The following is a 53,997-nucleotide window of genomic DNA, read 5'->3' on the forward strand; positions in this document are numbered from 1 at the left end:
CCCGATCCCGAAAAGGTGGTCGCCGCCGCGCGCAAGGCCGCCGCGCATGAGATGATCCTGAAACTGCCCGAGGGCTATGACACCCGCGTCACCGCTTCCGGGGGGCGGCTGTCGGGCGGGCAGATGCAGCGGGTGGGCCTGGCGCGGGCGCTCTACGACGATCCGGTGATCGTGATCCTGGACGAACCCAACTCGAACCTCGACAACGAAGGCTCGATCGCGCTGAACCAAGCGATCAAGCAGATCAAGGCCGAGGGGCGCTCGGTACTGATCATGGCGCACCGTCCGGCGGCAATTCAGGAATGCGACATGCTGCTGGTGGTCGATCAGGGCACCCAGACGGCCTTTGGCCCCAAAGACAAGGTGTTGCAGGAAATGGTCGCCAACCATCAGAACATCCGCCAGTCCACCGGCACCGGAGGTGTGCGATGACCCCCGCAAACCAATGGTCCGCGCGGCGGCCGCTGATCTTGGGGCTGCTGACCCTGCTGGTGCTGGTCGGCGGCTTTGGCACCTGGTCCGTGATGTCGTCGATTTCCGGCGCGGTGGTGGCCTCGGGGCGCATCGAGGTCGACCGCAACCGTCAGGTGGTGCAGCATCTGGACGGCGGCATCGTGGCCGAGATTCTGGTCGACGAGGGCGACACCGTGGCCGAGGGCGACACGCTGATCCGGCTCGACGCGACCGGGCTCGCCTCGCAGCTGGTCATCGTCGAAGGCCAGTTGTTCGAATTGATGGCACGCCGCGGGCGGCTGGAGGCAGAGCGCGACGAGGCGGCGCAGATCACCTTTGAGCCGGAGCTGCTGGCAGCGGCGGAGACCCAGCCGGACGTCATGGATCTGGTCGAAGGCCAGCGCCGCCTGTTCCAGGCGCGCAAGGAAACCACCGCCCGGGAGATCGACCAGCTGGAGAAACGCCGCGGGCAGATCGAAGAGCAGATCCGCGGTATCCAGGCGCAGCAGAACTCGATGGAGCTGCAACTGACGCTGATCGAGGAGGAACTGGGCAACCAGCAGTCGCTGCTGGATCGCGGTCTGGCGCAGGCGACAACCGTGCTGAACCTGCGCCGCACCCAGGCCAATCTGGATGGCCAGCTGGGCGAGCTGGTTGCCTCCGAGGCGCAGGCCGAGGGCCGCATCACCGAGATCGACATCCAGATCCTGAAACTCGACAGCGACCGTCGCGAACAGGCAATCACCCGGCTGCGCGACCTGCGCTATCAGGAGCTGGAGCTGGCCGAGACCCGGCGCTCGCTGCGCCAGCGTCTGGAGCGGCTGGACATCACCGCGCCGGTCTCGGGCATCGTTTACGGGCTGCAGGTGCAGACACCGCGCTCGGTGATCCGCGCGGCGGACCCGGTGCTGTATCTGGTGCCGCAGGACCGGCCGCTGGTGATAGCGGCGCAGGTGGCGCCGACCGACATTGACCAGCTGTTCACTGGCCAGCAGGTGACGCTGCGCTTCTCGGCGCTGGACCAACGCTCGACGCCGGAGCTGTTCGGCCATGTCACCCAGGTGTCCGCAGATGCGTTTGAGGACCAGGGCAGCGGGGTCTCTTATTACCGGGCCGAGATCGAGCTGAACCCCGGCGAGCGCGGCCGCCTCCCGGCGGGCACGGTGCTGATCCCCGGCATGCCGGTGGAAAGCTACATCCGCACCGCCGAACGTTCCCCACTGGCCTATCTGGTCAAGCCGCTGGCCGATTATTTCAACAAGGCCTTCCGCGAAAGCTGAACAGCGCTGGAACCCCACCCGGTGTTCGGCGCGGGTAACGCGGGACCTGTGGTGGTTCCTCTTGGCGTGGAATGGTCTTGCCCGGTGTTGCCGCTGGAATGTGCCGGGCGGGCGCAAAGCAGCGTCGGCGCTGCGCATTTGCTCTTTTCGACGTCGGACTTGGCGGGTAGCGTCCGGCCAGCAATGAACCGGAGGATTTCGACCATGAGCATCGAAGCAAAGCTGAAAGACCTGGGCGTGAGCCTGCCCGACGCCCCCGCCCCGGCGGCAAACTACGTACCTTACGTGGTCAGCGGCGATATGGTCTATATCTCGGGGCAGATCTCGGCTGATGAAAACGGGCTGATCACAGGCACGCTGGGCGACGATCTGGACGTCGCGGCGGGCCAGGCGGCGGCGAAGCGCTGCGCCATTGCCCTGTTGGCCCAGCTGAAGGCAGCCTGCGACGGTGATCTGGAGCGGCTGGTGCGGGTGGTCAAACTGGGCGCCTTCGTGAATTCGACGGCCGATTTCACCGAACAGCCACAGGTGGTGAACGGTGCCTCCGATTTTCTGGTCGAGGCCTTGGGCGACATTGGCCGTCACGCACGCTCTGCCGTCAGCTGCCCTTCGTTGCCGATGGGCGTTGCGGTGGAAATCGACGGCGTCTTCCAGATCCGATGACACCCGCCCTGCCGCTTGAGTTCCTGGCCGTGCCGCTGGCCCATCGTGCCCTGCACGATGTGGCGGCGGGGCGTCCGGAGAACAGCCGTGCCGCCATTCGTGCCGCGCTTGCCGCCGGTTATGGTATCGAGATTGACCTGCAACTGTCGGCCGACGGCTGCGCCATGGTTTTCCACGATGATGCGCTGGACCGGCTGGCGCAGGCCACCGGTCCGGTCCGGGCCCAAAGCCGCGAGCAGCTGCGCGCCACGCCGCTGATTGGCGGTGATGGCGAAGGCATCCCGGATTTGGCAGAGGTTTTGGCCTTGGTGGCCGGTCGGGTGCCTTTGCTGATCGAGCTGAAGGACCAGCACGGACAGATGGGGCAGGGGGACGGGCGGCTGGAGCAGGCCGCCGCTGCGGCGTTGCAAGGCTACGGCGGGCCGGTGGCGCTGATGTCCTTCAATCCGCATTCTGTGTCGGCGATGGCGCGGCTGTCGCCTGGCCTCGCACGCGGCCTGGTGACCAGCGCCTATGATCCGCAGGAATGGCCCGAGCTGCCCGGGAACACCTGTAACCACCTGCGCGGCATCCCGGATTTTGCCAGCAGCCACAGCAGTTTCATCAGCCACGAGGCCAGCGACCTGGGCCGCCCGCTGGTGCAGCGGATGCGCGATCAGGGCGTGCCCGTTCTGTGCTGGACAGTGACCTCTCCGGCTGAGGACCTCGCCGCGCGGGCCTTCGCCGACAACGTGACGTTTGAAGGGTATCTGCCACCGCTAACATCTTGATTGGTCAGGGTCACACCCCACATCAAAGGGGCGGTGCGGAGGAAAGCCATGGATCAGGCGCAAATCGACATTCAGCTGCTGCCATCACTGACGCAGATCCCGGCGTCAGACTGGGACGCCTGCGCCTGCCCCGAGACGGCGCAGGGCGGGCGGGCGCGTGACCCCTTCACTACGCACCGATTTCTGCTGGCGCTGGAAGACAGCGGTTCGGTCGGGCCGGGCACCGGTTGGCAGCCGCAATACCTGACCACCTATCGCAACGGGCAGCTGATCGCTTGCGCGCCGCTTTATGCCAAGGGCCACAGCCAGGGCGAGTATGTGTTCGACCACAACTGGGCGCACGCCTATGAGCAGGCGGGCGGTCACTATTACCCCAAGCTGCAAGTGGCGGTGCCCTTCACCCCTGCAACCGGGCGGCGGTTCCTCGTGCGCCCCGGCTTTGACGGCATCGGCCATTCAGCGCTGTTGCAGGGGGCCGTGCAGCTGGCCAAGAACAACACTCTGTCGTCGTTGCACATAACCTTCTGCACCGAGGATGAGGCCCGCCTGGGCGAGGAAATGGGCTTGATGCGCCGCACCACCCAGCAGTTTCACTGGCAGAACGATGGCTATGCCGATTTCGAGGCCTTCCTGCGCGTCCTGTCGTCGCGCAAGCGCAAGAACATCCGCAAGGAGCGGATGCAGGCCCAGTGTTTCGGCGGCGCGATCAACGTCTACAGTGGCGCCAGCCTGCAACCTGCGCATTGGGATGCCTTCTGGGAATTCTACCAGGACACCGGCGCGCGCAAATGGGGCTCGCCTTATCTGACGCGGGCGTTCTTTGACATCCTGCACCGCGAGATGGCCGGTGATGTGGCGCTGATCCTGGCCGAGCGCAACGGTGATCCGGTGGCCGGCGCGCTGAATTTCATCGGCCGCGACACGTTGTTCGGCCGCTACTGGGGGTGCCGCGAACATCACCCCTGCCTGCATTTCGAACTGTGCTATTATCAGGCCATCGAATTGGCCATCGCCCTGGGGCTGACGCGCGCCGAGGCCGGTGCCCAGGGCGAACACAAGCTGGCACGGGGCTACCTGCCGTGTCAGACCCACAGCCTGCATTGGATCTCCGATCCGGGCTTTGCCGAGGCCGTCGGTCGCTATCTGGAGGCCGAGCGCGCCGCGGTCGGCGAGGAGATCGAGATCCTCACCGAATACGGTCCGTTTCGCAAAGCGCAAATAGAGGAACAAGAATGACGGAAAAACTCTCTGACGCCACCCGTGGCCCGCTGCTGGAACCGCTGTTTGCCACCGGTTGGGAAATGGTCGAAGGGCGCGACGCGATCACCAAGACGTTCAAGTTTGGCAATTTTGCCGATGCTTTTGGCTGGATGACCCGCGCCGCGATCTGGGCTGAGAAATGGAACCACCACCCGGAATGGAGCAATGTCTACAACCGGGTGACTGTCGTGCTGACCACCCATGATGTTGATGGCATCAGCGCTCTGGACGCCAAGCTGGCCCGCAAGATGGACGGGCTGTTTGGCGAGCCGCAGGACTGAGCCCGGCCGGTGAATTCGATCTGAAAAAAACGGGTCAGAATAACTGACCAGATGTTTCGCGCGCGAAACATTGGGGAATGGTCTCTGACCTGATTTTTAACCTGATATTAGGGCTTTGGCGGCGGTCCGGACCGGGCCGCCGCCGCTGTTTTCAGCCCGCGGTCAGCCCATTGATTCCAGCAGGCCTTCGCCCGCCGACAGCTCGCACTGGCCGGGGTTTTCTTCTTTGTTCAGGACTTTGACCTCGCCGTCTTCCACCAGCATCGCATAGCGCAGCGAACGACCGATCAGACCGGCGGCGGGGGCGTCAAAGCGCATGCCCAGGGCCTCGGTCAGTTTGCATTCGGCGTCGGACAGCATGGTGATGCCAGCCTCGGCCGCGCCGGTGTTGTCGCCCCAGATCGACATCACGAAAGGGTCGTTGCCGGCCAGGCAGATGATCTCATCTACGCCTTTCTCGGCAAATTGATCCTTGGTACGGATGAAGCTGGGTACATGGGCGGTGTGGCAGGTGCTGGTAAAGGCGCCGGGCACCGCGAAGATCACCACCTTGCGCCCCTTCACCTTGTCGGCGAGCTGGACCTGCTCTGGGCCGTCCGCCCCGATCCGCGTCAGGGTGGCGTCCGGCAGTTGGTCTCCAACAGAAATCATGGCAGGTTCCTCTTTCTCATGATTGCGTTTCGGTTGCCCCATTCGATAGGGTCCGCCCAAAGCGTGACTGGAACTAATGCGAGAGGCAAGCGGAGATGTCCCATATCGTCGTGATCGGAGCAGGGCAGGCGGGCTCCTCGCTGGTGGCGAAGCTGCGCAAGGATGGGTTTGACGGTGACATCACGCTGGTGGGTGCCGAGGACGTGCTGCCCTATCAGCGCCCGCCGCTGTCCAAGGCCTATCTGTTGGGCGAGATGGAGCTGGAGCGTCTGTTCCTGCGCCCGGCCAGCTTTTATGCCGACAACTCTATCACCCTGAAGCTGGGCCAGCGGGTCACCGGTATTGATACCGCTGCCAAGACCGTATCGCTGGGGGATGAGGTGATCGGATATGACCAGCTGGCGCTGACCACGGGTTCGGACCCGCGTCGCCTGCCTGCCGCGATCGGCGGCGATCTGGAGGGCGTGCATGTGGTGCGCGGCCTTGGCGATGTGGACGCGATGGCCCCGCAGGTGCGCGAAGGCGCGCGGGCGCTGATCGTCGGCGGCGGCTACATCGGTCTGGAGGCGGCCGCGGTCTGCGCCAAGCGCGGCGTCAAGGTGACGCTGGTGGAAATGGCCGAGCGCATCCTGCAACGGGTGGCCGCGCCCGAGACGTCGGACTACTTTCGCAATCTGCATGCCAGCCACGGTGTCGACATCCGCGAAGGTGTCGGGCTTGAGCGGCTGGAGGGCGAGGGTGGCAAGGTGGTGCGCGCCGTGCTGAGCGGCGGCGCGGTGCTGGAGGTGGATTTCGTCGTGGTTGGCGTGGGCATCACCCCGTCGGTGCAGCTGGCGGAACAGGCCGGGCTGGCGCTGGACAATGGCATCCGGGTCGATGCGCAGGGGCGGACCTCTGACCCGTCGGTCTGGGCGGCGGGCGACTGTGCATCCTTTCCCTACCGCGGCCAGCGGATCCGGCTGGAAAGCGTGCCAAATGCCATCGACCAGGCAGAGGTGGTGGCCAGCAACATGCTGGGCGCGGAAACCGACTACGTGGCGCAGCCCTGGTTCTGGTCGGATCAGTATGATGTCAAATTGCAGATTGCCGGGCTGAACAGCGGCTATGACAATGTGGTTACCCGCCAGGGCGCGGGGCGACAGACATCGTTCTGGTACTACGCGGGGGACCAGCTGGTGGCGGTGGATGCGATGAATGATCCGCGCGCCTATATGGTGGCCAAACGCCTGATCGACGCGGGCAAAACCGCAGACAAGGGCGTGGTGGCCAACCCGGCAGCGGATCTGAAGCCGCTGTTGAAAGCGTGAGGATTATCGCGGGCGCCTTCCGCGGTCGGGCGCTGGCGGCGCTGGGCAAGGGCGATGCGGGGGCGCATCTGCGGCCCACCACCGACCGCGTGCGTGAAAGCCTGTTCAACGTGCTGATGCACACTGGTGCTATCCCTGGCGCGCGCGTGCTTGATCTCTTTGCGGGCACGGGCGCGCTGGGGCTGGAGGCGCTGTCGCGCGGTGCGGCAGAGGTGCTGTTTGTTGATGATGGCCGCGTGTCCGGTGGTTTGATCCGCAAGAACATCGGCATCTGCCGGGCCGAAGACCGCTGCACCCTGGCGCGTCGCGACGCGGTGAAGCTTGGTCAGAACCCGCAGGCGCCTTATGATCTGCTGTTCCTGGACCCGCCCTATGGCAAGGGATTGGGGCAAAAGGCGCTGGCGGCGGCACTGGCTGGCGGCTGGATTGCGCAGGATGCGCTGGTGGTCTGGGAGGACAGCACGCCGATGGCCGCGCCAGAAGGCTTTGCACTGCACGACAGCCGCAAATACGGCGATACCCATATCACGCTGATGTGGCGCGCGCCGCCCGATCAGACACCTGAAGCGTAAAGTGATCCGAATGCCCGAGACATACCCGACTCCGAAACTGGTGATCTTTGACTGCGATGGCGTGCTGGTCGACAGCGAGCGACCGTCCAACCAGGTGCTGGTGGACAATCTGGCCCGCCACGGGCTGGTGCTGACGCTGGAACAGTCGATGTCGCATTTTGTCGGCGGCACCATGGCCGGAGTGATGCAAAAGGCGCGCCACATGGGGGCCGACCTGCCGGCGGACTGGGTCACGGAAATCTACGCCGAGACCTATGCCCGGCTGAAGGCTGGCGTGCCGCTGATCTCCGGCACTACCGATCTGCTGGCGCGACTGGATGCGCAGGGTATCCCGACCTGCGTTGCCTCCAACGGCAGCGAGGAGAAGATGCGCATTACCTTGGGCCAGAACGGGCTGTGGCAGCGGTTCCACCCGCAGGCGATGTTTTCGGCCCACGCCCTTGGGGTTGCCAAGCCGGAGCCGGGGCTGTTCCTGGCAGCAGCCAGTCATTTTGGTGTGCAGGCGCGCGACTGCCTGGTCATCGAGGACAGCGCCAGCGGTGTTACGGCAGCGCAGCGTGCGGGCATGCGCTGCCTGGCCTATGCCCCCCATGGCGACGGCACCCGATTGGAAAGGCTGGGAGGCGAGGTGTTCGCCGACATGGCCGAGGTGCCCGCGTTGCTGTCACTCTGACGCAGCTGCGGCACCGCGCGAGCGTTTTCGCACGGCTGGGTTTCTTTCTGGTCGCAAATACTCCGGGAGTGCGGGGGCTGGCCCCCGCCTCAATCGCCGCAGCCTAGCCGTAGGTCGGATGGAATTTCCCGGCTGGCGACAAGGTAAAGATCTCTGCCCCGTCCGCGGTGATGCCAATGGAGTGCTCGAATTGCGCCGACAGAGATTTGTCGCGGGTGACGGCGGTCCAGTCGTCGGCCAGGATCTTGGTTTCCGGGCGGCCCAGGTTGATCATCGGCTCGATGGTAAAGAACATGCCCTCTTCCAGCATCGGCCCGGTGCCCGGGCGGCCATAGTGCAGCACGTTGGGCGGCGCGTGGAACACCTGGCCCAGCCCGTGACCGCAGAAGTCGCGCACGACGCTCATCCGCTGGCCTTCCGCGTAGGACTGGATCGCATGGCCGATGTCGCCGAAGGTGTTGCCGGGCTTGGCCGCCTCGATCCCCTTCATCAGCGCATCATGGGTGACCTGGATCAGCCGCTCGGCCTTGCGCGACAGCTTGCCCGCCACATACATGCGGGAATTATCGCCAAACCAGCCATCGACGATCACGGTGACATCGATGTTCAGAATGTCGCCATCCTTCAGCTTCTTGTCGCCGGGGATGCCGTGGCAGACCACGTGGTTCACTGAGATGCAGCTGGCGTGCTGATATCCCTTGTAGCCGATGGTGGCGGATTTGGCGCCCGCATCCTCGACCATCTGGGTGATGAGCCGGTCGATCTCGCCGGTCGTCTGGCCGGGGAACACATGGGCGGCAATGTCATCGAGGATGCGCGCAGCCAGGGCGCCGGCCTTGTGCATGCCGACGAAATCGCCGGGCTCGTGAATGCGGATGCCGTCCTTGGTCGTGCGGCCGTCTTTCGATCTCATCAGGCGGAGCTCCATCGGATGTCTTTGCCTAGCTATGTAAGGGGTTCGCGGCAAAAGGGCCAGAGGGGGCGGTGGCGGCAGTCGGGAACTTTTTCGCAGGCTTCCGAGTTGTGCCGCAATACGATTGTATTATCGCCACGGAGGAAGACGACAGCATGGATGGGATCACTGACCTGATGCAGACTGAAATTTACGGCGGCAAAGCCCTGGCCGATCTGGTGACGCTGGAATTTCTCGCCGAGGTGCTGGGCAGTGTCGTCGCCGCGGTCATCATCCTGATCGCCGGGTTCATCGTCGCGGGCTGGGTCAAGCGCCGGATCGTTTCGGTTGGCGACTCCCACGCCAGGTTCGACGTGACCCTTTTCCATTTTTTGGGCAACGTGGCACGCTATGCGGTGCTGGGCTTTGCCATACTGTTCGTGCTCAACACCTTTGGGGTGAAAACGACCTCGATCATTGCGGCCATCGGTGCTGCGGGGCTTGCCATCGGGCTGGCGATGCAGGGGGCGCTGTCAAATGTCGCCGCCGGGGTGATGATCATCCTGTTCCGCCCCTTCAACTTGGGCGATTTCATCGAGGTGGATGGTGAAATGGGGACGGTGAAGGACATCAACCTCAACAACACGGTCATCGCCAACCTTGGCAATGTGAAGGTGATCATTCCCAATTCAGAGGTCTGGGGCAACACCATCACCAATTATTCGTCGTTTCCCACCCGCCGGGCGGAATGGAATTTTGGTGTGGGCTACGGGGCCGATCTGGCAGTGGCAGAGCGGGTGATCCGAGACACCATCATGGGTGACAGCCGCTCGCACAGCGACCCGGAACCGTTCATTCAGGTGAATGAGCTGAACAGCAGCTCGGTTGATTTCCTGGTACGGGTCTGGGTCGATGCGGCGGATTACTTTCAGTATCAGGCCGACATGAAGCGCAAGGTGAAAGAGGCGCTGGATGCGGCCGGGGTGGATATTCCGTTCCCCACACGCACCATTGTGCATGCCGACCGGGACGCCGGGGACGATCAGGCCACCAAGGCCGCCTGAGGCCGTCCGCGATCGCAGGCCGGGGCCGCGCCCTTCGCCGTCATGTGTCTGCGGCGAAGGGCGCGTCGACCTTGACCCCTTGGGGGGAGATCGTGGTGCCGAGAACCAGTCGTTCGACACCAGCGGTCTGCGCCGCATCGAAAGCCGCTGCATAGGCAGGGTCAATGTCGGCGGCCAGCTGGAACCTGGTGCAGTCGGTGCGTTGCACTAGGTATAGCATCACGGCGCGGTGGCCCTGCGCCACCATTCGGGACAACTCGTCCAGATGTTTGGTGCCACGGGCGGTGACGCTGTCGGGGAACTCCGCAAGGCCCGGCTGGCGTGACAGGGTGACGCTTTTGACCTCGACATAGCAATCCGGCAGGCCGGGCTGCGTCAGCAGGAAATCAATGCGGCTTTTTTCGCCGTATTTCACCTCCGGCCGCACGGTTCTATAGGCGGCAAGCGCGTCGATCTCTCCCGCCTCCAGTGCGGTGCGCAAGGCGCGGTTCGGCACCGAGGTGTCGACGCCGGTGAAGTGGCCGCCCGCGTGCTCCACCAGCCGCCAGCCGAATTTCAGCTTTTTCTTCGGGTCGTCATTGGGTTCCAGCCAGATCCGCATGCCCGGCTCCGCCAGCCCCATCATGCTGCCGGGGTTGGCACAATGGGCGGTCACCTCGCGGCCGTCCTCCAGCCGGCAATCGGCAAGAAAGCGTTTGTAGCGTCGGATCAGCACGGCGGGGATCAGAGGGGTTTCAAAGCGCATGTCTTCGGGCCTATACCTGCCATGACGCGGTATCAAGGGAGGAAGAACATGCCCAATCCAACGGCAGCCATGCTGGTCATCGGGGATGAAATCCTGTCAGGCCGAACCCGTGATGCCAACATGCATTACCTGGCCGGGGAGCTGACCAAACACGGCATCGACCTGAAGGAAGTGCGCATCGTGAGCGACGATGACGCAGCGATCGTGGCGGCGGTGCAGGCGCTGTCGGCTGCGTATGATCATGTCTTCACCAGCGGCGGCATCGGGCCGACCCATGACGACATCACCGCCGACTGTATCGCGCGGGCCTTTGACGCCTATCTGGATGTGCGGGCGGATGCCCGAGCGATCCTCCAGGCTCATTACGACACCCAGGGGCTGGAGCTGAACGACGCCCGGCTGCGGATGGCGCGCATTCCCGAAGGTGCGGAGCTGATCGACAACCCGGTTTCGGCCGCGCCCGGTTTCACCCTGGGCAACGTGCATGTGATGGCCGGGGTGCCGATGATCTTTCAGGCGATGGTGGCCAGCGTGATGCCGACCCTGACCGGTGGGCAGCCGATGCTGTCGCAGACCCTGCGGGTGCAACGCGGCGAGGGCGAAATTGCCGAACCGCTGCGCCAGCTGGCTGAGACCTATGATGACCTCACGGTGGGCTGCTACCCGTTTCAGAAAGACGGCGTGTTTGGCGCCAACATCGTGATCCGGGGCCATGACGGTGCCCGCATCGACGCGGCGATGACCGACCTCGCCCGGGAGCTGGGGCAGTGACCACCGATCCGCGCTTTTACGCAGTGACAGAGGCTACCTGGCCGCCCGCCGCGCTTTGGCAGCTTGGTCCCGTGACCCTGCGCAAGGGGTTGGGCGGCGGCAGCCGGGTGTCGGCGGCCACGGTGGAGGGCGCGGCCACGGAGGCGGAGATTACTGCCGCCGAAGACGCGATGCGCGCTATGGAGCAAGACTGCCTGTTCATGATCCGCGACGGCGAGGCGGAGCTTGACGCGCAGCTGGCGGCGCGCGGCTATGCGGTGAAGGATCCGGTGAACCTGTGGGTTTGTCCAGTCTCGCAGCTGACCGGTACGCCGGTGCCGCCGGTAACAGCTTTCTGCCTGTGGGAGCCCTTGGCGATCCAGCGCGAGATCTGGGCGCAAGCCGGCATCGGGCCTGAGCGTTTGGCGGTGATGGAGCGGGCCGAGGGGCCCAAAACCAGCCTCCTGGCGCGCCACCGGGACAAGCCCGCGGGGACTGGCTTTGCTGCCGTTCACGACGGTGCGGCCATGGTCCATGCTTTGGAAATCCTGCCGCATCAGCGCCGGGCTGGCATGGGGGCATGGATGATGCGGCAGGCGGCTTTCTGGGCGCAGGAGCAGGGCGCCGGGGAGATGGCGGTGCTGTGCACGAAACGTAACGCAGGCGCCAACGGGCTTTACGCTTCCCTCGGGATGGCGCTTGCGGGACAGTATCACTACCGGATTTTGCAAGAAGGCGATTGAACGATGACGGACCAGACCCAGCCCACCGCGCTCGACCTGCCGATGGTGGACCCGCTGCCGCCGCAGACGCAGAAGTATTTCGACATCTGCGTCGAAAAGTTGGGGTTCGTGCCCAATGTGCTGAAAGCCAACGCGTTTGACATCGACAAGCTGAATGCCTTTACCGCGATGTACAACGATCTGATGCTGGCCGACAGCGGCCTCAGCAAGCTGGAGCGGGAGATGATTGCGGTGGTGGTCTCCTCGATCAACCGCTGTTTCTATTGCCTGGTGGCCCATGGTGCCGCAGTGCGGCAGCTGTCGAGCGACCCGCAACTGGGTGAGATGCTGGTGATGAATTACCGGGTCGCACCGCTGGAGCCCCGGCAGCGGCTGATGCTGGACTTTGCGGCCAAGATGACCACGGCCAGCGCCGAGATCGAGGAAGACGACCGGCAGCGCCTGCGCGATGCCGGGTTCACCGACCGCGACATCTGGGACATTGCCAATGTGACTGGCTTTTTCAACATGTCGAACCGTGTCGCCAGCGCCACCGCGATGGTCCCCAATCCGGAGTATCACGGGCAGTGCCGCTGACTTCCCGTGTTTGCGACCTTGCCACCGGCCTTGGTCGGCTGGCCGTGGGCGTCGCGCTCGTGTTGTTACTGTCGCCTGCGCGATTGGTGGCGGCAGAGCTGACCTTGCCCGTCGACGCCGAGCCGCTGTCACAGCGCGACACGGCATTGGGGGTCTATCAGCTGCCGACCGGTCCCGAACGCGCGGACCGGGTGCCCGCGCAGCCGTTCGAGGGGCGGATTGCCCGCCGGACCTGGCGACTGCCGCCTGTGGGCAGCGCGCTCGAGATCCTGCTGCCGCTGCGAACGCAGCTTCTGGCGCAGGACTATGAGATCCGACTGGACTGCGCGGCCCGCGATTGTGGCGGCTTCGATTTCCGCTTTGGTATCGAGGTGGTGCCGGCCCCGGACATGATGGTGGATATCTCGGCTTATCACTTTCTGTCGGCCAGCCGCGGGGAGGAGGCAGTCTCACTGCTGGTCTCGCGGGCTGCGGGAGCGGCCTATGTGCAGATGATCGCGGTGCAGCCGCGGGAGGCCGCGCCCGCGGTGGCAAAGCAGGTGGCAGAGCCTGCTGTTGCAGTCCGCCCGGTGGAACTGGCCAAGGTTCTGAACGTGCGCGGCCACGCGGTGCTGACGGATTTGCAGTTCCAGAGTGGGTCGACCCGGTTGCAGGAGGGGGATTATGCCACCCTGCGTGCACTGGCCGACTATCTACAGGCCAATCCGCAGTACCGCGTGCTGCTGGTCGGCCACACCGACACGGTCGGCTCCCAGCAGCAGAACATCGGCATTTCCGAGCGCCGCGCGCAGTCGGTCAAGGACCAGCTGACGCAGACGTTGGGCGCCGACGCCGCCCGGATCGATGTCGCCGGCGCGGGCTTTCTGGCGCCGATCGCCAGCAACCTGACAGCAGAAGGGCGTTTGGCCAATCGGCGGGTCGAGGCGGTACTTCTGGCTGAGTGACGGGACTGCGCTGCGCTGCGCATCTGGCCCGCGATGGTGCCAGCAGGGCGGTGTTCACTGCACGGCTTTCGGGACCGGACGCGTGCTGCGAGGCGGGGCGCTCCCGCCACCGCAGTTGCCCTGCCGGGGGCAGGACCACTTGGCGGTGTTGGGCGAGGCTCGGCGCGGCAGCGCCGAGCCTCGCCCGACAGGCGCGGAGCATGTCTCATGCTCCGGCACCTGGCGGGAGCGCCCGGTTGGGCTGCGGCGATCAGCGGCGGCCGCCTCACAGAAAAAAAAGCCCCCGCAGCGGATGCGGGGGCAAGTCTTCGAGGGATCCATGGTCGGCTGCGGGCTGTGCCGCATCAGGTGTGCCATTCTGTTGGGTCGCGGTCGGCAAAGGCGGCCACAAGGAAGTCGATGAAGGCGCGCACCTTGGGCTGGGTGAACTTGCCCGGCGGGTAGACCGCGTAGATGCCTTGGGTTTCCACCGGCAGGCTGGGCATCACGTCCTCGACCAGCCCCTCAGCCATCGCAGAGGCGTAGAGGTAGCTGGGCAGATAGGCGATGCCGAGGCCGGAAATCGCGGCATTCAGCAGCGACTGGCCGTCATTCACCGACAGCCAGCCGGAGGTGCGCACCTGGCGTTTTTCGCCTGAGGGCGCGGTGATCTTCCACACGTTGCCGCTGGACTGACTGGAGTAGTGCAGCAGCTTGTGAGTGTTCAGCTCGTCGATCTTCTGCGGCCGGCCGAATTTCTCCAGATAGGCGGGGGAGGCGATCATGCGCTTGGTTGTCTCGGTGAGCTTACGGGCGCGCAGGGAGCTGTCCTCCAGCTCGCCGATCCGCACCGCCATGTCGAACCCTTCGGAGATCAGCTCCACGTAGCGGTTGTTCAGCACCATGTTCACGGTGATGTCCGGAAAGTCGCGCAGGAAGTCCGACAGCACCGGCGACAGGTGGTTGACGCCGAAATCCGTGGCCACCGAGATCCGCAGCAGACCGGAGGGCGCTGACTGCATCGAGGTGACCAGCGCATCCGCTTCGCCTGCGTCATTCAGCACCCGGCGGGCGCGGTCGTAATAGGCAAGGCCGATCTCGGTTGGCGACACCCGGCGGGTGGTTCGGTTCAAAAGCCGCGCGCCAAGCCGGGCTTCGAGGCTGGAGACATGTTTGGAGACGGCGGACTTGGAGATCCCCATCTTGCGCGCCGCATCGGTGAAACCGCCTTGGTCCACCACATTGGCAAAGGCCTCCATTTCGGTCAGTCGATCCATGATCCGGCGTCCTCATCATCCTCGGGTTGAAACGACCCTGACCGCGGAATCGGGCAAGATCGGGGCGCGGGTGGGATAATTGCGGGGTTTTGCCAAGATCGTTTGCGCTGTGGAAACGGCTGTATCGGCAACGGCGATGCTCATGCTTCGATGCGCAGCGAAACAATCCGCGGGTTGCACAGGCTAGGGATGGAGGACCAGGCAACATCAGGAACGTGCACAATGCTGACATGTATCATCCGGTATCACATCGACCCGTGCAAACGGGCGCAGTTTGAACACTATGCCCGCAACTGGGGGCAGGCGATCCCGCGCTGCGGCGCGGATCTGGTGGGGTATTTCGCGCCGCATGAAGGTTCCTCCACGCTGGCTTACGGGATTTACAATGTGGCGAGTCTGGCGGACTACGAGGCCTACCGTGCGCGGCTGGCGTCGGACCCCTTGGGGCGGGAGAATTACGACTTTGCGCAGCGCGAGGGTTTTTTGCGGCGCGAGGACCGCACGTGGTTGCGGCTGGTGTCGGCGCCGCATGGCAACAACAATGAGGGGACAGCATGATTGCGGTCATATTCGAAGTGGAGATCGCTGAGGGGCAGGCTGATGCCTATCTGGAAACCGCAGCCGCGCTGCGACCGCTGCTGGAGGAGGTCGACGGTTTTGTGTCGATCGAACGCTTCCAGAGCCTGACCGCGCCGCACAAGCTGCTGTCGCTCTCGTTCTGGCGCGACGAGGAGGCCGTGCAGCGCTGGCGGCAGTTGGCGGAGCATCGCGGCGCCCAAGCGAAGGGGCGGGCCGGGGTGTTTGCCGACTACCGGCTGCGGGTGGCGGGTGTTATCCGCGACTACGGCATGACGGACCGGCTGCATGCGCCGCGCGACAGCCGCGCGACGCATGGCTGAGGCCACCGCCTGGGCAAGCCCCACCCACACGCAGGGTGCAGGTTGGGGCCGCCCGGTCAGGCCTTGGCGCGGTCGTGCGTGCCTTCTTCGATCTCTTCGGTGATCTTGGACACGAATGCCTTCAGATCCTCGGGCTGGCGACTGGTGACGATGCCTTGATCCGCCACCACCTCTGCGTCTTTCCAGTTGGCGCCGGCATTGATGATGTCGGTCTTGATCGAATGGTACGATGTCATGTCGCGGCCCTTGGCGATGCCGGCCTCGGCGAGAACCCAAGGGGCGTGACAGACGGCGGCGATCACCTTGCCGCTGTCATGAAATTTCTTGACCAGGTGGATCACATCGTCCTCAACCCGCAAGAGGTCCGGGTTGATCTGCCCGCCGGGGATCACCAACGCGTCGTACCCATCGGCCTGGGCATCGGCGATTTTCAGGTCGGCCTCGGCCTCACGGCCCCAATCGCTGCCTTCCCAGCCCTTGGCCGCTTGGCCGTCCAGGGTGGCGACATGGACCTCGGCCCCCTTTACGCGCAGCTGATCACGCGGGAATTCCAGTTCCGACTGCTCGAATCCGTGGGTGGTGATGATGAGAATCTTAGCATCTGAGATATTGGGCATGTCAGGTTCCTTTCCTCATGCGGGACTCGCGTACCGCCCGGTGGGCGGCGGTCTCGCAGGACAAATGCGCCGCGGCCCGGATGGGTTCCGGGCCGCGGCAGCACGAGTGGAAAGGCGCGGCGTTTGGCCGCAGATCAGAGGGCTGCGGCCAGCCGTGTGCCCTGGTTGATGGCGCGTTTGGCATCCAGCTCCGCCGCCACGTCAGCGCCGCCGATCACATGGGCGGTGATGCCGCGTTCGGTTAGAGCATCAGCAAGGCTGCGTTCGCTGACCTGCCCGGCACAGAGCACGATGGTATCGGCGGGCACGACGGTCGGGTTCTCGCGCGCCTCGCCATAGCTGACATGCAGGCCTTCGTCGTCGATCCGCTCGTAGTTTACACCGCCGATGAACGCGACGTCCTTCATCTTGAGCGTGGCGCGGTGGATCCAGCCGGTGGTCTTGCCCAGCCGTTTGCCGTGGCGTTCGGCCTTGCGCTGCAGCAGGGTGACATGGCGGGCGGGAGCGGCGGGTTGCGGGCCCTCGGGCGCGAGCCCTGCGCGGTGGTCGGCCGGGTCGCTGACACCCCATTCCTTCATCCAGGCGGGCAGGTCGGTGGTGGGGCTGTGGCCCTCCTCCAGCAGAAACTCGGAGACATCAAAGCCGATGCCGCCGGCACCGATCACCGCCACCCTGTTGCCGACGGGCTTCTTGCGCCGCAGCACGTCGATATAGCTCAGCACGTTGTCGCGATCCTGCCCCGGAATGGCGGGATCGCGCGGCAGGACGCCGGTGGCGATCACCACCTCGTCAAAGCCCGTCAGGTCATCCGCAGAGACTTCGCGGCCCAGCTCCAGCGTGATGCCAGCGTCCGCCACCATGGTCCGGTACCAATCGACCAGCCCCCAGAATTCTTCTTTGCCCGGCACCTGTTTGGCCATGTTAAGCTGGCCGCCGATCTCCTCTGCGCGGTCGAAGAGGGTGACGTGATGGCCCCGCTGCGCAGCCGTCAGCGCGGTGGCCAAGCCCGCCGGGCCTGCGCCGACGATGGCGACAGATTTAGGCGCCGCTGCTGGTTCGATCACCAGCTCGGTTTCGTGGCAGGCGCGGGGGTTGACCAGGCAGGAGGTCAGCTTGCCGCTGAACGTGTGGTCCAGGCAAGCCTGGTTGCAGGCGATGCAGGGCGCGATATGGCTGGCCTCACCGGCGGCGGCCTTGGCAACAAAATCCGCATCCGCCAGCATCGGCCGCGCCATCGACACCATGTCGGCGCAGCCCTCCGCCAGCACCTGTTCGGCCACTTCGGGCGTGTTGATGCGGTTCGAGGTGATGATGGGGATGCCCACCTTGCCCATCAGCTTTTTCGTCACCCAGGCAAAGGCGGCGCGCGGCACGGATGTGGCGATGGTCGGGATGCGGGCCTCGTGCCAGCCGATGCCGGTATTGAGGATGGTGGCGCCGACCTTCTCGACCTCCTGCGCCAGCTGCACGACTTCCTCGTGAGTGGAGCCTTCGGGCACCAGGTCGATCATCGACAGCCGGTAGATGATGATGAAATCGCGGCCAACGGCTTCGCGGGTGCGGCGCACGACCTCGACCGGCAGCCGCATGCGGTTCTCGTAGGATCCGCCCCAGCGGTCGGTACGCTTGTTGGTGCGGGTGACCAGGAACTGGTTGAGGAAATAGCCCTCTGAGCCCATGATCTCGACCCCGTCGTAGCCCGCCTCCTGCGCAAGGCGCGCGGCATTGACGATGTCGCCGATCTGCTTCTCGATCCCGTCCTCGTCCAGCTCTTGCGGCGGGAACGGGGAGATGGGCGATTTGATCGGACTGGGGCCCACGCATTTCGGCCCATAGGCATAGCGCCCGGCGTGCAGAATCTGCATGGCGATCTTGCCGCCCGCCTGATGCACGCGATCGGTCACGATACGGTGGTTTTCGACGTCCTTGGCTGAGGTCATCATCGCGGCGCCGGGCAGCACGGAGCCTTCCAGATTGGGACCGATGCCGCCGGTCACCATCAGCGCCACGTTACCGCGGGCGCGGGCGGCATAGAACTCCGCCACCCGGTTCCAGTCGCCGGTTTCCTCCAGCCCGGTGTGCATCGACCCCATCAATACGCGGTTCTTCAGCGTGGTAAAGCCGAGATCCAGCGGCGCAAGCATGTTCGGGTACGCAGTCATGTGAACTCTCCCTGGCAGTTGCTGCAAGGATCGTGAACCGGGCCGCTGTTGTCACGGGTAAACGCGGCGTCACCCCCTTGCGTGCCGCCGCGGCAATCGGTCTAAGGTTACGGCAGGATTGCCAAGGAGAGCGTGATGACGCCGGAAGACATTGCCAAGCTGCCGTATCGGGCGAACGTGGGGGTGATGCTGATAAACGCGGCGGGCGCGGTGTTTGTCGGCCAGCGCCGGGACCGCTACAGGGAGGCCTGGCAAATGCCGCAGGGCGGGATCGACGCGGGCGAAGATCCCCGCACGGCGGCGCTGCGGGAGCTGGAGGAAGAAACCGGCGTTGCCCCCGAACTGGTGGAGATCATTGCCGAATCGGATGGCTGGCTGCCCTATGACCTGCCGCATGACGTGGTGCCCAAATTCTGGGGCGGCAAATACCGTGGCCAGCAGCAAAAGTGGTATCTGATGCGCTTTCTTGGCACCGATGATCAGGTCAACATCGACACCGAGCATCCCGAGTTTTCTGCCTGGTGCTGGCAGCCGGTCGATAGCCTGGTAGAGAAGATCGTGCCCTTCAAACGCGAGGTCTACGCGCGGGTGGTCGATGAATTCAGGGAGTACCTGTGAGATGACTTTGCCGTGGTTTTCATACGCACGTTTCGCCCGCACGACCGTCGCTGTCCTGCGTGGGGTCGCTGCAACCCTGGTCGTGGCGGTGTCTGCAAGCCCAGCGGCGGCGCTCAGCTGTCTGCCCTGGGGGCCGGCGGATGCCTATCTGGAGGCCGCCGGTTCCAGCCAGGTCTATAACGTCATCGCAGGCGAGCTGCGGTTTGACGAGACCCTTCTGCCGCGCTCGCATTCCGAGAACCCGAACGACATGCCGCCACTGAGCCGCATTCCCGCGCAACTGACGGGCAAGTTGTTGGAGGGCAAGCATTTCGCGCGGCGGGTGTCCGTGCCTGCGGTGCTGGAGGTGGAATGCCTCGGCCCCTGGTGCGCGGGGGTGCACTCGGGGGCGGATTACGTGATGTTTGCCGAACAGCGCGGGGAGGAGCTGGTGGTGAGCCTGGGCGCGTGCGGTGGTTATGCCTTTGGTGACAGCCCCGAGGTCCGGCGGACGATTCTGGAATGTCACCGCGGCGGCAGCTGCGTGCCACTGGCGCCGCGGTGAGCTGCGGCACACCTATCTGACCCTGGCGGCAGGGCGTGGCAGGCGCAGCTTGCTTTGACCGAGCCACAGGCTGAACAGGGCCAGCAGCGCGCCCAGCATCTGGTTCGGTGTCAGGATCTCTTCCAGCAGCAGCCAGCCCAGGATCACCGCCGACAGCGGGCTGAGCACCCCTAACAGCGACACCTGCGAGGGCTCGATCCGGGAGAGGCCGCGGAACCACAGGATATAGGTCAGCGCACCGCCGATCAGGCTCATGTAGGCAAGCCCCGCAATATTGGCAGCGGTGAACTGCGGGATTTCGGGCACTGCCCAAAGGGTCACCGGCAGCAACAGCACCCCGCCCGCCGTCAATTGCCAGGCAGTGAAGGTCAGAGGCGGCACCGCGGGCTGCCATTTGCGGGTGAGGACCACGCCCGCCGCCATGGACAGCGCGCCGCCCAACCCAGCCAACACGCCGATCATGTCCAGCTGGGCCGCCGGCGTCAGTACCAGCAGGGCCACGCCCGACATGCTCAGCAGCGCGGCGATCACCGCGGCGGTGCGGATCTGCGTTTTCAGCAGCAGGGCCGACAGGAACACCACGATTAACGGCTGCACCGCGCCCAGTGTGGCGGCGACCCCGCCCGGCAGCCGGTAGGCCGACAGAAACAGCAGCCCCCAGAACAGCGAGAAATTCAGCGCCCCCAGCACCAGGAGCCGCGGTATCAAGGCGACGGGCGGCAGCTGACGTACGAGCAGCATCAGCAACAGCCCCGCGGGCAGCGCCCGCAGCAAGGCCACCACCAGTGGCGAATGCCCCGGCAACAGAGAGGTGGTCACGATGTAGCTGCTGCCCCAGATAGCAGGGGCCAGCGCCGTCAGCACAAGCGGTTGGATCGACATGTGGGTCTCCTTATCTTGATGTCGAGATAACACGGATTGTCTTGACGTCAAGATTATTTTTGCTAGACCGGTCCCATGGACCATGTAGATGTGATTACCCAGCAGTGGGAACAGGAGCGGCCGGATCTTGATGTGACGGCAATGGGCGTGATCGGGCGGGTGGCCAGGTTGCAGCTCTCCTATCAGCGCGAGATGCAAAAGACTTGGGCTGAGTTCGGATTGAATGCGGCCAAGTTTGATGTGCTGGCCACGCTGCGCCGCGCAGGTGCGCCCTATGCGCTGTCACCGGGCGCATTGCTGGAGGCGACGATGGTGGCCTCGGGCACGATGACCAACCGGATCGACCGGCTGGCGGCGGACGGGCTGGTCAAGCGGGAGGTGAACCCGGACGACAGTCGCAGCTTCCTGATTGGCCTGACGGAGAAGGGTTTTGCGATGATCGACCAGGCCGTGACAGCGCATGTGCGGACCCAGGCACGGTTGCTGGCGGGGTTGTCCGCAGAGGAGGTCGGCACACTGAACGGACTGCTCGGCAAGGCCCAAAGGGCAGCGGAACGTTCACCGACGACAGACGTGGGAGCCCCCTGAAATCGCCAGAGCCGACTTTGTCGGCTCTGGCGATGCTCAACGGGTGGGGTAGCACCCTGGGGTGCAGCTGCGACGGGCGGGCCTGCGCCGGTGGCGGATCAGACCAGCCCGGCCTGTTCCAGCAGCGACAGCACGTTGGTTTTCGGCCGCGGGCCGATATGACGGATCACCTCTCCGGCGCAGATGCAGCCCATCCGGGCCGACACTTCGATGTCGCGGTCGGTGGCCATGCCAAACAGGAAACCGGCGGCAAACTGGTCGCCAGCCCCGGTGGCATCCACCGGGACGATGGTTTCCACCGGCACATCCACCCGCCGGTCGTCGTGCAGCACCGTGACCCCGTGACCACTGCGGGTGCAAACCATCAGGTCGCAGATCTCGGCCGTCTTGGCCATCGCGAGTTCCAGATCATCGGTCTGGAACAGGGCGCGGATTTCGTCCTGGTTGCCGATCACGAAGTCGAGATCGTTGCCAATCAGGTCCAGAAAGTCGTCCCGGTGCCGTTCAACACAGAACGGATCGGAGATCGACAGGCCGACGCGACCGCCATCCTGACGGCAGATGCGAGCCGCTTCGAGAAAGGCGGTCTTACCCTTGTCGCGGTCAAACAGATAGCCCTCGAGGAACATGATCTGCGCCTGGCCCGCGGTCTCCTTTGGCACATCGGCCGAGCTCAGCTCAGAGGAGATGCCGAGATAGGTGTTCAACGAACGCTCCCCATCCGGAGAGACAAAGATCATCGACCGCGAGGTTGGAAGCGTATCGCCCGCGACCGGGGAGTTTACGAAGCTGACGCCCTCGTTGTTCATCGCGTCGGCATAGAATTTGCCCAGCGTGTCGTCGCGCACCCGCCCGATGAAGGCCGCCTCCAGCCCGAGTGCGCCGGCCCCCGCGATGGTGTTTGCAACCGAACCGCCGGGGGTCATCACCCGATTGCCCATTGCCGCATAGAGATCCTCGCAGCGGTCACGCTCGATCAGCTGCATGATGCCTTTCTCGATGCCCTGCTCTGCCAGGAAGCTGTCGTCGCATTGTGAAATCACGTCCACCACGGCATTGCCGATGCCAACCAGCTGATAGGTCTTGGTCATTGTCTCTCCTTGGGGAATGCGCCTGGCCTGGGGCGGCAAGGTCTGGATCAGAGGGGCGGCAGCCCATGTCGGATGGTTGCCGGTTCGGGGTGGGCGGTGGCGCGGCTCACAGGTTCTTGTCCTCATAGAGGCACAGATCCCGGATCAAGCAGGTGCCGCACAGGGGCTTGCGCGCCTTGCAGTGGTAGCGGCCGTGCAGGATCAGCCAGTGATGCGCGTGTTGCTGGAAATCGGCCGGGATGTTGTCCTCGACGGCGCGTTCCACGGCGTCGACATCCTTGCCCGGCGCGATGCCAGAGCGGTTACCGACGCGAAAGATATGGGTGTCCACCGCTTGGGCGGGCTGTTTCCACCACATGTTCAGAACCACATTGGCGGTCTTGCGGCCAACGCCGGGCAGCGACTGTAGCGCGGCGCGCGAGTTGGGCACTTCGCCGCCGTATTCCTCGACGAGGATGCGTGACAGCTTCATCACGTTCTTGGCCTTGTTGCGGTACAGGCCAATGGTCTTGATATGCTCAATCAGGCGCTCCTCGCCCAGATCCAGCATTTTCTGCGGCGTGTCGGCAACCTCGAACAGTTCGCGGGTTGCCTTGTTGACCCCCGCATCCGTGGCTTGTGCCGACAGCGCCACCGCCACCACAAGGGTGTAGACGTTGACATGCTCCAGCTCGCCCTTGGGTTCGGGCTCCGCTGCCTGGAAGCGCGCGAAGATCTCGCGCAGGGTGTGATAATCGAGTTGCTTGGCCATCGCGGGCCTTATGTACTGCCGAGAGATTAAAGCGCAATTGAAATTGCGGGTCTGTACCGCCGTTCCCGCCCGCACCGTTGCGTCGCGCGGGCATTTTCGCAAGTTCCGGGTCGCACAGAGGACTGCACCGCAGTAGCTTGGGGTGCGATAAAAACACAGGTTGCTGCTATGAACATCGAGACGCGGGAAAGCACGTATCACTTTGGCGTCATGCGCCGGGCCATCGAGCTGATCGACGATGGTGGCGAAGACCTGACGCTGGAACAACTGGCCGCCCGCATGGATATGAGCCCGAGCCATTTCCAGCGGTTGTTCTCGGCCTGGGTCGGGGTGTCGCCCAAGCGGTATCAGCAATACCTTCGGCTGGGCCATGCCAAGGCGCTGCTGCGCGAACGGTTCACCACGCTGGAGGCCTCGCATGCCGTGGGGCTGTCCGGCTCGGGGCGGCTGCACGATCTGTTCCTGCGCTGGGAGGCGATGAGCCCCGGTGAGTATGCCCGCAAGGGCCAGGGGTTGCGGATCTTCTGGGGCTGGTTCGACAGCCCCTTTGGTCTGGCGTTGGGGATGGCAACGTCCAAGGGAATCTGCGGGCTGGCCTTTGCCGCGGAGACCGGCCGTGCCGCGGCGCTGGCGGACATGCGGTCGCGCTGGCCGCAGGCGGAGTTCGTCGAAGATACGGCCGCCCTGCGCGGGGCGGTCGAGGCGATCTTTGCGCAGCGCGGTGAGGCTGCGCTGCACATGATTGGCGCCCCCTTGCAGATCAAGGTGTGGGAGGCGCTTTTGCGCATTCCTTCGGGCCATGTGACCACCTATTCCGAGCTTGCCAGCGCCATTGGCGCGCCGCGGGCGGTGCGGGCGGTGGGCACAGCCGTGGGGCGCAACCCGGTCAGCTGGCTGATCCCCTGTCACCGGGCGCTGCGCAAATCAGGCGCCCTGGGGGGCTATCACTGGGGGCTGCCGGTGAAACGCGCCATGCTGGCCTATGAGGCGGCGCAGGATGATGCAACGGCGCGGGGCGAGGGGGCGGCGCCTGCGGGTTTGCAGGTGGTCGACTGATCCGCCCCTGCGTCGCCGCGTGCCATTTCAGCGGTATTTCGCCAACTCCCGGCATCCTGTCCTTGAGCTTGGCAGGCCGTGCCCCGATATTCGAGAGCGACAGCCGGGCCTGGTGGACCGGTGCATGGAATATAAGAAGGCAGTTTGATTATGCAGATGAAATTCACTTCGACGGGGCTTGCGATTGCGGCCTTGGGCCTTGCGGCCTGCACCGACCCGGCGACCGTGGCAACGCCCGGCAGCAACACACAGCAGGGCGCCATCATGGGCGGCATCATCGGCGCGGGCGTCGGGGCGCTGACCAATGATTCCGACCCCGGACTGGGGGCGTTGACCGGCGCCGTGGTCGGGGCGACCGCGGGCGGCGTGATCGGCAATCAGCTCGACAAGCAGGAGCGCGAGCTGCGCCAGACCCTGTCCAATGATGCGATCACCATCGTCAACACCGGCGACCGGTTGATCCTGTCGTTCCCGAATGACCTGACCTTTGCCACCGACAGCGCCGCGGTTGCGCCCGTGGTGCAGGGCGATCTGCGCAAGGTGGCCAACAGCCTGGTGCGCTATCCCAATAGCCTGGTACAGGTAATCGGTCACACCGACAGCGACGGCGCCGCCAGCTACAATCAGGATCTGTCCGTGCGCCGTGCCAACGCGGTGGCGGACCATATCCAGGCAGGCGGCGTGCCCTACAGTCGGCTCAGCATCATCGGCCGCGGCGAGGAGCAGCCGGTGGCCTCGAACCTGACGCCGGAGGGCAAGGCTCGCAACCGCCGTGTCGAGGTTGTGGTTATCCCTCAGGCCCGCTGATTGGCCCGCTGATTGGCCAGTTGATCGCCAGAGGCGATATGGCCCAGGGCAACGTCGGCCCGCCCGTTCAGGGGCGGGCCGTTTTCGTCTGTCAGGGCGGCCGCCGCGGGGTGGTTTGCCAAGGCGCGCACATGCGCTGCGCGGCAGCGGGGCTTACATGATCCGGGGCGCTGCATACATGATGCCTGCAAGGATGACTTCCAACTGAGGATACCCCGATGGCAGACCCCGTATTGCTCACCATTTGCGGCTCGCTGCGCCAAGAGGCCACAAACCGCAAGCTGTTGGCCGAAGCCGTGCGTTTGTTCGGCCCGGCGTCTGTCACCGAGGCTGACCTGAACCTGTCGCTTTATGACGGTGACGACGAGGCGGAAAACGGCATTCCGGCGGCAGTGCAGACACTCGCGGATCAGATTGCGGCGTCGGATGCGGTGCTGATCTCCACCCCAGAGTACAACAAGGGGCCATCGGGCGTGCTGAAAAACGCGCTGGATTGGGTCAGCCGCACCGCGGGCAACCCCTGGGCTGGCAAGCCGGTGGCAGTGATGTCGGCTGCAGCGGGACGGGCCGGCGGCGAGCAGGCGCAGGCGCTACTGCGCAGTTTCCTGGTACCGTTTCAGCCGCGGGTGATTGCCGGCCCGGCGGTGCATCTGGCCAATTCCAGGAAGGAATTTGACGAGGCGGGCCGTCTGATTAGTTCGCAGTATCAGGACACGCTTGCGACTCTCATGCAGAATCTGCGGGCCGAACTCGCGAGCTGAGGCCGCGCCCGGTCAGAGGTTGTCTTCGACCCGGAAGCCCTGGGGGATGCTGTCGACATCCTCCAGCAGCAGATCGGCCATGACCCCGGCCGTCTTGGGTGCCATGCCAAAGCCGATCTTGAAACCGCCATTGGCGATGTAATGATCTGCCCGGTCCGGCCAGGCGCCCAGCATTGGCGCGCGAGAGCGGGCGCGGGGGCGTACCCCGGCCCAGCGTTCGATCACCTCGGCGCCATGCAGCACCGGCACCGCGGCGCAAGCGCGTTCGATGATGTCGTCGAGCTGCGCATCGGTTTCCTGACCGTCGGAAAATTCGCGCTCTGAGGTGGAGCCGATGGCGAGGGTGCCATCGGCGTGTGGGATGATGTGCAGCCCGTCGGCATAGAGCTGCGGCACCTCGGTTTCGTGAAAGCGCAGCAGCGCGGCCTGGCCCTTGACGCCGCCGCCGACCGTTTTGCCGAAGCTTTCGTTCAACTCCAGCAAACCTGCATGCCCCTTGGCATGCACGACCTTGCCCTGATCGTCGCCCTCCGGGCGCACTTCAACGCCGCGCACGGCCAGTGCTGCCACCAGGGCGGCACAGGCGCGGCGCGGGTGCATGCGGGCGCTGAGCGTGTCGTGAATCACCATGTCGGTGGCGCTGGGCGGCACCCAGGGGCCAAGGCTGTTCGCCGCCACCACGCGCCATTCGGCAGCGTCTTGCCAAAGCGCGGCCGCGCTTTGCTCGCGCTGGTGGGCCAGCGTCAGCGCACGGTCATCGTTGATCGGCTGAAGCCGTCCGGTGCGGCCATAGCCGGCCGTGACACCGCCCTCGGCCTCGACCGCCGCCCAGAAGTCGGCGGCCATCAGCAGGCTTTCCAGCTGGAACTGCTTTTTCGGGTTCCAGTTTTCCGGCACATGCGGCGCCAGCGCGCCGACCAGTCCGCCGCTGGCTCCAGCCCCGGCGCCGAAAGGGTCGATGACCTGCACCTTGGCGCCGCGCCGCGCGCAGGTCCAGGCGATCGACAGACCAAAAATGCCCGCGCCGCGCACCGTTACATCTGCCATTGCCATTTGCCGATCCTTTCGCCAGTGTCGCGCCGTTCCGCTTTACCTTTAGGGGATTATACCATGGCAGACCAGCAGGCCCGCCTCAGCTGGCGCGACGGCGCCATTCCGGTGTCGGATCAGTTTGATGATCCCTATTTCTCGATCCACGACGGGCTGGCGGAGACGGAGCATGTGTTCCTGTCGGGCAACGGCCTGCCCGGCCGCTTTGCTCCCGGTTTCCACATTGCAGAGCTCGGCTTTGGCACCGGGCTGAACATGCTGACGGCCTGGCGCGCCTGGGAGGAAGCTGGACAGACAGGGCCGCTGCGCTTCACCAGTTTTGAGGCCTTCCCGATGACGCCCGCCGACATGGCCCGCGCGCTGGAGTCGTTTCCCGCCGTGGCCCCCTGGGCAGAGCGGTTTCTGGCCGCCTGGCCGGGTTCTGGCACCTGCGATTTGGACAGCCTGCACCTGGAGGTGATCGAAGGCGACGCGCGGGAGTCGCTGCCGGGCTGGACGGGAAGGGCCGATGCCTGGTTTCTGGACGGGTTCGCGCCGGCCAAGAACCCCGAGTTGTGGGAACCCGCCCTGATGGCAGAGGTGGCGGCCCATTGTGCGCTGGGCGGCACGGCGGCAACCTATACGGCGGCCGGTTTTGTGCGCCGCGGGCTGGAGGCCGCCGGCTTCGAGGTAACCCGCATCCCCGGTTTCGGGCGCAAACGGCACATGACGCAGGCGACAATGACACAGGCGATAAAACCATGACCCGAGCAACCCCCGCGCAAGGCAGCGCGACCATTGCCCCGCCCCGCGCGCCCCAGACCAACAATGTGCCGTTGGGCATTATGCTGATGATCAGCGCCACCGTGGTCTTTGCGCTGCAAGACGGCATCTCGCGGCATCTGGCGGGCACCTACAACACCTACATGGTGGTGATGATCCGCTATTGGTTCTTTGCCGCCTTCGTGGTGTTTCTGGCCGCCCGCGCGCCGGGCGGCATCCGCAAGGCGGCGCAGACCCGCCAGCTGGGGTTGCAGGTCTTTCGCGGCATCCTGCTGGCGGCAGAAATCTGCGTCGCGGTCTACGGCTTTACCAAGCTGGGGCTGGTGGAAAGCCAGGCGGTGTTCATCTGTTACCCGTTGCTGGTGGCCGCTCTCAGCGGTCCGCTGCTGGGCGAAAGCGTCGGCTGGCGCCGCTGGGCGGCGATTGGCGTCGGGCTGGCCGGGGTGCTGATTATCCTGCAACCGGGCGCCGGGGTGTTTGATCCGCTGGCGGTGATCCCCTTTGTCTCGGCTCTGATGTTTGCGGTCTACGGCCTGCTGACGCGCTACGTCGCGCGTGAGGACAGTACCGCCACCAGTTTCTTCTGGACCGGTGTTTCCGGCATGGTGGTGATGACCGCCACCGGCCTGTGGTTCTGGCAGCCGATGAACCAGGCGGACTGGGGCTGGATGGCGCTGCTGTGCATCACCGGGGTATCGGGGCACTGGCTGCTGATCAAATGCTACGAGATGGCCGAGGCCAGCGCGGTGCAACCCTTTGCCTATTTCCACCTGATCTGGACCGCTATCCTGGGCGTGACCATCTTCAGCGAAGTGATCCGCACCAACGTCGCCATCGGTGCGGGGATCATCATGGCAGCGGGGCTGTTCACCCTATGGCGCGAACGCGTGAAGGGTTGAGCCGCGAAGCTCCTGCGAGAACGGCACCGGCAGCGGTGTCTTGCCCAGGCGGGCACGGTACACAGGCAGGCTTTCGGTGACCCGCATCACATAGTTGCGGGTCTCGTTGAACGGGATATGCTCGATCCAGTCGATGACGTCCGGGTCGCCGTCGCGCGGGTCGCCATAGCGCTCCATCCAGGCCTTGGGGCGGTGCGGCCCGGCGTTGTAGCCGGCTGCCATCAGCACCACGTTGCCGCGAAAATCTCCGGCCAGACCGGCCAGATAGGTGGCGCCAAGGCGGGCGTTGTACTTCCAGTCCGCAGTCAGCAGCGATGTCTTGTGATTGGCCAGAATGCCCAGCTCTCCGGCCACCAACTTGGCGGTGGCGGGCATCACCTGCATCAGCCCGCGCGCGCCTGCATGGCTGACAACGCCCGGGTCAAACTCGCTTTCGCGGCGGGCGATGGCCAGGGTCATCTCCTCCGCCATGGGCAGAGCGTGCTGCGCCACCGGATGCAGCGGGTAATAGGCGCCGTGCAGCTCGACACCGTCTTGGGCTGCGCGTTTGGCAATCATCACTGCCAGATGCGGCTCGTTCAGATCGACGGCCATCTGCCCCAACTGCCGCGCCTCAAGGGGCGTCAACCCTTCGGCGAGGTGGGTCAGAAACCGTTCAGCCAAGGCCAGATCGCCCGCATGCAACAGCAGCAACCCCGCCTTGGTCACCGAAGATTTCATGAAGGCCGCTTCGCGCCAATCGGGAAGCTGCGGCGGATTGGCAAGGGCCGGATCGAAGGGGCGGCCCAGTTTTTCGGCCGCCAGCAACCCGTAGAACGAGGTCTGGTAATCGGCTGCCTTGGCATAGGCTTCGTGGGCTTTGTCGACCTCGCCCATGGCGGCATGGGCGCGTCCCAGCCAATAGCCGCCGCGCCCGATGGAGATCGGCGTCTCGACAGAGGCGAGGAAGCGGCGGAAATGATAGGCGGCCAGTTCCGGGTCACGCAGCATTTGCAGCGCGATATAGCCGGCCAGCCATTCGCAGTCAGAATAGCCGTAGCCGTCCTCCGGCGTGGCGAAATGATAGGCGGCCAGCTGATAGGCATCTTCGTATTTCTTGTCCCGCATCAGCTGGCGGGCAAAATCGCGTCGGCGGCGCAGCCATTTGCCGGGCTCGCCCAGCCGCTCGGCGCTGGTGCTGCGGTCCATCATCATGGTGATGGCGCTGTCCTGCATCCGCTTGCGGTCACGCCAGACAAAGCGGTCATAGGCCAGTCCGGCAGCCTCTTGCAGCTTGTCAGGCACCGCGGCGATCCTGGCATCCACGCCCGGTGCGCGTTCCTGCAGGGCGATCCGGGCCTCGGCCAGTTGGCGCTCTCCCTCCGGCACCAGTGCCAGCATCCGCTTGGCGCTGATCCGGTGCCCCTCCCACAACAGCCGGTCCAGTCGGGCGGCGTGGTGGGGGGACAGCAGCGCGGAGAAGTCCCGCAGGTATTCAGCCTGGATTGCGCTGCCCATGGCCATGGTGCGCCACGCCAGCACGATTTCCGCCTCGCCCTCGCCGCGCCGCCCCGCGGCAATCAGCGCCTGGCCGAAACTCAGCGCGCCTTCGGGGGTCTGCGGGCGGCGCCCGTCGTAAAAGGCCAGCAATGCGGCGCGGGGCAGGGTGGCCAGCGTATCCTCGTTCTGCCGCCGCAGGTAGGGCAGGCCGGGCCAGTCCGGACGCCGCTTCAAAAAGGCGACCACATCCGCGGCAGAGCCCATCTTGGCACGCAGGCGGTGCCATTCGATGATGTCCCTGGCCACGCTGTGCGGCGGCCCCGCAGCGCGTGCGGCGTCGTCCCATTTCTCGGCCCGCATCAGCCCCAGCGCCGCGCCGAGGTCCTGTGCTGCGGCCGCGCGGCCTGCGGGCAAGGCGGCTGCGATAAGCAGAATAAAGACCAGGATGCGTGTCATCTCTTGCATTTTCCAGCTGTCCGGGGATAGAGGCTTGAACGTTACTCATCGGCGGGCCGGTCGCAACTGAAAATCCCGGCGCCGCCTGTCTTGACGGCGGCTGTTTGCCGCCTGCACCACAGCTAAGGGAGCGTGCCCATGTTCAAAGGCTCTATGCCAGCACTCGTCACCCCGTTTTCGAACGGCGAGCTGGATCTGGATGCGCTTAAACGCTTGGTGGAATGGCATATTGCCGAAGGCTCCGATGCGCTGGTGCCGGTGGGCACCACTGGCGAAAGCCCGACCCTGACCCATGAGGAACACGAAACCGTGATCGCTGCGGTGGTCGAGGCTGCGGCAGGGCGGGTGCCGGTGATTGCGGGTGCCGGCTCCAACAACACGGTTGAGACGATTCGCTTCGTGGAGTTCGCCAAGTCGGCGGGTGCCGATGCGGCGCTGGTGGTGACCCCCTATTACAACAAGCCCACCCAGCGCGGCATGGTGCAGCATTTCACCGCGGCCCACGACTGCGCCGATATCCCGATCATCATCTACAACATCCCCGGCCGTTCGGTCGTCGACATGATGCCGGACACGATGGCGGAGCTGGCTCAGCTGCCGCGCATCATCGGTGTCAAGGATGCCACCGGCGACATCGCCCGCGTCAGTCAGCAGCGCGCCGCCTGCGGTGCTGATTTCGTGCAGCTGTCGGGCGAGGATGCGACCGCGCTGGGCTTCAACGCCCATGGCGGCGTGGGCTGCATTTCGGTCACCGCCAACGTGGCGCCCAAGCTGTGTGCCGAATTCCAGGCAGCAACCCTGGCGGGCGACTACGCCAAGGCGCTGGAGTATCAGGACCGGCTGATGCCGCTGCACGAGGCGATCTTTATCGAGCCGGGCCTGGCGGGTGCAAAATACGGCCTGTCGAAGCTGGGCCTGTGCAGCGAGGAAGTCCGCTGTCCGTTGACCCCGCTGGAAGACAGCACCAAGGCGGCGATCGATGCGGCCATGGTGCACGCAGGTCTGCTGTAAACCCGGCCTGTGCCGTAACAGATAACCAGCAGGGCGGTCCATAGCGGGCCGCCCTGTTTGCTTGCGGGGGAGGTGGGCCTTTCTGGTCGGCAAATACTCCGGGGTGAATTGCCCCGCAGGGGCAAGAGGGGCTGGCCCCGCCGCGGGGCTCAGTCCAGAGCGCCTGCCAGATGCCGGGTCTTGTCCGGGTTGCGGATCACGTAGATCCGGCTGATCCGGCCGCCCCGCACCTCGATGGCAGAGGCCTGCAGGATGCCGTCAGCCTCCAGGCTCAGCACGGCGGGCAGGCCGTTCAGCTGGCACAGCTGCCAGCGTTCGGGCAAATGGCGCCCTGTTTTGCGGGCCAGCCCGTCGCACAGCCGCAGCACCTTCTCCAGTCCGTAGATCGGGTTCAGCGCGGCCGAGGCCTTGCCGCCGCCGTCCGAGATCAGCTGCACATCCTGCGCCAGCAGCCGGGTCAGGGCCGCGGTGTCGCCGGTCTTGGACGCGACAAAGAACGCCTCTGCCAGATCGCGGCCCTGGTCCGGGTCGGCGGGCGGCTTTGGGCGCAGCTTCTGCACCTTGCGCCGGGCGCGGGCCGCCAACTGGCGGCAGGCGCCAGGAGAGCGGTCCAAGGCGCGCGCGATGTCGACATAGGCGCTGTCAAAGATGTCATGCAGCAGGAACGCGGCGCGCTCCAGAGGCGACAGGGTCTCCAGCGCCAGCAGCAGGGCCACGGACACATCGTGGTCCATCTGGTCGGCCGGATGGTCTGTCAGCAGCGGTTCGGGCAGCCATTCGCCGGGATAGGTTTCGCGCCGGGCACGGGCCGATTTCAGCTGGTCCAGACACAGCCGTGTGGTGATCCGCACCAGATAGCCGGTGGAGTCGAGGATCTCCGCCCGCGGTGCCGACTGCCAGCGCAGAAAGGCGTCTTGCAAGATATCCTCGGCGTCGCTGACGCTGCCCAGCATACGGTAGGCGGCCGCAAACAATCGCGGCCGCGCATTCAGGAACGCTTCGGTTCCGTCTGATTTTGGGTCTGCTGCAGTCACGCGGCCTCGGTCTCCTGCGCGGCAGGGTGGGCGCTGCGAAAGCCGATTGCAATGCGGTTCCAGCTGTTGATCGCACCGATCAGCAGCGTCAGCGCCACCTGCTCGCGCTCGGAAAAATGCCGACAGACTGCGGCATAGTCTGCGTCCGGCGCGCCCGCGGTTTCTACCCGGGTCAGGGCCTCGGTCCAGGCAAGTGCAGCGCGTTCGCGCGGCGTGTACAGCGAGGATTCGCGCCAGGCGTTCAGCAGGATCATCCGGTCCTCCGTTTCGCCGCTGGCGCGGGAGTCGTGGCTGTGCATATGCAGGCAGAAGGCGCAGCCGTTGATCTGCGAGGCACGCAGTTTCACCAGTTCCACCAGTGCATGTTCAAGCCCGGCGGGTTCAAACAGCGATTCCTGTTCGATCATCGGTTTGAAAAGGTCGGGAGCAACTGAGAAATAATCGAGACGTTGGGTCATGCCGGTATCCTTTGTGTTGGCCTATGCAAACAGGACGAGGCAGCCCCACGGTTTGTGACATGGGAACGCAAAAAACGTGGAAGACATCCGGGGCGGCGCGCTGGCGGCCCCGGTTCGGGATCAGCGTTTTCCGTAATAAAGCCCGACCACATGTTCGGCCTGGGCAAAGAACAGCCAGCGCGACACGGCAATGCCTGCGAGATGCGAAATCACCGCCAGCGCCGCCAGCAGGTGCTTCAGCACAAAGCCATGCACCGGCGCGAGGATCATCGCGAGCGGCAGCAGGAAACCTAGGGCAAAGGCGATCACCCGCAGCTTCTGCGCGTGTTTGCGACCCACCAAATGCACGAATTCACGCAACAGGTAGTTGCTGCCGGTGTGGGGCGGCTCAAACGCGCGTACTTGGCCGCGATCCCCCAGCCCGGTCGCGGTGCCCAGATCGGTGCCAGAGGCCGCCAGCGCTCCGTCCCCCTTGGCCCAATAGGCCAGCTGCACCGCGCCAGAGGCGGCCAGCAACCAAGGTGCCAGGGCCTCTGCGCCCGCCAGCAGCGCGCCGCCCGCAAGGCTGATGGACAGGAACATCACCGGGGTCAGCGGTGTGTTCCAGCGCGGCACGGTCTTGAGCTGGGCATAGATCATCGAGGTGGTGAACACCGTGGCGAGGCTGAGGCTGGCGCCGAGCCACCCCAGCGGCGTCCAATGGGTGTCCAGAAACACGGCCCCCAGCGCATAGAGGCCCATGACGATCAGGGCGGCGACGGCGCAGATGCCCTCGCGGCTGAGCCAGCTGGTCTGCCATTGCGTAAACGCCCGCCAGGCCCGTTCCGGGCGGCCCAGGTGAAACGTCGAGGCCAGCAAGCCGCCCACGGCCAGCGCATAGGCGATGAAATAGAACACGAAGGCCACGGTGCCGGTCGCCGATGGCTGCCCCAGCCCGAGAAAGACCAAGAGCCCAAAGCCCAGACCCGACAGGGTAGTAAAGACGATGACGGAAGGTGCCGGATGCATCAGGTGCTCCCTTCGGAAGATTGGCCGGGCAGCCTGTCCAGCGCGCGGTCAAGCCAGCCGAGGAAGCCGCCGGCATCCTCTGCCACCGGGGCCAACAGTGGCGCCAGCGTGTCGACCTGCGCTTCGATCTGGTCCTTGGGGCGGGGCGGTAGGTATTTGTTCACCGGCTTGGTGCCCAATTCCGGCATCAGGTCCATGCCGCCGCGCTCCTGGACCAGTTTGGACACGTCGCTGTCGGGGTCGCCGAGGTCGCCGAAATGGCGCGCACCGGCCGGGCAGGTGCGGACGCAGGCCGGGGTGCGGTCCACTTCCGGCAAGTTTTCGTTGTAGATCCGGTCTACGCAAAGGGTGCATTTCTTCATCACGCCCGCGGCCAGGTCCAGCTCGCGTGCTCCATAAGGGCAGGCCCAGGCGCAGAGACCGCAGCCGATGCAATGGTCCTCGTTCACCAGGACGATGCCGTCCTCGACCCGCTTGTAGCTGGCACCGGTGGGGCAGACAGTCACGCAGGGCGCGTCCTCGCAGTGCAGGCAGGATTTTGGGAAATGGATCAGCTGCGCGGCAGGCTCGGGCTGGCTGTCGCAGGGGGCGGGCTGCACCTCGTAGGAGTGCACGCGGTTCAGGAAGGTCCCGGAAGGATCGGCGCCGTAAGGGTCCTGGTCGGACAGTGGCGCGCCGTAGTTTTCGGTATTCCAACCTTTGCAGGAAATTACGCAGGCGTGGCAGCCGACGCAGGTGTCCAGGTCGATGACCAGACCCATCTTGCGGTCTGTCGCGTTCGGGAGGTTCGTCATTTGCCCACCTTCCATTTCAGTTCCTTCGGGCCGGTGCCGACGGGTGAGTCCTGCGCAGCAAAGGCAGGTTTGCTGTCCTGCGGATCATCCGGCGGCGCGGTCTTCTCAATCTTGACTTTCAGGTCAAACCACGCTGCCTGGCCGGTGATCGGGTCCGAATTGGCCCATCGCATGCCGTCGCCCTTGGGCGGCAGCAACTCGTGGATCAGGTGATTGAGCAGGAAGCCCCTGGTCGCTTCCGGGGCGTCGGTTTCCAGCGCCCAGGCGCCCTTGCGCTTGCCGATCGCGTTCCAGGTCCAAACGGTGTTTTCGTTCAGGGCCGCCATTTCCATTACCGGCACCGTGATCTCCCCATGCGGAGAGCTGACCCGCGCCCAGTCGCCATCTTGCAAATCATGCTCCTGCATCAACCGGGTCGGCACATACAGCGGGTTGCGCCCGTGCAACTGGCGCAGCCAGGCGTTCTGGCTGCCCCAGGAGTGATACATCGCCATGGGCCGCTGGGTCAGGGCGTTGACGGTGAAGCCCTCGTTGCCCTGCTGGTCGGTCTCATACCAGATCGGCAGCGGGTCCATCGTGTCCTTGATGCGCTGGCGCAGGTGTTCTGGCGGCTGGCGGTCGCCGTGGCCTTCGGCGGCCAGCTGGAACTTGCGCATCGGTTCCACATACAGCTGGAACAGGTAGGGCTGCGGGCTGTCATAGATCCCCATGCCCACGGCCCAGTCCTGATAGGCGGTGTTCCAGGGCTTGTAGTAGTCTGCACCTTCGGGGATGTGGGCGACGTAAAAGCCGCCGTTCTCGATATAGCGGTTCAGCTGATCCGGGTTGACCGCGCCGCGCCCCTGTTTGTCGCCGTTTTCACCGCGAAAACCAGAGAGCGGGCCGATGCCGGGTTTGCGCTCGTGGTTGACGATGTAATCGGCGTAATCCTTCCACTTGGGCGTGCCGTCGGCATTGGTGAAACCCGGCAGGCTCATCCGGTTGGCGAGTTCGATCAGCGTGGACTGAAAGCCACGCACGTCGCGGTCGGGCTCGACCACCGGCCAGCGGATCGCGTCCGCGGCTGCATCCGCCTCGCAGATCGGGCGGTCCAGCAGGGAGATACAATCGTGCCGTTCCAGATAGGTGGTGTCGGGCAGGATCAGATCTGCATAGGCCACCATTTCGGACGAATAGGCATCAGAGTAGATGATCCGCGGGATCATGTAGCCGCCGTCGTCGTTGCGGGCGCTCAGCATCTCCATCACACCCTTGGTATTCATGGAGGAGTTCCACGACATATTGGCCATATACATGAACAGCGTGTCGATCTTGTAGGGATCGCCCGCATAGGCGTTGGAGATCACCATATGCATCAGCCCATGCGCCGACATCGGGTTTTCCCAGGTGAAAGCCTTGTCGATGCGCTGGGCCTTGCCATCCGCGTCCAGCAGCAGATCCTCAGGGCCGCGCGGGAAGCCCAGATGCGGCCCCTCCAACGGGCGGCCAGGGCGGCGGTCGCCATGTGGGGTGGGGTGCGCCTCCACCGGTTTGGGGTAGGGCGGTTTGAAGCGGAAGCCGCCGGGCACCTCGACCGTGCCCAGCAGGATCTGCAAGACATGCAGCGCGCGGCAGGTCTGGAACCCGTTGGCATGGGCAGACACGCCGCGCATCGCGTGCATCGACACTGGGCGGCCGGTCATTTTGGTGTGTTTCTCGCCGCGAAAATCGGTCCACTCGACGTCCAGTTCAAACGCCTCGTCAAAGGCAACGCGGGCCAGTTCCGAGGCAATGGCACGGATGCGGCTGGCTGGAATGCCGCATTTTTCCGCCACCGCCTCGGGGGCGTATTCATCGGCCAGATACCGTTCGGCCATCTGGTGGAACACCGGGCGGTGGGTGACGCCGTCCTTTTCATAGGTCGCGCCCAAGTCCGGGCGCACGCCGGGCTGGTCAAACGGAGTGAGCTGGCCGCTGGTGCGGTCGATCACCAGCATCTTGCCGTTCTCATCGCGCATGAACAGCCCCTTGTCCGGGCCGTCAGCGGCGTTCACCAGCACCGGCGCGTTGGTATAGCGGCTGAGGTAGTCGAGATCGATCTTGCCGGCCTTCATCAGCACGTGAACCAGCGACAGGATGAACAGCCCGTCGGTGCCCGGCGTGATGCCGACCCAGTCATCCGCCACCGCGTTGTAGCCAGAGCGGATCGGGTTCACGCCAATCACCCGCGCCCCGCGCTTCTTGATCTTGCCGATGCCCATCTTGATCGGGTTGGAGTCATGATCCTCGGCCACGCCGAACAGCATGAACAGTTTGGTGTGCTCCCAGTCAGGCTGGCCGAATTCCCAGAAGGCGCCGCCCATGGTGTAGATCCCGGCGGTTGCCATGTTGACCGAGCAGAAGCCGCCGTGTGCTGCGTAATTGGGTGTGCCGAAATTCTGCGCCCAGAAGCTGGTGAAGCTCTGGCTCTGGTCGCGGCCGGTGAAAAACGCCAGTTTCTGCGGCGCGGTCTCGTGCAGTTCATTCAGCCAGCCAACGGCGGTGCTGATGGCCTCGTCCCAGGAAATTTCCTGAAACTGGCCAGAGCCGCGTGGCCCCACCCGTTTCAGTGGCGCGCGCAAGCGCGAGGGTGCGTTCACCTGCATGATCCCCGCCGATCCCTTGGCGCAGAGAACCCCTTTGTTCACCGGGTGGTCGCGGTTGCCCTCGATATAGGCGACCTTGCCGTCTTTCATATGCACATTGATGCCGCAGCGGCAGGCGCACATGTAGCAGGTGGTCTGGCGGATTTCGTCCGAAACCTTGGGCGAGGTGTTGAGGGTCGGCTGCGGCTGGGTCATTGGCACCTCTGGCTCGGCGGAAAGCGTTTGTCTTGCTATGTTGGGCTTCTGTGGAACGTTGTTCTCAGAAAATCTGTAATGTCAAAAGATCATATTTCATGGCATCCCTAGTGTGTCGCGCGTATGTAATGCGATCTGGCGTTCCTCATCCGCGGCAATCACATGTGTATTGTCGTGCGTCAGCCCGGCCCAGGACAGCTGGCTGAGGATGCGGCGGCGGATGTCGGGGGCGTTTTCACCAATGCCGCCGGTAAAGGCGATCGCATCCACGCCCTGCATCGCCGCGATCATTGAACCGGCGTGGCGTGCAACCCAATAGCAGAAATGATCCACGGCAAATCGGGCCGCGTCGGTGTCAGCCTGCTGAACCGCGCGCATGTCGGGGCTGTGACCGGAAAGGCCCAACAGGCCGGAGCGCTGCACCAGATCGCTGCGGGTGGGCTCGATGCCGTGGCGTTCGGCCCGGTCCAGAACCGCCGCCGCATCCACTGTGCCGCAGCGGGTGCCCATCGTCAGCCCTTCCAGCGGCGAATAGCCCATGGTCGTGGCCACGCTGCGGCCGTCCAGAATGGCACAAAGGCTGGCGCCGTTGCCCAGGTGGCAGGCCAGCAGCCGCCGTGGCAGTGCGCCCTCGCCGTCCTCGCGCAGGCGGCGCACCAGTGCCTCATAGCTCAACCCGTGAAAGCCATAGCGGCGGATGCCGTCGGCGTGCCAGTCCTCCGGCACCGCATAGCGTTTGGCAACCTCGGGGTTGGTGGCGTGAAAGGCCGTGTCGAAACAGGCGATTTGCGGCACGTCGGGCATCAGCTGTATCAGGCTGCGAATGGCGGCGGCGTTGTGCGGGTTGTGCAGCGGAGCCAGGTGGCTGCACGCGTCAATCTGCGACAGCACCTTCGGGGTGACCACCAGCGGCTGCGTCAGATTCGCGCCGCCGTGGACCACCCGGTGGCCCGCCGCGACAAAGCTTCCGGGGCTATAGCCCTGCGCCGCCAGCCCCTCCAACAGCAGCTGGAAAGCCGTACCGTGGTCGGGCAGGGCGGCGGTGGATGTTCGCGGCCCGATTTGCAGCTCGCCCACGGTGCCGGTGTTGCCGATGCCGGTGGCCTGTGCGGCCAGCAGCGAGTCCAGCGCCGGGCCAAACACCGCCAGCTTGATCGAGGAGGAGCCAGTGTTGATGACAAGGATATTCTGCATGGCGCGTTCCCTTCAGGCGGCAAGCCGGGCGATGTTGAACAGCGCCAGCAGCGTCAGCAGCAGCACCACGGCGCGGCGGAACTGAATCTGCGAGACAGCGACGAACCCGCGCGAACCCGCCCAGATGCCCAGCCCGAGTACCGGAAAGGCCAGCAGGATTCCGGTCAGCGTCTGCGGGCCGACCAGCCCGTTGGCGGCCATTACCGGCAGCGCCATCAGGTCGATGCCGGTCAGGAACACGATCATGGTGGCGCGGAACACCGCGGGCGGCACGGGCTGCGCAGTCAGGAAGGCCGCCACCGGCAAGCCGCCGACGCCTGCGCTATTGGCGATGCCCGCCAAGGCGCCTACGCCCAGATTGCCGCTCCGCCCCACGGGGCGCGCCAGCTGCCAGCCGCTGAGCAGCACCAGGCTGAGCGCCAAAATCAGGCAGGAAATCACTAGCCGCGACGCCTGTTCATCCAGACGAGCCATAATGGCGATGGCAGGCACCGTCGCGACGGCGGCGCCACCGAGCAGCGCAAGCGCGCGGTGCCAGTCCACATGCGGGCGTATGCCGCGGGCCTGAAACGCGGTCATGGCGATTTCGCAGGAAAACACCACCGGGATCAGCGGCAGCGGATTGGTGGTGAGGGCCGCCAGGATGATGAAGATTGCGGAAAAGCCAAAGCCGGAAAACCCGCGGATCATGGCCGCCGCAAACAGTGCGGCGGCCAGATAGAGCCCCTGGCCCGAAGACAGGTCAAAGGGCAGGGTCACGGCGTCAGACCTGCTGCTCGCGCATGTCGGCCTTGTCGATGCCCGCCACGCGAACCGGCTTCTTCATGGCGTCGCGGCGGAACGGCTCGCCCAGTTCCTGGTTGATCATCGCCTCGATCAGGGTGGTGATGCCGTTCTTCTGGTCCTCCACTGCCTGTGCCAGCGCCGAGGTCAGCTCATCCATGGTGCGGGCGACCACGCCTTTCAGGCCACAGGCCTTGGCAATACCGGCATAGGACACCTGCTGGTCCAGCTCTGTGCCGACGAAGTTGTCGTCGAACCACAGGGTCGAGTTGCGCTTTTCCGCGCCCCATTGGTAGTTGCGGAACACCACCTGGGTGATTGCAGGCCATTCGCCGCGGCCGATCGCCGTCAGCTCATTCACCGCGATGCCAAAGGCGCCGTCGCCGGAGAAGCCAACCACCGGCGTGTCGGGGTTGCCGATCTTGGCACCGACAACCGCTGGCAGGCCGTATCCGCAGGGGCCGAACAGGCCGGGGGCCAGATATTTGCGGCCTGCCTCGAACGAGGGGTAGGCGTTGCCGATGGCGCAGTTGTTGCCGATGTCGGAGGAGATGATCGCCTCTTTCGGCAAGGCAGCCTGAATGGCGCGCCACGCCATGCGGGGGCTCATCCAGTCGGGCTTGTCGGCGCGCGCGCGCTCGTTCCAGGTGGTGCCCGGATCGTCGTCCTCGTGGGTCATCTCGGTCAGCTGCTGCGCCCAACGGGATTTGGTCTCGGCGATACGGTTCTTGCGTTCGGCGCGGCCTTCGTCGCCCGCGCTGTCGCTAAGCTGCCCCAGAATGCCCTGCGCCACCTTGGCGGCGTCGCCGATGATGCCGACGGAGACTTTCTTGGTCAGGCCGATGCGGTCGGGGTTGATGTCGACCTGGATGATCTTGGCCTCTGTCGGCCAGTATTCCATTCCATAGCCGGGCAGTGTGGAGAACGGGTTTAGGCGAGTGCCGAGGCACAGAACCACGTCTGCGTCCTTGATCAGCTCCATCGCGGCCTTGGAGCCGTTGTAGCCCAAGGGACCGGCAAACAGCGGGTGCGAGCCGGGAAAGGCGTCGTTGTGCTGGTAGCCCACGCAGACCGGTGCATCGAGCCGTTCGGCCAGCTCTTTGGAGGCGTCGATGCCGCCTTTGGACAGTACCACGCCGGCACCGTTCAGGATCACCGGGTTTTTGGCCTCGGACAGCAGCTTGGCGGCCTCGGCCACGGCGGTCTCGCCGCCCGCAGGGCGTTCAAACTCGACGATGGCGGACGGCTCGATGTCGATCACCTGTGTCCACATATCACGCGGGATGTTCAGCTGGGCCGGGGCCGAAGCGCGTTTGGCGTTCATGATGACGCGGTTCAGCACTTCCGCCACGCGGGAGGGGTCGCGGACCTCTTCCTGATAGGCGACGCAGTCGGCAAACAAGCGCATCTGTTCCATCTCCTGGAAGCCGCCCTGACCGATGGTTTTGTTGGCAGCCTGCGGAGTCACCAGCAAGAGCGGCGTGTGGTTCCAATAGGCGGTTTTGACGGCGGTCACAAAGTTGGTGATGCCGGGGCCGTTCTGGGCGATCATCATCGACATCTTGCCGGTGGCGCGGGTGTAGCCGTCCGCCATCATGCCGCCAGAGCCTTCGTGGGCGCAGTCCCAGAAGGTGATGCCCGCAGCGGGGAAGATGTCGGAAATCGGCATCATGGCCGAACCGATGATGCCAAAGGCGTGCTGGATGCCGTGCATTTGCAGCGTTTTGACAAAGGCCTCTTCGGTGGTCATTTTCATGGCGGGGTTCTCCTGAGTGAGACGCGGAATGCGGTCGGGCCTGCGGCCGGGAATTGACTTCTGGTTTAGGCTTGCGCACTGGGGCGGGTTAGGGCCAGTTATTCCGGCGGGGTAGGTCCAGTTCCGGCAGTTGCACCCTGCGCGGACGCGGCGCCATCCCGGCTGGCGGGGTCAACCCTGCGCCTGCGCATGTTCCAGGGCCGCGGCCAGCAGCGCCAGCCCCGGTTCGATGCGCGCCGCTGCGATTGAGGAGTAGCCAAGCCGGTAGAAATTGTGCCGCCGGTCTTCGGCGGCGAAAAAGGGCGCGCCGGGCTCGATCAGCACGCTTTTCTGCTTCAGCACATCGGCCACCGCCATGGTGTCGACGCCTTCCGGCGCCTGCATCCACAAGGCAGAGCCGCCAAAGCCGCCAACCCCGGCGATGGTAAGCCCATGGGCGGCAATCGCCGCTTCGATCACCGCACGACGGTCGTGCAACACCTTCGCGGTGCGGCGGATCTGGGCGTCGTAATGCCCCAGCGACATGAAATAGGCGACCGTGCGCTGCACATGTCCCGGCGGGTGGCGCAGCACGCTGGCGCGCAGGGCGCGGGCCTGGCGAATAAACGGCTCCGAGCCCACCAGATAGCCCAGCCGCAACCCCGGAAACAGCGATTTTGAGAAGCTGCCGGCGTAGATCACCCGCCCTTCTCTGTCCAGCGACTTCAGCGAGGGCGAGGGCGCGCCGAGGAAGGACATCTCAAACTCGTAATCATCCTCGACGATCACCGCGTCGATGTCGCTGGCGCGTTGGAGCAGCGCCTTGCGTCGGGCCATGGGCATGGTGAAGGTCGTTGGGCTCTGGTGGCTGGGGGTGCAGAAGATCACGTCCGTGCCTTCCGCGATGCGTTCCGGCGGCAGCCCGCCCGCGTCCACCGGAATGCAATCCATCTGGCAGCGGGTCTGGATGACCTGATCGCGTAAGGTGTAATAGGCGGGATCTTCCACCGCCGCGCGCCGCCCGCGGTTCAGCAGCAGCTGGGTGGTGATCCACAAGGCGTTCTGCGCCCCGAGCGTGATGAGGATTTCCTCGGGGCGGGCAGTGATGCCACGCCGGGGCAGGGTGTGGCGGGCGATGTATTCGATCAGCAGGGGGTCGTCCTGATCGAAGTAGTCATTGGCCAGTGCGGGAAAATCCCTTTGCCCCAGCGCCCGCAGCGCGCACAGACGCCAGTTTGCATGGTCAAACAGCGCCGCATCCGCCTGGCCGTAGATGAACGGGTAGCGATAGCTGCGCCAGTCCTGCGGTTTGCGTGGCGTGTCGCCGCCGGTAAAACTGCGCGCCAGCACCTTGCCCCAATCGATGGCGTCGCCGGATCTCTGCTGGGGGGTATAGGACGGCGGCACTGGCGCATTTTCAGACACGAAGTAGCCCGACCGCCCGCGGGAGGTGAGGTAGTCGTTGGCCTGCAGTTCCGTATAGGCCAGCGTCACAGTGATCCGGCTGATGCCGAGATGCGCCGCCAGCTTGCGCGACGAGGGCAGCTTTTCCCCGACCCGGAAGCGGCCCGACAGGATGCCTTCGGCGATCATCTCCTGGATCTGCGCCTGCAGCGTGCCCTGGGCGTCGGGGTTGAGAAAGAAGGTGTCGACGGAAATAGCCATGCGGGTCACGTTAGGCTGGACCTAATCACGGCGCAATCTGGACTTAGCTGAAAATGCGATAACAGGGCTTGTCGAAATTATTTATGCCTATAAAACTAGTTTTATCGAATCAACCGGAGTACACATCATGCAATGGGAAGAAGCCGCGCAGGGGTTTGCGGCGATGGGGTCAGAGGCGCGGCTGCACGTGCTGCGCTGCCTGATCCGTGCGGGCGAGGCCGGGCTGACCGTGGGCGACATCCAGGAACGCACTGGGATAGCGCCCTCGACCCTGGCGCATCATCTGAAATTCCTTGCCGGTGCGGGCGTGGTTGCGCAGCAGCGCCAAGGCCGCGCCACGATCAGCCGGGCTGATTTCGCTCGGTTGGAGGCACTGGCGGGGTTCATTCTCAGCGAATGTTGCGCAGATGCGGGCGCAAAGGCGGCGAACGATGGCTGAGCTGACACAATCCCCCCGCCGCGGGACCTCCTTGACGCGTTGGCTGAAGACACCGTGGGCCATGGCCGCGGCCCTGCTGGTGGCGGTGGCACTGCTGGATCCTGGCAATTTTGGCCCGGTGGTGGAATTTGCCGCCGCAGCCCTGCTGAGCACTGCGCGCTACATCCTGTTTGCGGTGCTGCTGCTGGCCTATCTCAAGGCGACGGGGGCCGAGGTCATGGTGGCGCGCGCCTTTCAAGGGCGGGAGACGCGGATGATCCTGCTGGCGGCGTTGTTTGGCGGGCTGGCGCCTTTCTGCTCCTGCGAAGTGATCCCCTTTATTGCCGGGCTGCTGGCGCTGGGTGCGCCGTTGTCGGCGGTGATGGCGTTCTGGCTGTCCTCGCCGCTGATCGATCCGCCGACGCTGCTGATTACCGCAGGCGCGCTGGGCTGGCCCTTTGCCATCGGCAAGGCCGTGGCGGCGGTGTCGCTGGGTTTGCTGGGCGGCTTTGCCGTCAAGGCGTTGCAGGGGCAAGGCGCGTTCTCCAGTCCGCTGAGGCAGCAGGCGGCCAGCAGCTGCTGCGGCTGCGGCGCCCCAAAGTTGGATGGCCGACCCCGCTGGCGGTTCTGGCAAGAGGCCGAGCGCCGGACGGTGTTTCGCCGGGAGTTTGCCGCCAATGGGCTGTTTTTGCTGAAATGGCTGGCGCTGGCCTATGTGCTGGAGGCGCTGCTGGTGCATTATGTGCCTGCAGACCTGATCGCCGGACTGGTCGGCGGCGAGGGCGTGTTGCCGATTGCGATTGCGGCCCTTGTGGGGATGCCGGCCTATCTGAACTCCTACGTGGCGCCGCCCCTGCTGGCGGGGCTGATGGAGCAGGGGATGAGCGCGGGTGCGGCGATGGCCTTCATGGTGGCAGGGGCGGTCAGCTCGATCCCGGCGATGGCGGCGGTCTGGTCGCTGGTGAAACCGCGGGTTTTTGCAACCTATCTGGGGTTGGGGATCAGCGGCGCGGTGCTGTCGGGCATCCTGTTCCAGCTGGTCTGACCAACCGCGAAGGGGCGGCTCCCGCCCGGTGCCGGGACAATTGAAAATTGCCCCGCACCCGTTGGGTCCGGCGCCGCGCTGACGCGCGGCGCCGGAAGATTTCGCTGAGAAGGCCCTGAGGGGCAGATCTGCCCCTCAAGTGCCGCTGTTGATTTTGAGGTGAAAGTTGCGCGTCAAGGACAAGCCGCCTGACGGCGGGGCCTTGCGGCCTCCTTGACCCGCGCAGACCTGGGGCCGCATGAAAAAAAACGCCCCGGAGCGGTCCGGGGCGCAGTTTGGTCGTCCGACAGGGAGGAGTGTCAGCCGAAAACCTTGGTCAGGGCGTTGTCCACCGCGGCGCAGATTTGGTCGATGTCGTCCGCGGTGGCGATCAGCGCGGGGCTGAAGCACAGGGTGTTGTTCTTGCCCGGTACAGAGCGATTGGTGACACCGATGATGACCCCTTGCGCGCCGCATTCGGCGACCACCTGCTGGGCCAGCTTCTCGTCCACCGGCTCCTTGGTTTCGCGGTCCTTAACCAGTTCGGCGCCAAGGAACAGCCCCTTGCCGCGCACGTCGCCGATCACCTGATGCTTGTCCATCAGGGCGCGCAGGTTGGTCATCATCCGCTCACCCATGGCGGTGCAGTTTTCCAACAGATTCTCATCCTCGATGATGCGCATGTTTTCCAGCGCCGCGGCGGGACCGGCGGTGCAGCCGCCAAAGGTGGAAATGTCGCGGAAGTAGTTCAGCGGATCCCCGGCGTCGTCCTTGAACATGTCAAAGACCTCCTCGGTGGTGACCATGCAGGCAATCGCCGCATAACCCGAGGCGACGCCCTTGGCCATGGTCACGAAATCCGGTTGGATGCCATACTGCTGATAGCCAAACCAGGTGCCGGTGCGGCCAACGCCGCAGACGACCTCGTCGATGTGCAGCAGAATGTCATACTTCTTGCAGATCTCTTGCACGCGCTCCCAGTAGCCTTCGGGCGCCTCGATCACGCCGCCGCCTGCGGTTACCGGCTCAAGGCACAGGGCGCCGACGGTTTCCGGGCCTTCGCGCAGGATGACCTCTTCGATCGCATCTGCGGCCGCGCGGCCGAAGTCGGCGCCGGACAGATGATCGAGCCCCAGCTCATGCTTGCGGTATTCCATGCAATGGGGCACCCGCACGAAATCCGGTGCAAAGGGGCCGTATTGCGCGTTGCGTTCATCCTGGCCGCCCGCCGACATCGCCGCCAGGGTGGAGCCGTGGTAGTCGCGGTCGCGGTACAGGATCTTCGTTTTTTTGCCGCCATATTTCTTGTGCGCGATCTGGCGCACCATCTTGAAGGCCTTCTCGTTCGCCTCGGAGCCGGAGTTGGTGTAATAGACGCGGCTCATGCCGGGCATTTTCTCGATCAGTTTCTCTGCAAACAGCGAGCCGGGGATGGAGCCTGCGGACTGGGCGAAATAGCACAGTTTCATCAGCTGGTCGTAGACCGCCTTGCACACGCTTTCGCGGCCATAGCCGACATTCACGGTCCACACCCCGCCAGATACCGCGTCAAGGAACTCCTTGCCGTTCTGATCCCAGACGCGCATGCCCTTACCCTCGACGATGATGCGGGGGTCGGTGGTTTCCAGCGCCTTGTGCTGGAGCAGGTGGTGCCAGATGTGGGCCTTGTCGGCCTCCACCACGCGGGAGAGATCGTTTTCGTTGAACGTGCCGTCCATGACATGTCCTTTCGGCGTTGAAGGTGAAACTGGGCGCCCGATGGGGCAGCTCTCTTACTGTAACACAAACGGCAAAATCGCGGGTTTCGTTAGGTCCAGTGACAGCGCTTGTTTAGGTCCAGCGCAGGCGGTTTGAAGCCAAAACTAAGAAAAGAACATATGTTCCGAAGTTGGCGACTTGAGAGCGTCTGTCCCGTTCTGCCAGTCTGCGCTGAGCCTGTGCGGTCTGTGCGCAGAGGCAAGCAGCGGAGAGCACTCGTGGCGGATTATGAACTGATGGTGGCCCCGAACGGGGCGCGGCGGCAGCGCAGCGACCATTCGCAGCTGCCGATCACGGAACAGCAGATGGCGGAAACGGCGGCGGCCTGTCGGGCCGCAGGTGCGCAGGCGCTGCATCTGCATGTGCGCGACGATGAGGGGCGGCATTCACTGGATGCCGGGCGCTACCGCTCGGCCATGGCCGCCGTGGCCGAGGCCGCGCCGGGGCTGGCGATCCAGGTCACCACCGAAAGCGCGGGGATCTATGGCGTGGCCGATCAGCTGGCCTGCCTGGAGTCGCTGCGCCCGGCGGCGGCTTCGGTTTCCGTGCGGGAAATGGCGCGCGAGCCGACTCTGGCAGCCCGCGCCTATGCGATGTGTGCCGAGGCGGGGACGCGGGTGCAGCACATCCTGTATGGTCCTGCCTGCGTGTCCCGGTTGCGGGCCTGGTACCGCGACGGCACCGTGCCGGGACATATGCGGGACGCGATCTTCGTGCTTGGCAGCTACCAGCCGCCAGGTCTTGCCCGGCCGGAGGCGCTCTCTGAGTTCCAAAACGGCGCGGTGGATCTGGACCTAAACTGGGCCGTGTGCGCCTTTGGTCGCCATGAACGGGCGTGCCTGCTGGCGGCCATCGCGGCAGGTGGGGATGCGCGAATCGGATTTGAGAATAACATCGAAACACCCGAGGGCGCGCTGCTGGCGGACAATGCCGCCTCGGTCGTCGCTTTCGTCCAGGCAGCACAGGCCCAGGGCCATAGGTTGAAGGAGTGCCGATCATGAGCCATGTCTTTCCACGCCACACCAAATCGGATCTGCCCACGGCTGTCGCAGGGGACGGCTGTTACCTGATCGATGCGGATGGCAAACGTTACTTTGACGGCTCCGGCGGAGCGGCCGTGTCCTGTCTGGGCCATTCCGACGCCGAAGTGATCCGGGCGGTGCAGGACCAGGTCGGCCAGCTGGCCTTTGCGCATACCGGTTTCATGACCTCTGAACCCGCAGAGGCGCTGGCGGATCTGCTGGTGGCCAATGCGCCGGGGGATCTGGATCGGGTCTACTTTGTCTCTGGCGGGTCCGAGGCGACCGAGGCGGCGATCAAGCTGGCGCGGCAGTACCATCTGGAGCGTGGCGAACCGCAGCGCCGCCACTTGATCGCGCGGCGGCAAAGCTACCACGGCAATACGCTGGGCGCGCTTGCGGCGGGCGGCAACGCCTGGCGGCGGCAGCAGTTTGACCCGCTGCTGATCGGTGTGTCCCACATCGCGCCCTGTTACGAGTACGTTGACCGTGCCGAAGGGGAAAGCAGCCACGACTACGGCCAGCGGGTGGCAGATGAGCTGGAGGCGGAGATCCTGCGCCTTGGGCCTGAAACGGTGATGGCCTTCATGGCGGAACCGGTGGTTGGGGCTACCAGTGGCGCGGTGCCGGCCATTGCGGGCTATTTCAAACGCATTCGCGAGATCTGCGACAAGTACGGCGTGCTCTTGATTCTGGACGAGGTGATGTGCGGCATGGGGCGCACGGGCCATCTGTTTGCCTGCGAGGCGGACGGGGTGGCGCCCGATATTCTGTGCATCGCCAAGGGGCTCGGGGCCGGCTATCAGCCGATCGGCGCGATGCTGTGCAGTCGGCAGATCTATCAGGCGGTCGTTCAGGGGTCCGGTTTCTTCCAGCACGGTCACACCTATATTGGCCACCCGGTCGCCACGGCGGCGGGGCGGGCCGTGGTGACTGCCTTGCTGGAGCGGGGTCTGGTGCAGCGCAGTGCCGAGATGGGCGACAAGTTGCAAGCGGCGCTGGTGGAGCGGTTCGGCGGGCACCCCAATGTGGGTGACATCCGCGGTCGTGGGCTGTTTCGCGGGGTAGAGCTGGTCGCCTACCGCGCAAGCAAGGCGCCGTTTGACCCGGCGCTGGGGGTGGCGGCAAAGATCAAGAAGGCGGCGTTTCAGGCCGGGCTGATCTGCTATCCGATGGCGGGAACGCGCGATGGTCAGAGTGGCGACCACATCCTGCTGGCGCCGCCCTTCATCATAACCGAGGACCAGATTGCCGAGGTCGTGGACAAGCTGGACCTGGCCTTGGCACAGAGCCTGCCGAAAGGCTGAGGTGCCGCGCGTGGCGGAGGCAGGCTGAGGCCTGCCTCGAGGCCTGGCCAGGTGCGTTAGTCGGCTTGGGATGCGGTCAGCTGTTCCAGAATGGCGGTGTAGTTCTCCACACCTTGCGCGCCGGTCACCAGGTGACAGCCCTCGAACACCATGGCAGGCACGCCGCGGATGCCCTGACGGGTCCAGAAGGCCTGCCGCTGACGCACGGTGTCTGCGTGTTCGCCGCTGTCCAGCGCCTGCTGCGCCGCGGCCTTGTCCAGGCCGACGCCCGCAGCGGTGGCGGCCAGAACCTTCGGGTCAGAGACATTCTGACCCTCGCTAAAATAGGCCCGCAGCAGCGCCAGTTTCATGTCATGGCCCTTGCCCTGCGTGTCCGCCCATTCAATCAGCTGATGGGCCTGAAAGGTGTTGTATATCCGCATGTCATCGGCAAAGCGGAACTCGAACCCCAGCGCCGTGCCGAGTTCGGTCAGCTGGCTGCGGATCTGCGCGGACTGCTCGGCCGTGCTACCGTATTTGGCGGCGATATGCTCGCGCAGGTTTTCGCCCTCCGGCACCATGTCCGGGTTCAGCTCAAACGGCTGCCAGTGGATGTCCAGCGCCACACCGGTCCGGCGGGCGGCGCGGGCCAGCTGGCCATGGCCGACGGCGCACCATGGGCAGACCACGTCAGAGATGATGTCAACGCGCAAACGGCGCGGGCTGGCGGTATCGGTCATGTATTTGTTGCCTTTGGGTCGGGGGGCTTTGACAGCATGCGCCCATATGTGGGGGCCGCGCGCGGGGGTGCAACTGGCCTGACGCGATCGTGACCCGCCGCGCAGGGGCAAGGCCGCTACACCGTCGTGGCAAATGGGTGCACGGCCGGTCATTCCCGCTTGAATTGTATCGCATCTTGGGGGACTGGGATGGCATGACGCAGATCCAGTGCCCAAATTGCGCAAGCCCGGTTTGCCCCGACGCCCCGGTGGTCAGAATGATGACCTGTGCCGCCTGCGGCAGCACCCTATATCTTGAGGACGCGCAGGCGCGGCAGGCGGGCGAACAGGGCGTGATGCACGATGCGCCAATGCTGTTTGGCCTGGGGGATCGGATCCGGCTGGGGCGGGTTCAGCTACGCCTGCTGGGGCATGCGCGGTTCTCTTATGGTCGCGGCTTCTGGGATGAGTTCTGGGCGCTGGACGCCAAGGATGCACCTTGCTGGGTGTCGGTGGACGAGGGCGACATCGTCCTGCAACGCAGCCTGACGGCGCGAGACTGGCCACGCTATGACGGCTATTTGGACCTGGGCAGCACGGTTGCCCACGATGGCCTGAATTTTACCGCGACCGAAACCGATGACGCCGAATGCGTCGCCCTGCGCGGCAGTTTCGACCACGCCCTGCTGGTCGGCGAACGCTATCGCTTTGTGAACCTGTTGGGGGATGACGGCAGCTTGTTGTCGGGCGAATTCCAGGGCGAGAGCCACGGCTGGTATCTGGGCCATTGGTTCGACCCGTTTGAGGTCGAGGTGCTGGCATGAGTCTGCACCCGGATCTGAAGGCAATCAACTGCACCTCCTGCGGGGCGGGACTGGATGTGCTGGGTGGCGGTCGGGTGACGGTGCATATCTGCCCCTATTGCGGCTCTGAGCTGGACGCCCAGGACAACTACCGTGCGCTGCGTCGGTTCAACGACATCGCCCGCCCGGACAGCCCGTTCTCCATCGGAATGCGGGGGCAGCTGTCCGGGGTGGACTACACCGTGATCGGCACGCTTCAGCACGAGGAGCGCTGGGGGGCGCGGACCTGGACCTGGATCGACCACCAGCTTTACTCCCCGACCCATGGCTATGCCTGGCTGACGCTGGAGGAGGGGCATCTGGTCTTCACCCGCCGCTATCGGCGGGCACAGTGGCTGTCGGTGCATCGGGTGGAGCGGTCTGAACACCGGCCTACGATCTATGTCGGCGGGCGCAAGTTCCACTATTACGACACGTCCACCAGTCGTATCACCTTTGCCGAGGGCGAATTCACCTGGTCCCCTAAAAAGGGTGAGAAGACGGTGACGGTCACCGCGCTGGCAGAGGACGCGATGCTGAGCTTTGCGCAGACCGGCAGCGAGCGGGAGGTCTGGCTGTCCGAGTATCTGTCGGTTGCGGACGTTAAGGCGGGTTTTGGCATCAAGACCGGGCTTGCGCCGCAGAGCGTGCATCCCTTGCAGCCCTTCAAGGCCGGGGCGAACTTCGGCTTCCTCAAAGGGGCGTCGGCGGCCTGCGCCGTTCTGTGCGTGCTCATCGGGCTGGGGATGCAGGGGCGGCCCGGGGATACCGCGCTGGAGCCGACTGTGCTGACCATATCCGCGCTGCCGACGGATTTGCCGGTGGAGGTGCGCGAGGCGGGTAAGCTGACCCGCATTCAGTTCAAGGGGGACACCTTCAACAGCTGGGCCTATGTCGGAGTTGAACTGACCGACCCGGAGGACCAGTCCGTGTTCCAAACCGGGCGAACGGTCGAGTATTATCAGGGCCGCGATTCCGATGGCCGCTGGACAGAAGGCGACAACAGCGCCCAGTTGGCCTTCCGTCCGCGGATGGCCGGAACCTACACGCTCAGTCTCGAGGTGGAGGAGAGCGGTCATTGGCCCACGCTCAGCTACCCGCAGAAGGGCGGCAACACCAAAGGGCAAGCTCTGAACAGGCTAACGGTCTCGGCGCAGTCGGGGCTGTCCTCCGGGCTGTATATGGGCGTTCTGGCGCTTGCGTTTGCACTCATGTCCGGGCAGGGCTTTCTGCGGGCCTGGCTGCACCGCAAAGCGCGCTGGCGCGGCAGCGACTGGAGCGATGAGGACTAAGCCATGAACCTGTTTCGCCTCATCTTTTTGCTGATGTCCGCCATCTCCATCGCCGGGACGGCCTATGTCTCATACCAGGGGTACGGCGGCGAGAGCCGCGACCTGGACAGATCCATCCGCGCCGCCAGCGGCGGGCGCATCGTGTACGGCAACGTCAAGTAACCGGGGGACCCCCATGGAATATTTCTCTGCCATCCAGGCCGCTGAACTGATCAGCACCATTTTCTACACCTTCATCGGCGTCGCACTGATGGGGGTGATCTGGAAAGTGATCGACTGGCTGACGCCGTTCCCGATCATGAAGGAAATCGAGCAGGACCAGAACATCGCGCTGGCGGTGCTGATCGGCTTTCTGTTCCTGTCCATTTCGATCATCATCGCGGCCGTCATCCTGTCATGACCGGCCCGGCTCCGGACAGCGGCAGCAGCGTCCGCCTGCGCGAGGCCTGGCTGCTGGCGGCGACCTTTCTGGTAGCTGTCTCGGGGCTAATCTATGAGCTGATCGCGGCGACGCTGTCGAGCTACCTTCTGGGCGATTCCGTACGGCAGTTCTCCCTGGTGATCGGGGTGTTTCTGTCGGCCATGGGGCTTGGCGCCTGGCTGTCACGGTTTGTTGGCGGCGCAATGGGCGGCTTTATCTGGGCGCAAATCTGTCTGGGCATGGCGGGCGGCTTCATGGCGCCTGCGATTTTCTTCTCCTATGCCTGGCTCGACAGCGTGTCGCTGCCTTTGTACGGGCTGCTGATCCTGGTCGGGACCCTGTCCGGTATGGAAATCCCGCTCATCGCGCGGGTGCTGAAACAGATCGGCGCGCCCGAATTCCGGTTCGAGAACGTCCTGAGCGTCGATTACCTCGGCGCGCTGGTGGCTTCGGTTGCCTTTCCGCTGCTGGTCATTCCGCGGCTGGGGCTGATGTCCGCCAGCCTCAGTTTTGGTGCGCTGAACCTCGGTGTTGCGGGGCTGTCGCTGTGGGTGTTCCGCGCGCAGGCCAGCCGCGCGCAGGTGCTGGTCTGGGCGGCGGTTTTCGCGGCAACGCTGGCGGGTCTGTGGCAGTCCGAACGCCTGGTCTCCGCGGCGGAGGCGGAACTGTTCGAGGATGACATCATCCTGTCCGAGGCAACGCTCTATCAGCAGATCACCGTCACCCGCTACAAGGACCGTGTGCGGTTGTTTCTGGATCATTCGATCCAGTTCGATACGCTGGACGAACACCGCTATCACGAGAGCCTGGTGCATCCGGCGATGGCGCAGGCGCCACGCCGCAAACAGGTTCTGATCCTGGGCGGCGGCGACGGTATGGCGCTGCGCGAGGTGCTGCGCTGGCCGCAGGTGGAGGCCGTCACGCTGGTCGACCTGGACCCGCGCGTGACACAGCTGTTCCGCGATCATTCGCAGCTGTCGACGCTGAACGGCGGCGCGCTGGCTGATCCGCGGGTGAGCATCCGCAACATGGATGCCTGGGCCTTTGTCGAGGGAAACGATCAGGTCTTTGACGTGGTGATCGCCGATCTGCCCGACCCCAAGACCCTGGCGTTGTCCAAGTTGTACACTCGGCAGTTCTATGGTGCGCTGATGGAACGTCTGGCCGCGCATGGCGTACTGGTCACACAGGCGGGATCACCCTTGTTTGCCCGCAGCGCCTTCTGGTCGGTGGTGCGTACGCTGGAGGCAACCCGCAATCCGGTGGCGGCGGAGGGTCTGCAAGTGCGGCCCTATCACGCCTACGTGCCCAGCTTCGGCGACTGGGGTTTCGTGATGGCCTCGCCCCAGCAGTTCCGGCCGCGCACACCGGCCTTCCCGAGTGGGCTGCGCTACCTCACCCCCGAGGTCTGGCGCGCGGCGCAGGTCTTTGGTACGGACACCGGGCCGGTCGCGTCCGAGGTCAACACGCTGCAGTCCCACGCGCTGGCGGGATATTATCAGGACGGCTGGGAGCAGTGGTTCGAATGACCCCTCGGTCTAGTGTGAAATTTGATCAAATCTTGCCAGGGCGGTCCGCGGCGGATATTCACCAGACGCATGAACTGCCGTGACAACAGGAAGGAATGCCCATGACGCCGCTTGCAGGTCTGAAGGTGGTCGAACTCGCCCGCATCCTGGCGGGTCCATGGATCGGCCAGTCGCTGGCGGATCTTGGAGCCGAGGTCATCAAGGTCGAAAGCCCGGATGGTGACGACACCCGCAAATGGGGCCCGCCCTTCATCGAGCGTGACGGCGACCGCAGTGCGGCCTATTTTTACGCCGCCAACCGGGGCAAATCCTGCGTCACCGCCGATTTTCGCACCGAGGAAGGCCGCCAGACGGTGATTGATCTGATCCGCGATGCCGACATCCTGATCGAGAACTTCAAGGTCGGCGGACTGGCAAAATACGGGCTGGATTACGACAGCCTTAGCAAGATCAACCCCCGGCTGATCTATTGTTCTGTCACCGGGTTTGGCCAGGACGGGCCTTATGCGGCGCGGGCGGGCTATGACTTTTTGCTTCAGGGCATGTCGGGGCTGATGTCGATCACCGGGGAACCCGATGGCCAGCCGCAGAAGGTGGGCGTTGCGATTACCGACATCGTGACCGGACTATATGGCAGCATCGGCATCCTTGCCGCGGTGGAGCAGCGCCACCGGACCGGGCGCGGGCAGCATCTGGACATGTCGCTGATGGACTGCGCGACTGCGCTGCTGGCCAATCAGGCGATGAACTATCTGGCGACTGGCAACAGCCCGGCGCGGCTGGGCAACGATCACCCCAATATCGCGCCTTATCAGGTGATGGCGGTGCAGGACGGCCATGTGATCCTGGCGGTGGGCAACGACGGTCAGTTCCAGCGGCTGTGTCA

Annotated in this window: 58 protein-coding genes (1 of these 58 only partly in view); 35 read left to right on the plus strand and 23 right to left on the minus strand. The window is 64.9% G+C overall.

From position 1 onward, the window contains the following. The 6 genes from AC0IPL_RS13570 to AC0IPL_RS13595 form a co-directional block, all read left to right on the plus strand. A partial coding sequence (locus tag AC0IPL_RS13570; RefSeq protein WP_474275058.1) for an ATP-binding cassette domain-containing protein occupies positions 1-432 on the plus strand: 432 nt, incomplete at its 5' end. Continuing rightward, positions 429-1,733: an HlyD family type I secretion periplasmic adaptor subunit gene (locus tag AC0IPL_RS13575; RefSeq protein ID WP_474275059.1), complete on the plus strand. Its 1,305-nt coding sequence runs from the start codon at positions 429-431 to the stop codon at positions 1,731-1,733. The genes AC0IPL_RS13570 and AC0IPL_RS13575, both read left to right, overlap by 4 nt. Positions 1,734-1,937: 204 nt before the next feature. Next, a complete protein-coding gene (locus tag AC0IPL_RS13580) occupies positions 1,938-2,396 on the plus strand; it encodes a RidA family protein (protein ID WP_474275060.1) in 459 nt (152 codons plus the stop codon). After that, positions 2,393-3,166, plus strand: coding sequence for a glycerophosphodiester phosphodiesterase family protein (locus tag AC0IPL_RS13585; protein WP_474275061.1), 774 nt, complete (start codon positions 2,393-2,395; stop codon positions 3,164-3,166). The genes AC0IPL_RS13580 and AC0IPL_RS13585 overlap by 4 nt, the downstream gene beginning before the upstream one ends. 48 nt (positions 3,167-3,214) lie before the next feature. Further along, positions 3,215-4,402: a GNAT family N-acetyltransferase gene (locus tag AC0IPL_RS13590; RefSeq protein WP_474275062.1), complete on the plus strand. Its 1,188-nt coding sequence runs from the start codon at positions 3,215-3,217 to the stop codon at positions 4,400-4,402. Then, entirely contained in the window at positions 4,399-4,707 is a 309-nt protein-coding gene (locus AC0IPL_RS13595; protein WP_474275063.1) for a 4a-hydroxytetrahydrobiopterin dehydratase, read from the plus strand. The genes AC0IPL_RS13590 and AC0IPL_RS13595 overlap by 4 nt, the downstream gene beginning before the upstream one ends. A 162-nt stretch (positions 4,708-4,869) precedes the next feature. Here AC0IPL_RS13595 and AC0IPL_RS13600 read toward each other — a convergent pair whose 3' ends face one another. Then, positions 4,870-5,358 (minus strand): redoxin family protein, encoded by a 489-nt coding sequence (locus AC0IPL_RS13600; protein ID WP_474275064.1) that lies wholly within the window; start codon positions 5,356-5,358, stop codon positions 4,870-4,872. A 95-nt stretch (positions 5,359-5,453) separates the two neighbouring features. Here AC0IPL_RS13600 and AC0IPL_RS13605 point away from each other — a divergent pair, with 95 nt between their 5' ends. The 3 genes from AC0IPL_RS13605 to AC0IPL_RS13615 are packed head-to-tail and all read left to right on the plus strand — an operon-like array spanning position 5,454 to position 7,910. Then, a complete protein-coding gene (locus AC0IPL_RS13605) occupies positions 5,454-6,665 on the plus strand; it encodes an NAD(P)/FAD-dependent oxidoreductase (protein ID WP_474275065.1) in 1,212 nt (403 codons plus the stop codon). Beyond that, entirely contained in the window at positions 6,662-7,237 is a 576-nt protein-coding gene (rsmD, locus tag AC0IPL_RS13610; protein ID WP_474275066.1) for a 16S rRNA (guanine(966)-N(2))-methyltransferase RsmD, read from the plus strand. Before AC0IPL_RS13605 ends, rsmD begins: the two co-directional genes overlap by 4 nt. A gap of 10 nt (positions 7,238-7,247) precedes the next feature. Next, complete coding sequence (locus tag AC0IPL_RS13615; RefSeq protein WP_474275067.1) at positions 7,248-7,910, plus strand: HAD family hydrolase; 663 nt, start codon at positions 7,248-7,250, stop codon at positions 7,908-7,910. A gap of 103 nt (positions 7,911-8,013) precedes the next feature. On the opposite strand, the gene map is transcribed toward AC0IPL_RS13615, so the two are convergent. Further along, positions 8,014-8,823, minus strand: coding sequence for a type I methionyl aminopeptidase (gene map / locus AC0IPL_RS13620; RefSeq protein ID WP_474275068.1), 810 nt, complete (start codon positions 8,821-8,823; stop codon positions 8,014-8,016). 155 nt (positions 8,824-8,978) lie between these two features. Here map and AC0IPL_RS13625 point away from each other — a divergent pair, with 155 nt between their 5' ends. Then, positions 8,979-9,866, plus strand: coding sequence for a mechanosensitive ion channel family protein (locus tag AC0IPL_RS13625; RefSeq protein ID WP_474275069.1), 888 nt, complete (start codon positions 8,979-8,981; stop codon positions 9,864-9,866). A gap of 40 nt (positions 9,867-9,906) precedes the next feature. On the opposite strand, the gene sfsA is transcribed toward AC0IPL_RS13625, so the two are convergent. After that, positions 9,907-10,611, minus strand: a complete 705-nt coding sequence (sfsA, locus tag AC0IPL_RS13630) for a DNA/RNA nuclease SfsA (RefSeq protein ID WP_474275070.1) — start codon at positions 10,609-10,611, stop codon at positions 9,907-9,909. A gap of 48 nt (positions 10,612-10,659) precedes the next feature. On the opposite strand from sfsA, the gene AC0IPL_RS13635 reads away from it, so the two are divergent. The 4 genes from AC0IPL_RS13635 to AC0IPL_RS13650 are packed head-to-tail and all read left to right on the plus strand — an operon-like array spanning position 10,660 to position 13,624. Further along, positions 10,660-11,382 carry a competence/damage-inducible protein A gene (locus AC0IPL_RS13635; RefSeq protein WP_474275071.1) on the plus strand — a complete coding sequence of 241 codons (723 nt, stop codon included), beginning with the start codon at positions 10,660-10,662 and terminating at the stop codon, positions 11,380-11,382. Beyond that, on the plus strand, positions 11,379-12,104 hold the full coding sequence (locus AC0IPL_RS13640; RefSeq protein WP_474275072.1) for a GNAT family N-acetyltransferase: 726 nt from the start codon (positions 11,379-11,381) through the stop codon (positions 12,102-12,104). The genes AC0IPL_RS13635 and AC0IPL_RS13640 overlap by 4 nt, the downstream gene beginning before the upstream one ends. Positions 12,105-12,107: 3 nt before the next feature. After that, positions 12,108-12,680, plus strand: a complete 573-nt coding sequence (locus AC0IPL_RS13645; RefSeq protein ID WP_474275073.1) for a peroxidase-related enzyme — start codon at positions 12,108-12,110, stop codon at positions 12,678-12,680. Further along, positions 12,671-13,624 carry an OmpA family protein gene (locus tag AC0IPL_RS13650; protein ID WP_474275074.1) on the plus strand — a complete coding sequence of 318 codons (954 nt, stop codon included), beginning with the start codon at positions 12,671-12,673 and terminating at the stop codon, positions 13,622-13,624. The genes AC0IPL_RS13645 and AC0IPL_RS13650 overlap by 10 nt, the downstream gene beginning before the upstream one ends. 344 nt (positions 13,625-13,968) lie before the next feature. Here AC0IPL_RS13650 and AC0IPL_RS13655 read toward each other — a convergent pair whose 3' ends face one another. Beyond that, a complete protein-coding gene (locus AC0IPL_RS13655; RefSeq protein ID WP_474275075.1) occupies positions 13,969-14,880 on the minus strand; it encodes a LysR family transcriptional regulator in 912 nt (303 codons plus the stop codon). Between the two features lie 222 nt (positions 14,881-15,102). Here AC0IPL_RS13655 and AC0IPL_RS13660 point away from each other — a divergent pair, with 222 nt between their 5' ends. Together AC0IPL_RS13660 and AC0IPL_RS13665 are read left to right on the plus strand one after the other, a co-directional pair. Next, positions 15,103-15,438, plus strand: a complete 336-nt coding sequence (locus tag AC0IPL_RS13660) for an NIPSNAP family protein (RefSeq protein WP_474275076.1) — start codon at positions 15,103-15,105, stop codon at positions 15,436-15,438. Next, a complete protein-coding gene (locus AC0IPL_RS13665) occupies positions 15,435-15,779 on the plus strand; it encodes an antibiotic biosynthesis monooxygenase family protein (RefSeq protein WP_474275077.1) in 345 nt (114 codons plus the stop codon). The genes AC0IPL_RS13660 and AC0IPL_RS13665 overlap by 4 nt, the downstream gene beginning before the upstream one ends. A 56-nt stretch (positions 15,780-15,835) precedes the next feature. On the opposite strand, the gene AC0IPL_RS13670 is transcribed toward AC0IPL_RS13665, so the two are convergent. Beyond that, a complete protein-coding gene (locus AC0IPL_RS13670) occupies positions 15,836-16,396 on the minus strand; it encodes a type 1 glutamine amidotransferase domain-containing protein (RefSeq protein WP_474275078.1) in 561 nt (186 codons plus the stop codon). Between the two features lie 134 nt (positions 16,397-16,530). Then, positions 16,531-18,558 (minus strand): FAD-dependent oxidoreductase, encoded by a 2,028-nt coding sequence (locus AC0IPL_RS13675; RefSeq protein ID WP_474275079.1) that lies wholly within the window; start codon positions 18,556-18,558, stop codon positions 16,531-16,533. Between the two features lie 135 nt (positions 18,559-18,693). On the opposite strand from AC0IPL_RS13675, the gene AC0IPL_RS13680 reads away from it, so the two are divergent. Next, positions 18,694-19,176: an RNA pyrophosphohydrolase gene (locus tag AC0IPL_RS13680; protein WP_474275080.1), complete on the plus strand. Its 483-nt coding sequence runs from the start codon at positions 18,694-18,696 to the stop codon at positions 19,174-19,176. 1 nt (position 19,177) lies between these two features. Beyond that, positions 19,178-19,720 (plus strand): hypothetical protein, encoded by a 543-nt coding sequence (locus AC0IPL_RS13685; RefSeq protein ID WP_474275081.1) that lies wholly within the window; start codon positions 19,178-19,180, stop codon positions 19,718-19,720. A 12-nt stretch (positions 19,721-19,732) separates the two neighbouring features. Here AC0IPL_RS13685 and AC0IPL_RS13690 read toward each other — a convergent pair whose 3' ends face one another. Continuing rightward, positions 19,733-20,602 (minus strand): EamA family transporter, encoded by an 870-nt coding sequence (locus AC0IPL_RS13690; protein WP_474275082.1) that lies wholly within the window; start codon positions 20,600-20,602, stop codon positions 19,733-19,735. 75 nt (positions 20,603-20,677) lie between these two features. Here AC0IPL_RS13690 and AC0IPL_RS13695 point away from each other — a divergent pair, with 75 nt between their 5' ends. After that, positions 20,678-21,190, plus strand: coding sequence for a MarR family winged helix-turn-helix transcriptional regulator (locus AC0IPL_RS13695; RefSeq protein ID WP_474275083.1), 513 nt, complete (start codon positions 20,678-20,680; stop codon positions 21,188-21,190). Positions 21,191-21,288: 98 nt separating this feature from the next. Here AC0IPL_RS13695 and AC0IPL_RS13700 read toward each other — a convergent pair whose 3' ends face one another. Together AC0IPL_RS13700 and nth are read right to left on the minus strand one after the other, a co-directional pair. Beyond that, complete coding sequence (locus tag AC0IPL_RS13700; protein ID WP_474275084.1) at positions 21,289-22,281, minus strand: adenosine kinase; 993 nt, start codon at positions 22,279-22,281, stop codon at positions 21,289-21,291. A 106-nt stretch (positions 22,282-22,387) separates the two neighbouring features. Further along, complete coding sequence (gene nth, locus AC0IPL_RS13705) at positions 22,388-23,032, minus strand: endonuclease III (RefSeq protein ID WP_474275085.1); 645 nt, start codon at positions 23,030-23,032, stop codon at positions 22,388-22,390. Between the two features lie 168 nt (positions 23,033-23,200). Between nth and AC0IPL_RS13710 the strand changes: the two genes are divergently transcribed. Then, entirely contained in the window at positions 23,201-24,088 is an 888-nt protein-coding gene (locus AC0IPL_RS13710) for a methylated-DNA--[protein]-cysteine S-methyltransferase (RefSeq protein ID WP_474275086.1), read from the plus strand. 156 nt (positions 24,089-24,244) lie between these two features. Continuing rightward, a complete protein-coding gene (locus AC0IPL_RS13715) occupies positions 24,245-24,895 on the plus strand; it encodes a YiaD family glycine zipper/OmpA-like lipoprotein (protein ID WP_474275087.1) in 651 nt (216 codons plus the stop codon). Here the strand turns inward: AC0IPL_RS13715 and AC0IPL_RS13720 are convergent. Beyond that, on the minus strand, positions 24,883-25,017 hold the full coding sequence (locus tag AC0IPL_RS13720) for a hypothetical protein (protein WP_474275088.1): 135 nt from the start codon (positions 25,015-25,017) through the stop codon (positions 24,883-24,885). The two genes, AC0IPL_RS13715 and AC0IPL_RS13720, sit on opposite strands and share 13 nt — an antisense overlap. Positions 25,018-25,113: 96 nt before the next feature. Here AC0IPL_RS13720 and AC0IPL_RS13725 point away from each other — a divergent pair, with 96 nt between their 5' ends. Then, the gene (locus AC0IPL_RS13725; protein WP_474275089.1) at positions 25,114-25,656 is read left to right on the plus strand and encodes an NADPH-dependent FMN reductase; all 543 of its coding nucleotides are present in this window, start codon (positions 25,114-25,116) and stop codon (positions 25,654-25,656) included. A gap of 12 nt (positions 25,657-25,668) precedes the next feature. Here AC0IPL_RS13725 and AC0IPL_RS13730 read toward each other — a convergent pair whose 3' ends face one another. Further along, entirely contained in the window at positions 25,669-26,709 is a 1,041-nt protein-coding gene (locus AC0IPL_RS13730) for an NAD(P)/FAD-dependent oxidoreductase (RefSeq protein ID WP_474275090.1), read from the minus strand. A 57-nt stretch (positions 26,710-26,766) separates the two neighbouring features. On the opposite strand from AC0IPL_RS13730, the gene mnmC2 reads away from it, so the two are divergent. Both mnmC2 and AC0IPL_RS13740 read left to right on the plus strand, forming a co-directional pair. Then, positions 26,767-27,450, plus strand: a complete 684-nt coding sequence (gene mnmC2, locus AC0IPL_RS13735; protein WP_474275091.1) for a tRNA (5-methylaminomethyl-2-thiouridine)(34)-methyltransferase MnmC2 — start codon at positions 26,767-26,769, stop codon at positions 27,448-27,450. Then, a complete protein-coding gene (locus AC0IPL_RS13740) occupies positions 27,447-28,367 on the plus strand; it encodes a DMT family transporter (RefSeq protein WP_474275092.1) in 921 nt (306 codons plus the stop codon). Before mnmC2 ends, AC0IPL_RS13740 begins: the two co-directional genes overlap by 4 nt. Here the strand turns inward: AC0IPL_RS13740 and AC0IPL_RS13745 are convergent. Beyond that, complete coding sequence (locus AC0IPL_RS13745; RefSeq protein WP_474275093.1) at positions 28,341-30,302, minus strand: transglycosylase SLT domain-containing protein; 1,962 nt, start codon at positions 30,300-30,302, stop codon at positions 28,341-28,343. The two genes, AC0IPL_RS13740 and AC0IPL_RS13745, sit on opposite strands and share 27 nt — an antisense overlap. A gap of 138 nt (positions 30,303-30,440) precedes the next feature. On the opposite strand from AC0IPL_RS13745, the gene dapA reads away from it, so the two are divergent. Next, positions 30,441-31,313 carry a 4-hydroxy-tetrahydrodipicolinate synthase gene (dapA, locus tag AC0IPL_RS13750; RefSeq protein ID WP_474275094.1) on the plus strand — a complete coding sequence of 291 codons (873 nt, stop codon included), beginning with the start codon at positions 30,441-30,443 and terminating at the stop codon, positions 31,311-31,313. Between the two features lie 149 nt (positions 31,314-31,462). Here the strand turns inward: dapA and AC0IPL_RS13755 are convergent, their stop codons facing one another. The 9 genes from AC0IPL_RS13755 to pdxR form a co-directional block, all read right to left on the minus strand. Beyond that, entirely contained in the window at positions 31,463-32,347 is an 885-nt protein-coding gene (locus AC0IPL_RS13755) for a sigma-70 family RNA polymerase sigma factor (RefSeq protein ID WP_474275095.1), read from the minus strand. Then, positions 32,344-32,805 (minus strand): carboxymuconolactone decarboxylase family protein, encoded by a 462-nt coding sequence (locus tag AC0IPL_RS13760; protein WP_474275096.1) that lies wholly within the window; start codon positions 32,803-32,805, stop codon positions 32,344-32,346. The genes AC0IPL_RS13755 and AC0IPL_RS13760 overlap by 4 nt, the downstream gene beginning before the upstream one ends. A 120-nt stretch (positions 32,806-32,925) precedes the next feature. Next, positions 32,926-33,813, minus strand: a complete 888-nt coding sequence (locus AC0IPL_RS13765) for a dimethyl sulfoxide reductase anchor subunit family protein (RefSeq protein WP_474275097.1) — start codon at positions 33,811-33,813, stop codon at positions 32,926-32,928. After that, on the minus strand, positions 33,813-34,607 hold the full coding sequence (locus AC0IPL_RS13770; RefSeq protein ID WP_474275098.1) for a 4Fe-4S dicluster domain-containing protein: 795 nt from the start codon (positions 34,605-34,607) through the stop codon (positions 33,813-33,815). Before AC0IPL_RS13770 ends, AC0IPL_RS13765 begins: the two co-directional genes overlap by 1 nt. Continuing rightward, positions 34,604-37,426 (minus strand): molybdopterin oxidoreductase family protein, encoded by a 2,823-nt coding sequence (locus tag AC0IPL_RS13775; protein ID WP_474275099.1) that lies wholly within the window; start codon positions 37,424-37,426, stop codon positions 34,604-34,606. Before AC0IPL_RS13775 ends, AC0IPL_RS13770 begins: the two co-directional genes overlap by 4 nt. Before the next feature lie 96 nt (positions 37,427-37,522). Beyond that, positions 37,523-38,620 (minus strand): acetate/propionate family kinase, encoded by a 1,098-nt coding sequence (locus AC0IPL_RS13780; protein WP_474275100.1) that lies wholly within the window; start codon positions 38,618-38,620, stop codon positions 37,523-37,525. Between the two features lie 12 nt (positions 38,621-38,632). After that, positions 38,633-39,379 carry a TSUP family transporter gene (locus AC0IPL_RS13785; RefSeq protein WP_474275101.1) on the minus strand — a complete coding sequence of 249 codons (747 nt, stop codon included), beginning with the start codon at positions 39,377-39,379 and terminating at the stop codon, positions 38,633-38,635. A 4-nt stretch (positions 39,380-39,383) separates the two neighbouring features. Next, a complete protein-coding gene (gene xsc / locus AC0IPL_RS13790) occupies positions 39,384-41,159 on the minus strand; it encodes a sulfoacetaldehyde acetyltransferase (protein ID WP_474275102.1) in 1,776 nt (591 codons plus the stop codon). Between the two features lie 171 nt (positions 41,160-41,330). Then, the gene (gene pdxR, locus AC0IPL_RS13795) at positions 41,331-42,803 is read right to left on the minus strand and encodes a MocR-like pyridoxine biosynthesis transcription factor PdxR (RefSeq protein WP_474275103.1); all 1,473 of its coding nucleotides are present in this window, start codon (positions 42,801-42,803) and stop codon (positions 41,331-41,333) included. 127 nt (positions 42,804-42,930) lie between these two features. Between pdxR and AC0IPL_RS13800 the strand changes: the two genes are divergently transcribed. Further along, complete coding sequence (locus AC0IPL_RS13800) at positions 42,931-43,242, plus strand: ArsR/SmtB family transcription factor (RefSeq protein WP_474275104.1); 312 nt, start codon at positions 42,931-42,933, stop codon at positions 43,240-43,242. Continuing rightward, a complete protein-coding gene (locus AC0IPL_RS13805) occupies positions 43,235-44,266 on the plus strand; it encodes a permease (protein WP_474275105.1) in 1,032 nt (343 codons plus the stop codon). The genes AC0IPL_RS13800 and AC0IPL_RS13805 overlap by 8 nt, the downstream gene beginning before the upstream one ends. Before the next feature lie 299 nt (positions 44,267-44,565). Here the strand turns inward: AC0IPL_RS13805 and AC0IPL_RS13810 are convergent, their stop codons facing one another. Then, positions 44,566-45,963 (minus strand): aminotransferase family protein, encoded by a 1,398-nt coding sequence (locus AC0IPL_RS13810; RefSeq protein WP_474275106.1) that lies wholly within the window; start codon positions 45,961-45,963, stop codon positions 44,566-44,568. Positions 45,964-46,221: 258 nt separating this feature from the next. Between AC0IPL_RS13810 and AC0IPL_RS13815 the strand changes: the two genes are divergently transcribed. Both AC0IPL_RS13815 and AC0IPL_RS13820 read left to right on the plus strand, forming a co-directional pair. Beyond that, positions 46,222-47,004, plus strand: a complete 783-nt coding sequence (locus tag AC0IPL_RS13815) for a 3-keto-5-aminohexanoate cleavage protein (protein ID WP_474275107.1) — start codon at positions 46,222-46,224, stop codon at positions 47,002-47,004. Beyond that, positions 47,001-48,329, plus strand: coding sequence for an aspartate aminotransferase family protein (locus tag AC0IPL_RS13820; protein WP_474275108.1), 1,329 nt, complete (start codon positions 47,001-47,003; stop codon positions 48,327-48,329). Before AC0IPL_RS13815 ends, AC0IPL_RS13820 begins: the two co-directional genes overlap by 4 nt. Before the next feature lie 56 nt (positions 48,330-48,385). On the opposite strand, the gene AC0IPL_RS13825 is transcribed toward AC0IPL_RS13820, so the two are convergent. Continuing rightward, positions 48,386-49,048, minus strand: coding sequence for a DsbA family oxidoreductase (locus AC0IPL_RS13825; RefSeq protein WP_474275110.1), 663 nt, complete (start codon positions 49,046-49,048; stop codon positions 48,386-48,388). A gap of 257 nt (positions 49,049-49,305) precedes the next feature. Here AC0IPL_RS13825 and AC0IPL_RS13830 point away from each other — a divergent pair, with 257 nt between their 5' ends. From AC0IPL_RS13830 to AC0IPL_RS13855, 6 genes are all read left to right on the plus strand, one after another. Continuing rightward, complete coding sequence (locus AC0IPL_RS13830; RefSeq protein WP_474275111.1) at positions 49,306-49,851, plus strand: DUF4178 domain-containing protein; 546 nt, start codon at positions 49,306-49,308, stop codon at positions 49,849-49,851. Next, the gene (locus tag AC0IPL_RS13835) at positions 49,848-51,161 is read left to right on the plus strand and encodes a DUF4178 domain-containing protein (protein ID WP_474275112.1); all 1,314 of its coding nucleotides are present in this window, start codon (positions 49,848-49,850) and stop codon (positions 51,159-51,161) included. Before AC0IPL_RS13830 ends, AC0IPL_RS13835 begins: the two co-directional genes overlap by 4 nt. Before the next feature lie 3 nt (positions 51,162-51,164). Next, entirely contained in the window at positions 51,165-51,323 is a 159-nt protein-coding gene (locus tag AC0IPL_RS13840; RefSeq protein WP_474275113.1) for a hypothetical protein, read from the plus strand. A 13-nt stretch (positions 51,324-51,336) separates the two neighbouring features. Then, positions 51,337-51,561, plus strand: coding sequence for a DUF350 domain-containing protein (locus AC0IPL_RS13845; RefSeq protein WP_474275115.1), 225 nt, complete (start codon positions 51,337-51,339; stop codon positions 51,559-51,561). Then, positions 51,558-53,111 carry a polyamine aminopropyltransferase gene (locus AC0IPL_RS13850; protein ID WP_474275116.1) on the plus strand — a complete coding sequence of 518 codons (1,554 nt, stop codon included), beginning with the start codon at positions 51,558-51,560 and terminating at the stop codon, positions 53,109-53,111. The genes AC0IPL_RS13845 and AC0IPL_RS13850 overlap by 4 nt, the downstream gene beginning before the upstream one ends. 101 nt (positions 53,112-53,212) lie before the next feature. Continuing rightward, on the plus strand, positions 53,213-53,997 hold the 5' portion of the coding sequence (locus AC0IPL_RS13855) for a CaiB/BaiF CoA transferase family protein (RefSeq protein ID WP_474275117.1). It continues 319 nt past the right edge of the window; the window shows 785 of its 1,104 coding nt (coding positions 1-785); its start codon is at positions 53,213-53,215; its stop codon lies beyond the right edge, outside the window.

This window comes from Leisingera sp. SA32, from assembly GCF_056033425.1.

Excerpts from the sequence above, each read along its gene's own strand:
- AC0IPL_RS13575 (WP_474275059.1), top strand. The coding sequence starts at position 429 with ATGACCCCCGCAAACCAATGGTCCGCGCGGCGGCCGCTGATCTTGGGG.
- AC0IPL_RS13580 (WP_474275060.1), top strand. The coding sequence starts at position 1,938 with ATGAGCATCGAAGCAAAGCTGAAAGACCTGGGCGTGAGCCTGCCCGAC.
- AC0IPL_RS13585 (WP_474275061.1), top strand. The coding sequence starts at position 2,393 with ATGACACCCGCCCTGCCGCTTGAGTTCCTGGCCGTGCCGCTGGCCCAT.
- AC0IPL_RS13590 (WP_474275062.1), top strand. The coding sequence starts at position 3,215 with ATGGATCAGGCGCAAATCGACATTCAGCTGCTGCCATCACTGACGCAG.
- AC0IPL_RS13595 (WP_474275063.1), top strand. The coding sequence starts at position 4,399 with ATGACGGAAAAACTCTCTGACGCCACCCGTGGCCCGCTGCTGGAACCG.
- AC0IPL_RS13600 (WP_474275064.1), bottom strand. The coding sequence starts at position 5,358 with ATGATTTCTGTTGGAGACCAACTGCCGGACGCCACCCTGACGCGGATC.
- AC0IPL_RS13605 (WP_474275065.1), top strand. The coding sequence starts at position 5,454 with ATGTCCCATATCGTCGTGATCGGAGCAGGGCAGGCGGGCTCCTCGCTG.
- AC0IPL_RS13615 (WP_474275067.1), top strand. The coding sequence starts at position 7,248 with ATGCCCGAGACATACCCGACTCCGAAACTGGTGATCTTTGACTGCGAT.
- map (WP_474275068.1), bottom strand. The coding sequence starts at position 8,823 with ATGAGATCGAAAGACGGCCGCACGACCAAGGACGGCATCCGCATTCAC.
- AC0IPL_RS13625 (WP_474275069.1), top strand. The coding sequence starts at position 8,979 with ATGGATGGGATCACTGACCTGATGCAGACTGAAATTTACGGCGGCAAA.
- sfsA (WP_474275070.1), bottom strand. The coding sequence starts at position 10,611 with ATGCGCTTTGAAACCCCTCTGATCCCCGCCGTGCTGATCCGACGCTAC.
- AC0IPL_RS13635 (WP_474275071.1), top strand. The coding sequence starts at position 10,660 with ATGCCCAATCCAACGGCAGCCATGCTGGTCATCGGGGATGAAATCCTG.
- AC0IPL_RS13645 (WP_474275073.1), top strand. The coding sequence starts at position 12,108 with ATGACGGACCAGACCCAGCCCACCGCGCTCGACCTGCCGATGGTGGAC.
- AC0IPL_RS13655 (WP_474275075.1), bottom strand. The coding sequence starts at position 14,880 with ATGGATCGACTGACCGAAATGGAGGCCTTTGCCAATGTGGTGGACCAA.
- AC0IPL_RS13660 (WP_474275076.1), top strand. The coding sequence starts at position 15,103 with ATGCTGACATGTATCATCCGGTATCACATCGACCCGTGCAAACGGGCG.
- AC0IPL_RS13665 (WP_474275077.1), top strand. The coding sequence starts at position 15,435 with ATGATTGCGGTCATATTCGAAGTGGAGATCGCTGAGGGGCAGGCTGAT.
- AC0IPL_RS13670 (WP_474275078.1), bottom strand. The coding sequence starts at position 16,396 with ATGCCCAATATCTCAGATGCTAAGATTCTCATCATCACCACCCACGGA.
- AC0IPL_RS13675 (WP_474275079.1), bottom strand. The coding sequence starts at position 18,558 with ATGACTGCGTACCCGAACATGCTTGCGCCGCTGGATCTCGGCTTTACC.
- AC0IPL_RS13680 (WP_474275080.1), top strand. The coding sequence starts at position 18,694 with ATGACGCCGGAAGACATTGCCAAGCTGCCGTATCGGGCGAACGTGGGG.
- AC0IPL_RS13685 (WP_474275081.1), top strand. The coding sequence starts at position 19,178 with ATGACTTTGCCGTGGTTTTCATACGCACGTTTCGCCCGCACGACCGTC.
- AC0IPL_RS13690 (WP_474275082.1), bottom strand. The coding sequence starts at position 20,602 with ATGTCGATCCAACCGCTTGTGCTGACGGCGCTGGCCCCTGCTATCTGG.
- AC0IPL_RS13695 (WP_474275083.1), top strand. The coding sequence starts at position 20,678 with ATGGACCATGTAGATGTGATTACCCAGCAGTGGGAACAGGAGCGGCCG.
- AC0IPL_RS13700 (WP_474275084.1), bottom strand. The coding sequence starts at position 22,281 with ATGACCAAGACCTATCAGCTGGTTGGCATCGGCAATGCCGTGGTGGAC.
- nth (WP_474275085.1), bottom strand. The coding sequence starts at position 23,032 with ATGGCCAAGCAACTCGATTATCACACCCTGCGCGAGATCTTCGCGCGC.
- AC0IPL_RS13710 (WP_474275086.1), top strand. The coding sequence starts at position 23,201 with ATGAACATCGAGACGCGGGAAAGCACGTATCACTTTGGCGTCATGCGC.
- AC0IPL_RS13715 (WP_474275087.1), top strand. The coding sequence starts at position 24,245 with ATGAAATTCACTTCGACGGGGCTTGCGATTGCGGCCTTGGGCCTTGCG.
- AC0IPL_RS13725 (WP_474275089.1), top strand. The coding sequence starts at position 25,114 with ATGGCAGACCCCGTATTGCTCACCATTTGCGGCTCGCTGCGCCAAGAG.
- AC0IPL_RS13730 (WP_474275090.1), bottom strand. The coding sequence starts at position 26,709 with ATGGCAATGGCAGATGTAACGGTGCGCGGCGCGGGCATTTTTGGTCTG.
- mnmC2 (WP_474275091.1), top strand. The coding sequence starts at position 26,767 with ATGGCAGACCAGCAGGCCCGCCTCAGCTGGCGCGACGGCGCCATTCCG.
- AC0IPL_RS13740 (WP_474275092.1), top strand. The coding sequence starts at position 27,447 with ATGACCCGAGCAACCCCCGCGCAAGGCAGCGCGACCATTGCCCCGCCC.
- AC0IPL_RS13745 (WP_474275093.1), bottom strand. The coding sequence starts at position 30,302 with ATGACACGCATCCTGGTCTTTATTCTGCTTATCGCAGCCGCCTTGCCC.
- dapA (WP_474275094.1), top strand. The coding sequence starts at position 30,441 with ATGTTCAAAGGCTCTATGCCAGCACTCGTCACCCCGTTTTCGAACGGC.
- AC0IPL_RS13760 (WP_474275096.1), bottom strand. The coding sequence starts at position 32,805 with ATGACCCAACGTCTCGATTATTTCTCAGTTGCTCCCGACCTTTTCAAA.
- AC0IPL_RS13765 (WP_474275097.1), bottom strand. The coding sequence starts at position 33,813 with ATGCATCCGGCACCTTCCGTCATCGTCTTTACTACCCTGTCGGGTCTG.
- AC0IPL_RS13770 (WP_474275098.1), bottom strand. The coding sequence starts at position 34,607 with ATGACGAACCTCCCGAACGCGACAGACCGCAAGATGGGTCTGGTCATC.
- AC0IPL_RS13775 (WP_474275099.1), bottom strand. The coding sequence starts at position 37,426 with ATGACCCAGCCGCAGCCGACCCTCAACACCTCGCCCAAGGTTTCGGAC.
- AC0IPL_RS13780 (WP_474275100.1), bottom strand. The coding sequence starts at position 38,620 with ATGCAGAATATCCTTGTCATCAACACTGGCTCCTCCTCGATCAAGCTG.
- xsc (WP_474275102.1), bottom strand. The coding sequence starts at position 41,159 with ATGAAAATGACCACCGAAGAGGCCTTTGTCAAAACGCTGCAAATGCAC.
- pdxR (WP_474275103.1), bottom strand. The coding sequence starts at position 42,803 with ATGGCTATTTCCGTCGACACCTTCTTTCTCAACCCCGACGCCCAGGGC.
- AC0IPL_RS13800 (WP_474275104.1), top strand. The coding sequence starts at position 42,931 with ATGCAATGGGAAGAAGCCGCGCAGGGGTTTGCGGCGATGGGGTCAGAG.
- AC0IPL_RS13805 (WP_474275105.1), top strand. The coding sequence starts at position 43,235 with ATGGCTGAGCTGACACAATCCCCCCGCCGCGGGACCTCCTTGACGCGT.
- AC0IPL_RS13810 (WP_474275106.1), bottom strand. The coding sequence starts at position 45,963 with ATGGACGGCACGTTCAACGAAAACGATCTCTCCCGCGTGGTGGAGGCC.
- AC0IPL_RS13820 (WP_474275108.1), top strand. The coding sequence starts at position 47,001 with ATGAGCCATGTCTTTCCACGCCACACCAAATCGGATCTGCCCACGGCT.
- AC0IPL_RS13825 (WP_474275110.1), bottom strand. The coding sequence starts at position 49,048 with ATGACCGATACCGCCAGCCCGCGCCGTTTGCGCGTTGACATCATCTCT.
- AC0IPL_RS13830 (WP_474275111.1), top strand. The coding sequence starts at position 49,306 with ATGATGACCTGTGCCGCCTGCGGCAGCACCCTATATCTTGAGGACGCG.
- AC0IPL_RS13835 (WP_474275112.1), top strand. The coding sequence starts at position 49,848 with ATGAGTCTGCACCCGGATCTGAAGGCAATCAACTGCACCTCCTGCGGG.
- AC0IPL_RS13840 (WP_474275113.1), top strand. The coding sequence starts at position 51,165 with ATGAACCTGTTTCGCCTCATCTTTTTGCTGATGTCCGCCATCTCCATC.
- AC0IPL_RS13845 (WP_474275115.1), top strand. The coding sequence starts at position 51,337 with ATGGAATATTTCTCTGCCATCCAGGCCGCTGAACTGATCAGCACCATT.
- AC0IPL_RS13850 (WP_474275116.1), top strand. The coding sequence starts at position 51,558 with ATGACCGGCCCGGCTCCGGACAGCGGCAGCAGCGTCCGCCTGCGCGAG.